This is a genomic window from Hymenobacter duratus, assembly GCF_014698995.1.
Taxonomy (GTDB): domain Bacteria; phylum Bacteroidota; class Bacteroidia; order Cytophagales; family Hymenobacteraceae; genus Hymenobacter; species Hymenobacter duratus.
The window spans coordinates 57672-114938 of the sequence record NZ_JACWZZ010000002.1; the positions used below are offsets into that span (position 1 = coordinate 57672).

The following is a 57267-nucleotide window of genomic DNA, read 5'->3' on the forward strand; positions in this document are numbered from 1 at the left end:
GGCATCAGCCAGCTGACCCGCGCCGAAGCCGGCCTGGTCCGCCGCCGCCAGCTGGCCGCTCGCTACGATGCCGTCTTTGCCGAAATGCCCTCCGTGCAGCCGCTGGCCGGCGCGTCCGGCCACGCTTACCACCTCTACGTGATTCAGGTGCCGGACCGCAAAGGCCTGTATGATGCGTTGCGCGAGCGGCAGATTTTTGCGCAGGTGCATTACATTCCGGTGCATACCATGCCCTACTACCAGGGACTGGGCTGGCAGCCCGGCAGCTTTCCGCTGGCCGAGCACTACTATGCGCACTGCCTCAGCATTCCGCTGTTCCCGAGCCTGACCGATGAGGAGCAGCAGTACGTTATTGACTGTATTCGGGAGTTTGTGGGCGACTAAGTGCATGAATGAAGTAACAGAACTGCTGCATCTACCGGCCCGTCTACCCACTTACTCGTTCACCCATTGAAGAAAGTTGGCATTATTTCGCAGGCTCGCATGACGAGTACCCGCCTGCCGGGCAAGGTGTTGCTGCCGGTGGCAGGCAAGCCCTTGCTCCACTATCATGTAGAACGGCTGCAGGCCAGCGGCCTGCCACTTTACATTGCCACCACGAGTAATGCCACCGATGATCCGCTGGCTGCTTTTGCCTACACTTCCGCCCTTCCTTGTACCCGCGGCGACGAACACGACGTGCTGAGCCGCTACCAGCAGTGCGCAGCGCAGCATGAGCTGGACGTAATTGTGCGGGTGACATCGGACTGCCCGCTGCTGGACGGCGAGGTGCTGGCCAAGGGCGTGCGCGACTATCTGCTGGCCAACGACCCGCACCTGTACCTGTCCAATGTGCTGGAACGCACCTTCCCGCGCGGCTTCGATTTTGAGGTTTTCTCGCGGGAGCTGCTGGAGGAAGCTTTTGAGCAAGCCACACTGCCCTCCGACCGGGAGCATGTCACGCCGTATATTCACCAGAACCGCTCGGGCCGCGTGCGGTTTCGGCATATCATGCGCCCCAACGACCGTAGCAGCTACCGCCTCACCGTGGACACCGCCGAGGATTTCGAGTTGGTGCGGCAGCTGATTGAATCCCATGGGGCAGCTACGCTTTCCGCCGACTCGCTGATTGCGCTGCTGGACCAGCACCCGGAACTGGTGGCGCTGAATGCTCACATCGAACAGAAAAAGCTCTGATGCCTCTCCCCCGCCTGCTCCTGCGCGCCGATGGCAATTCCCACATTGGGCTGGGCCATGTGATGCGGCTGCTGGCGCTGGCTGAAATCCTGCGTGACGAGGCCGCCGAATGTCTGTTTCTGGTTCGTGAGCCCAGTCCGGAGCTGCAAGTCCAGCTCACCGAGGCCGGCTGCGCGGTGCTGACAGTGCCGGTACAGCCGCTGGCCGAAGAGGCAGCCTGGCTGGTACGTCACATTCTGCTCGCCACTGATGTGCTGGTGCTGGATGGCTATGCCTTCACTTACAGCTACCAGAATACGGTGCGCGGTGCGGTAGCCCGCCTCGTGTACCTGGATGACCTGCACAGCTTTCCGTTGGCCGCCGATGTAGTACTGAACCCGGCCGGCGGCCTCAGCCTCACCCACTACGACCTGCGCCAGCCAGGTGCCCGCCTGCTGGTGGGCCCTGCTTATGCGCCGTTGCGGTCTGCCTTCCGCCAGGCTTCCTCATGGCCCGCCTCTACGGCTCTGCCCGACACGGTAATGGTGTGCCTCGGCGGGGCCGACCCTACGCACCAGACGCGGCATGTAGCAGCGGCGCTGCTGGCCTTGCCTTCCGTAGCGCAGGTGCATGCCGTGCTGGGCAGCGCCTATTCCGGCTGGGACGAGCTGCATAGCTGGGCAACACAGCAGCCGCGCCTCACCCTGCACCGCAGCCTGTCGGCGGCTGAGCTGGTGGAGCTAATGCGCCGCTGTGGAGCGGCAGTGTGCTCGCCCAGCACCGTCAGCTACGAGTATTGCGCGGCGGGTGGCGGCCTGCTGCTGCTGCTGCCCGTGGCCGACAATCAGCACGATATCAACCAGTATTTGCGCGCCACTGGCCTGGCCCTGCCCTACCCCAGTGCCCCGAATGTGCTGACCTCGGCGGAAGCAGGCAGGCTTGCGGCACAGCTGCGGCTGCGGCAGCGGCAGGTGTTCGACGGCCTTGCACCAGTACGGCTCCGGCAGGAGTTTCGGGCAATGCAGCTCCTGGCTCCGCCGTTTCACCTGCGCCCGGTTCGCCCCACCGATTCGGCCCAGCTGCTGGCCTGGACCAACGACCCAACCGTTCGGCAGCACTCCTTCAACCCCAATCCCGTACCACAACCTGCACACGAGCAATGGTTTGCGGCCCGCCTCGAAGACCCCAACAGCCTGCTCCTGGTGGCCGAAGACGCCGCCAGCGGCCAGCCGGTGGGACTCATCCGGTTTCAGGCAGAGGGTACAGAGGCCACCCTCAGCTACCTGCTTGATGCCGCTTACCGGGGCCGGGGACTGGCGCCGCTGCTGCTACTGGCCGGCACCCGCATGGCAGTGCACTTTTTTGCGCGGGTGCGACAGATAGTCGGGCATGTGCAAACAGCCAACGTGGCGTCGGTGAAGGCCTTTGAGCGAGCTGGCTACCATCAGTCGGCCAAGCCGCTCACACCAGCTCCAGATTCCGTTTCGTTTGTTTGGGAAGCTGCGGAAGTTTAACCTTCTTTAAAGGTTCTCCCTGCTCTATACCCTAGCTACCCCAACGATTCGTGATAACTCGGGCCGCGGCCAGCAGGCCCTGTATGGCTTTATGGGCCTTGGCCTTTTGCTTATTGCCTCCGCTATCCTACAGGTTATCTACAGCTTCATGCTGGGCACTTCAGAACCCGATTCTACTACCATCGAGGGAATGGCTGCGCTGGTAAATATGCTGTCCATAACCGAGCTGGGAGTTACCATTCTGAGTGCCATTGCGTTTATCCGCTGGATGCGGCGCGCCTACTACAACCTGGGGGCACTGGGAGTTGGGATGGAATATGTGGACAGCTGGGCGGTCAGCGCCTGGATTGTGCCGATTGTCAGCCTACACCGGCCGTACACCATCATGCGCGAAATCTGGCAGAAAACCCAGCGCATGGCCTACGGCGAAGTCACCTCTCATCATTTGCTGCGGTTATGGTGGGCTCTTTTCCTATTGCATAGCTGCACAGGCCTTATCACCTCGGCGGTGGCCCGGCAGACTACTACTTACGAAGGGCTACGGGCCCAACTACTGCTGATGGCTGGTCTGTCGCTTATAGACCTTTTGGGAGTAGTGGCCGTTATTCAGGTGATTCGGCGAGTGACAGACTTTGAGCAGCAGTTGCAACTGCAGGCACAGGTGCTACACCTCGGCGGCACGGCACCCGAAGCACTGAACCCCGGTGCCACGGCCGAAGAACTGTACGCCTAAGGCCGGGGGCGTGGTGCTTCGGTGCGGCCTTCGTTTCTTTGCAGCATGAACATCTCCTTTGGCTCCCGCCTCGTGGGCCCCGACCAGCCCCCGCTCATCATAGCGGAGCTTTCCGGCAACCACAACCAGGACCTCAGCCGCGGCCTGGCCATTGTGGATGCTATGGCCGCCGCTGGTGCCCACGCCATCAAGCTCCAGACCTATACCGCCGATACCATGACGCTGCCCGGCGCCTACCGCATCGACGACCCCAACTCTTTGTGGTTTGGCCGGGAGCTGCACGAGCTGTATCAGGAAGCCCATACGCCCTGGGAATGGCACAAGCCGCTGTTCGACCGCGCCCGGCAGCACGGCATGCTGGCGTTCAGCTCGCCTTTCGATGAAACGGCCGTCGATTTTCTGGAAACCCTCGACGTGCCGGCCTACAAGATTGCCTCGTTCGAAAATACCGACTGGCCGCTGCTACGCCGGGTGGCCGCCACCGGCAAGCCCGTAATTATGAGCACTGGTGCCAGCACGCTGGCCGAGGTAGCCGAGGCCGTGCAGGTGTTGCGCGCCGCCGGCTGCCGGGAGCTGGTGCTGCTGAAATGCACCAGCACTTACCCCGCCACGCCCCAAAACACCAATCTGCGCACGCTACCGCACTTTCAACAACTGTTTCCCGACGCTTTGGTGGGTCTCTCCGACCACACCATGGGTGTGGGCGCGGCCGTGGCGGCTGTGGCCCTAGGCGCCTGCGTAGTGGAGAAGCACGTGACGCTGCGCCGGGCCGATGGCGGCGTGGATTCGGCCTTTTCGCTGGAGCCCGAAGAAGTGGCGCAGCTTGTGACCGAAACTGAGCGCGCCTGGCAGGCCCTGGGCCAGATTCAGTATGGTGTGCAGCGGGCCGAGGAAAAAAGCCGCCTCTACAAACGCTCCTTATATGTAGCGCAGGATATTGCCGCCGGCGAAGTCTTCACCAAGGATAACCTGCGCGTGGTGCGCCCCGGCGACGGTCTGCCGCCCCGCTACTACGACCAGCTGCTGGGCAAGCCGGCCCGCCAGGAACTGCGCGCCGGCACCGCGCTGACATGGGACGCGCTGTAACGCCGGCCATGCCTGATTCTGCCGTTCCGCCCACTCCCGCCGCCCGCCTGCACGACATTCTGCAGTTGCGGTTCACGTCCCTGTTTGCGGCCCTGCCAGCCCGGATGCTGGAGCCTATTTCGCCGGCTAATCCGCTGAAACGGTTGCTGAAAGTGGCGGGCTACGCCGGGCTGCGGCTGGTCGGCAATATGTTCCGGCCCGTCCGAAACCCGGAAAACCTGCGCGGCGCAGTGTGGCTATACGCAGTGAGCCAGAACAACTACGATTCCCTGTATTTTCTGCGGGAGACCCGGCCCGATTCGGTGCTGATAGCCGGGCAGAGCAAGGAAATCGGGCGCTACAACGGACAGGTAAACCGGCTGTCGTTGCGGCGCAAGCTACTGTATTACGGGCAGCTGCCGGAGGTATACCGGGCGTTGCGGCACACGGAGGGCGAGCGGGCCTGGCGGTTTTTCGATTTGATTTTCAACGCCATCGGCTACTACGAGGTGTACCGGCGGGCGCTGCGCCACTACCGGCCGCGGGCTGTGGTGTTTGCCAACGACCACAACGACGACGCCCGCGCCCTGCTGGTGGCCTGCCACGCCGAAGGCGTGCCCACGGCCTACGTACAGCACGCCAGTGTCAGTACCAACTTCCCGCCCCTGGGGTTCGACCTGAGCCTGCTGGAAGGCCAGGATGCGCTGGACAAATACCGGCAGTGCGGGCCGGTGCGCGGCCGCGTGGCGCTGGTAGGAATGCCCAAAGCAGACTCCTTTCTGGCCCGAAAGAACCAGAATACGCGGGTGCAGCGCGTAGGCGTAGCCTGCAACACGCTGGATACCACCGAGGCTATTACCGAAACCCTGGCCTACCTGCTGGGCGAGTTTCCGGACCTCACCTTCACCTTCCGCCCCCACCCCGGCGACCAGCGCGACTTCGCGTTTCTGCGGCGGCAGCACCCGCAGCTGCAGTTCTCCGATGCCCGCCAGCAGAACGTATTTGAGTTTCTGCAGCAGCAGGATGCGCTGGTGGCCGCCGACACCAGCACCCACCTCGAAGCCACGCTGCTGAATCTGGCGAGTGTCTATTTCCGCTTCGGCACCCACGCCGTGGCCGACGACTACTATGGCTATGTGGCGCACGGCTTGGTGCCACGCGCCGCCAAGCTACCGGAGCTGGCAGCCCTGCTGCGCGGCTATCAGCAGCACAAACCGCTGGATCTGTACCGCAAAGCCGCCTACTACAACGCCACCCTCGGCACTCCCGACGAAGGCCACAGCCAACGGCGCGCCGCGCGCCTGCTGGATGAGTGGCTGGAAACTGTAGCTTGAGCTGACAATCTTCTTTTAGGCTCCAAAGTCCGGTACTTTACTGGCTTACTTCTCTGCCGAAACTATGCTTCCGCCGCTGCCTCCTGTCGTTGCTACCACGCCTGAAAGCCGGCTGGCGTACGTGCTGCACCACTTCTGGCAGGCCTACAATGGCCGACCGGAAGTAACTATCGGCTACGCGGCCACGCAGCCGCAGGTGGAAATGGCGGAGGCAGCCGGCACTTTTTTCAGCGAAACCAACCCCTACCCGGCCGCCCCTGGCTGGCGCGACTGGCACGGGCAGCGCCTGCCGTTCTTCTTCGACCCGCACCCCGACAAGCCGCTACTGGAGCTGTTGCCCGCCGGCCGGGCGCGCATCAATGCCGATGTTGTGTCGGCGGCGTTTTACCTGCTCAGCGGCTGGCAGGAGTTTTTCTCCGACGAGCGGGACCAACACGACCGTTTTCCGTTTGCGGCCAGCGTGCAGCACCGCTATGGTTTCGTGGCCGTGCCGGTCGTTAATTATTACTTCGACGTGCTGAAAACGGCCGTGGAACATGCTACAGGCCAGCCAATGCCGCCGCGTCGCTGGGCGGGTGGCGCGCCCTTCGCCACCTTCGTTACGCATGATATTGACAGTTTGCACGGCGCCTGGAAAGCACCGGCCAAGGCTGCCCTACGGCGCCACGACTGGCTGAGTTTCGGGCGGCAGCTGTTGCAGCACTTCACCCAACCCGATACCTGGGACAACTTGGAACTAGTGCAGCGCACGGTAGCGGAGTTTGGGGCGAAAAGCACATTCTTTTTCCTGCCTGAGCACCAAAAAGATGCCAACGGAACCCCCAATGCCGATTATCTAGCCGCAACTGTTCGTCAGCGCGCTACGCAACTGGTGAAAACCGGGTCTGAATTAGCGGTGCACGGGAGCATAGGCACCTGCGTTGATGCCCGAAAACTGCGCAAACAGCGCGCCCGGATACCCGGAAAAGTACTTGGCAACCGGTTTCATTACCTGTACTGGGAGCCGCGCCTTACTTCTGCCGTGCTGACGGAGGCCGGAATAGCCTACGATTCCACGCTGGGTTTCGCCGAGCATTACGGCTTCCGCAACTCCTACTGTTTACCGTTTCAGCCGTTCGATTTCCAGACCGGCAAGCCTTGCGACTTCCTGGAAATCCCGCTCAATGTCATGGATGCCACGCTGCACCACCCCAACTACCTGCAACTGGCCCCCGACGAAATTCTGCCGGCCCTGACGCCCATGTTCCGGGAAATCGAGCGGTTCGGAGGCGTCTGTACGCTGCTCTGGCACAACGACCACTTTGACCCCGCCAACGAAAGGACCGGCCCACGCCAGTTCGCCGAGCTGATGCAGTACCTTCGCAGCCGTAACACGGCCTTCGTCAACGGCCAAGATGTAGTGGATTGGTGCAGTGCTGGATTGGTGGATTGAGCGTTTGACGCTGAATTCCCCCGTTCCGCCTTGCTAAATCCGCCACGTTGTAATCCATTAATCCACCAATCCACCATCTTGGGTATCGTTCGGCGGCAGGGACTGCGCAACACGGTTATTTCTTACATCGGGCTGGCGCTGGGCTTCGTGAATACGGTGCTGGTGCTGCCCAAAGTGCTGGAGCCGCACCAGATTGGCCTGACCAGCGTGCTGGTGGCGCTGGCTACTATGTTTGCGCAGGTGTCGGCCTTCGGGTTCGGCAACATGGGCATCCGGTTTTTCCCATATTTCCGGCAGCGCGAGGTAGGTCACCACGGGTTTCTGCCGTTTCTGCTGGGCGTGCCGCTGCTGGGCTTTTCGCTGGTAGCGGCCCTGTATCTATTGGGCAAGCCGCTGGTGCTGAGCTGGTATACCGAGGACGCGGCGTTGCTCAACCAGTATTACGTGTGGGGCCTGGTGCTGGCGCTGTTCACGCTGCTGCTTAATCTGCAGGACGCCTACCTGAAAGCCCTCTATCACACCGCCTTCTCCTCCTTCTCACAGGAAATCGTTCTGCGCCTGCTCATTACGGCCGGCGCGTTGCTCTTCGGCAGCGGCTATCTCGATTTTCATGGCTACGTGCTCTGGTACATCGGCGTCAATAGCAGTATTGCGCTGCTGCTCACGGTGTACACGGCCTTCATCGGGGAGCTGCACCTGCGGCCGACGCGGGCGGTGCTGGGCGTACGGCCACTGCGCGAGATGCTCAGCTTCGGAGCGTTTGCGCTGCTCGGCAACGTGTCGGGCGTTATCATCACCACCATCGACTCGCTGATGGTGGGCTCGAAGGTAAACTTCGACGGGGCGGGCGTGTACAGCGTGGCGTTTTTCATCAGCACGGCGCTGGTGCTGCCGTTCCGGGCGCTGTATAAGATTGCCTTTCCGCTGCTGGCCGATTACTGGAAGGAAAACGACCTGCCGCGCATGGCCGACTTCTACCAGCGCACCACCCGCCTCAACACGCTGCTGGGCTGCTACCTGGCCCTGGGCATTGCGCTCAACCTCGACTTCATCTTTGCCCAGATGAAACCGGCCTACGCGGCCGGCGCCACGTCGGTGCTTATCCTGCTCGGCGGCCGCCTCTTCGACGGCATTACGGGCGTGAACGGGCTCATCGTCGTTACGTCGCCACGCTATCGCTACGATTTACTGTTCAATGCCTCGCTGGCCGCCGCCACGGTGCTCATGAACCTGCTGCTGATTCCGCGCATGGGCCTGACTGGTGCCGCCGTAGCCGCCGCCATTGCTCTGGTTTCCATCAATATAGCCCGCACCTGGTTTGTGTGGTACAGCTTCGGCCTGCAGCCTTTCGACCGGCGCGTACCCCTGATTCTGCTGCTGGCTGCTGCCGCTGGTCTGGCCGCGTGGCTGGTGCCGTTCGTGTACTCGCTGTTCGTCACAATGCTGCTGCGCTCCACCCTGCTGACGGCCGTATACGGTGGCCTGCTGCTGCTTACCAATGCCGAGCCGCAGGTACGCGAGGTATTGCGGAAGCTATTGAAGCGGATATAGGCTGCGGCTACACTTATTTCTCTGCTCTTATTTCTTCTTAAATCAGGCTACTTGCTGGAATGCAAATCTGCCGCGGGCACTTCAAAAACCTCTGTTGACGAGGTTTCAGTTCGCAAATCAGTTGCTTTGTATACTTGACGCAGTATTATAGCCAATACAGCGGCGCTAAGCAGCACAACACCACCATATAGCCAGGGACCACCAAGGAAGTCTACTACATCTTCGGCCTCCTTCACATTCGGCAACCAAATGATGGCCGCAAACGCCAAAAGGTTGTTTAATGCATGTACGGCTATGCCCACCGACAATGAGCGGGTGCGGTAGTAAAGCCAGCCTAGCAACATGCCAATCAGGCAAGCATTCAAACTTTGAGCTGGGTTGAAGTGAACGAGTCCGAACAGAAAGGAAGATTGTCCAATAGCTATCCACGGCCGGTAGTTGCGCAACAAGCCTTGCAGCAATACTCCACGAAAAATCAGTTCTTCCAACACAGGTACGACTACAACCCCGATTGGAAGAGTGATCCATGGTTTTTGCACCAGCTTCTCGAACGCGCCATGCGTCCAATCAGGCAAATGCAGAAAACTACTCAGTGTAAGCACCATTCCGAATGCAAACACTAATAAAGGCAACACCGCGAGTAGCCACATTTGCCTCAGACCAGTGAGTTGCAAAGACTGACCGCGGCTTCCGACCTTCCAACGCAGAAAAGCTAGCAGCACCAGATTACTGCCCACCGTTATCAGAATTCCTGACACCGATTCTGACAGGGCAAATACGCCTTTTGCAACCGCATACAAGGGAATACCTGTAATTATCAAAGCCAGCAGGTACCAACCCAAAAAGCCCCAGCTTTCTTTGATGGTTGGATAAACTTTTATGGCTGATTTGGGGGCCACAACGGGCGTTTCGGTAACAATAGCGTCCACTGAAAAGCAGGATAAAGCGAGGGCCAAAGCTACGTGCAAACCACCCCGCAACGCAAACAGCCGGAACCTTACGGCACCGGCTGCTACTGCGGATGTACAACCTAATTCTTAATTTTTAATTCATTCCCCAGCTTACTGTGCTTGCGGCCGTACCCGAAATAGATGCCCAGGCCAATAGCCAGCCACACGGCTAGCCGCAGCCACGTTTCCCACGGCAACGACACCATCATCAGCACGCAGGTCAGGATGCCGAGGATGGGCACCAGCGGCACAAACGGGGTGCGAAACCCGCGGGGTGCGTCGGGCTCCTTTTTGCGCATAATCAGGATGCCCACGCACACCATCACGAAGGCCAGCAGCGTGCCGATACTCGTCATTTCGCCCACTACCGAAATCGGCACAAAGCCGGCAAACAGCGCAATGAACAGCCCCAGCAGCAGATTCGACTGCAGCGGCGTGCGGAACCGCTCGTGAATGCGGGCGAAAACCGGAGGCAGCAGGCCATCCTTGGCCATGGAGAAGAACACGCGGCTCTGCCCCAGCAAATCCACCAGAATTACGGAAGTATAGCCGATAATTATGGCCAGAATCACGGCCGATGACAGCCAGGCATACGGCGTTTTCTCGATGGCAATGGCCACGGGTGCCGCACTGTCCTTGAACTCGGTGTAGTTGGCCAGGCCCGTCATCACGTGGCCAAACAGCACGAACAGGATGGTGCACACCACCAACGAGCCGATGATACCGATGGGCATATTGCGCTGCGGATTCTTGGTTTCCTGCGCCATGGTAGCCACGATATCGAAGCCGATGAACACGAAGAATACTACGCCGGCCCCGCGCAGAATACCGCTCCAGCCGAACTCGCCAAACACGCCCGTATTCTGCGGAATGTACGGCTGGTAGTTGGCCGGATCAATGTACTGCCAGCCCAGCCCGATGAACACCAGCACTACGGCCACTTTCAGCGTGACTACCAGCGCATTGAACCACGCTGAGCCCTGCGTGCCACGAATAATAATCATGGTAATGGCCAGCACAATGAGCATGGCCGGTACGTTCACAAAGCCGTGTACGATGCTTCCATCGGCGAGCTTGGCCGTTTCGAACGGCGACATCACCAGCTGCGGCGGCACATGAATGCCGTAGTTGCTCAGGAATTTGAGCAGGTACTGCGACCAACTGATGGCCACCGTAGCAGCCCCCACCGAGTATTCGAGCACCAGGTCCCAGCCAATAATCCAGGCAAACAGCTCGCCCATGGTGGCGTAGGCGTAGGTATAGGCCGAGCCCGAAACGGGCACCATCGAGGCAAATTCGGCGTAGCACAGCGCTGAAAACGCGCAGCCTACTGCCGCCACAATAAAGGAAAGCGTAACGGCCGGCCCGGCGTTGTTGGCAGCCGCAATGCCCGTGAGTGAGAACAGGCCTGCGCCAATAATGACACCAATGCCGATGGTGATGAGATTGAAGCCGTTCAGGCTTCGTTTGAGGGTGTTAGCGCCCGTTTCGGCCGCTTCCTGCCGGAGCAGTTCCAAGGATTTTTTAAGCATACAAGACGGCAGCACGAAGCGTAGCTTCGCGGATCAGTGAACAGGCCGGCGCCTTCCACAACGGGCAGAAGCGCAGGGCCGCTTGCTGCATGAGCAAACGGACCGGACAACCAGAAAATACAGGTGAAGAAAACGCAGGCCGGCATCAGCCTAGCCCATTACCAGCCGACAAGGAACAGCCCCGAACAGCAGGATCAGAGGCACTCAGCAGCAACAACAGCCCGCGCTACAACAGCCCTGAGCGCCCACAGGAAGGCACAGAGAAGTAGCAGAAACAACGAAACGAGCAGTAAGGCGAGGCAGGAAATCCACGGCAACTTGTTTTTATATGGTCAGGAATTGGCACCGTTCCGGCAGTGTCCGGGTGGTTGCCGACGCTTCATCGAGCCTGTCTCTCAGCGCCTCTTTATAAAAACAATCCTTTGTCGGTAAAGAATTGATGCGGCAAAGGTACGTTCGGCCGGCGCGGATTTACAAACCGGCGTGATAGTTCCGGTTTTGGCCGGCTTGTGCAGGCCCGACTACGCATTGCGAACAAGGTTTAAACTCCGTATTGACTTTTTTTTATTTTACCCGGACTGTTCGATTTGAAAAAAACTGGCATTTGAGTTGCGTACAGGCATTTCACAAGCACAAAAGCTCGCTCCAGACAGCGGGCACTCTTCTCTTCAAATTCAACAATTCAAATACTTCAGCCATGAAAAAGTCTCTCATTCTGCTCGCTGCTCTTGCATTCTCGGTTAGTGTGGCCTCGGCCCAGACGGCTACCTCCAAACCCGACCGCAAGGCCAGAATGGAGCAAGCCGGCAAGACCCCGAAAACGCCTGAGCAGCGCGCCGACCACGCCGCGCAACGCCTCACCAAGCAACTGGGCTTGTCTGCCGCTCAGACGGCGCAGGTGCGTGAGCTGCACATAGTCCGGTACAAGGAAATGGAGGCCAAGCGCACCCAGCTTGCCACCACCGACAAAACCCAGCGCCACCAGGAAATGAAGGCGGGCAAGGAGCGGTACGAAACCCAGCTCAAACAAATCCTGAGCGCCGAGCAATACACCAAATACGCCCAGCTGCGCGCCGAAAAGGCCGAAAAGCATAAAGGCCACCGCAAAGCCAAAGGCTAGTTTTCGCAGTGAATAAGCAAAGAGCCCCGCCAGCATTGGCGGGGCTCTTTTGTGCTTTGGTCTTTTGAAAATACCGAGTCATCCTGAGCGGAGCGAAGGACCTTATTATGCCCGACGCCGTTGATACTTGTGGGGGCGTGATAAGGTCCTTCGCTCCGCTCAGGATAACAACTCTTTTTTCGGTTCTTGGCCCTCAAACCAGCGCATGCGGTAGCAGTTGATGGCAGTTTCGCCGAGTTGCTCCAGAAGGCGGTAGTTAGCCACTGCCCCTACCGCCGCCCCAATAACGGGTACCAGCTGGGCCATTTTGGCGAGGTCGATGTAGTCGCGGTACTCTTGCTGGAAGGTGCGCCAGTCGAAGTCGTGCGCGTCGGGCGGCAGGGTGTGACGGTAGGTTTCCCAGGTGGTGAGGTGCTGGTAGGTTTCGTTGCGGGTGTGCTGGCTGCTGAAGGCCAGCTGGAAGATGTGCAGCAGATACACCCGCTCGGAATAGTCGCGCGCATCGTAGCCGTAGAGGGCCGCCACATCGAAAAGCAGCTTGAGCTTGATGCTGAGCAGCAGCGGAAAATCGGCGAGGCCGAGCAGGAAGCCGCCCGCGCCTGTTACCGCTCCTTCGGCGGCGGCCGTATTGCGGTAGGCCCGGATGCGGCGGCGCACGGCCTCTTCCCGCTCCGCCAGCGTGCCTTGCGGCAACGGCTTCTGCGTGACGTACTCGGAGCCGAACAACACGCCGCGCACCATCTGCTTAATGGCCGCAGTAATGGCCACGTGTACCTTTTCTGGCAGCAACGCATTCAGCCGTGCCTGCACGCGCCGCGCCACCCGGTTCAGCAGCGAAGGTGGCCGTTGCATCTTCTGCTGCCAGGCATGCAGCTCGTCACGGGCGGGTTGGTCGGGGTTGAGCATGTTTCTACAATTCTTTCTATTCAATTAAATTTATTTTTTCAGGCAAAGTATTTTCAAGCCCAATATCAATATCTCGTTGCTTCACAACATTACCTACCACACGTCCCAGCGCGAACACCATCTAACTACTTGCTTGTTTTCATTTAATTCAATCAAATAAGAAGTCGTGAAGTTTCGAGTCTTAACAAGATTTATTCTTACATAATGCTTTGTTGCTATAGCCGATTCTTGAGAGATTGACATCGATTTATTGCGATGTAGCCATAGATGTTTTAGACGTAAGTATTCTTTCCCTTCTGCAGCATTGATTGATACTGGCCGCGCATCAAGACACTTTCCAACACTATCAAGTGCACTACATAAGATCTTTGCAGTACTCCAACCTTCTTCCTTAAAACAAGGAACCTAAGCATTATATGGCCTTGTCATCGACTGCGCCTGAAAAAGCCCATTTACCCTTAAAACTTACTCTATTAACCTGCTATGATGAGTATATAGAATCAAAAAAATAGTCAAATGCTACCTGTTCATAGCTGGCAGTTTGAGCTGAAGAATAATCCGGGATGAATAGAAAACCTATTGATACGACAAATCTTATTTTCATCGTATTGTCTATTTCAACCCGTAAATCCGCTCGATAATCTCCACGACTTTCATTCCTTCCAGCGCATTGGTGGTGGCGAAACCGCGCTTCTGGATAGTGTCTACTACGTTTTCGATGACCTGGACGTGGTTGGCGGCGCTGCCCTGGTAGGGGCCGTAGTCATTGGCAGGGTTGGTGGGCGGTAGTGTGGGGAGCTGGTAGTCCTGCAGGTGGCAGTACTCTACTTTGTCCATGTACTGGCCGCCGAGGCGCAGGCTGCCGCGCTCGGCTACCACCGTGAGGGAGCTTTCGAGGTTTCGGTCCCAGACGGCGGTGCTGTACTGCAGGGTGCCGCTGCCGCCGCGCACCAAATCGAACGTGACGAGGCCGGAATCCTCGAAGTCGGTGAGGGCGGCGTGGTTGAAGTCGCGGAAGCGGGCCTGGATGTTGTCGATGTCGCCGAACACCCAGTAGAGCAGATCCACGAAGTGGCTGAACTGGGTGAAGAGCGTGCCGCCATCCTGCTGCCTAGTGCCTTTCCAGCCGCCGGCGTTGTAGTAGCGGGCGTCGCGGTTCCAGAAGCAGTTGATCTGCACCAGGTAAATATCACCGAGGCGGCCTTCGTCGTAGACCTGCTTGAGCCAGGCGGCGGGCGGCGAATAGCGGTTCTGCATCACGCCAAACACGAGGCGGCAGGTTTGCAGGGCCGTGTGCACGAGGTCTTCGGCATCGCGGCGGCGCAAGGCAATAGGTTTCTCGACCACGGCGTGCAGCCCGGCCCGAAGGCCCTGAATGGCCTGCGGGGCGTGCAGATGGTTGGGTGTGGCCACGGTCAGGACGTCGGCGGCGGGGCCGTGCTGCAGGTAGTCATCGAGGGAGAGAAAGAACGGGACGCCGGGAAATTCGGCGGCCAGCCCGGCCTGCAGCTCCGGCCGCACATCGATGAGGGCGGTGAGCGTGGCGCCGGGGTGGCGCGAAACGAGGGCAGCGTGGCGGTGGCCGATGTGGCCCACACCACAGATTACGAAACGAACGTCAGGAAGGGAATCAGCCAAGGCAGGCGGGGTTCGGGGCACAGGAAAGTTCGGCAAGCTGCGAAAAAACGTGCGCTTCTCCTTCATCTACCTCGCTATGCCCCGGAGGTGTTTGGTGACGGCCCGGAAACCGTTGGTGACGCCCCGGAAACCGTTGGTGAAGGTCTGGAAACCATTGGTGAAGGCTCGGGAACCGTTGGTGAAGGTCTGGAACCGTTGGTGACGGCCCGGAAGTCGTTGGGCACGGTGTGGAAACCGTTGGGTACGAGGTATCGGCGTAGCGCAACAAAGCCAGCTTCGGGCCTGCGGAAGGGCTGAAACTGGCTTTGTTGCGTGGCGGGTGAGCGGCAGGCGGGCTTACAGCAGCCGCTTCAGCTCGTTGAAACTGGTGTTGCTGACGGTGCGACTGGCGCAGCCCAGGGCCTGGGCGCTCTTCTGGATGTTGGTGATGCGCGAGCCGGGGTTGGGGTGCGTGCTTAGGAACTCGGGCGTGCCGCCCCCCCCCTGCTTTTCGGCCTTGATGAAGAAGCCGGCAGCCCCGTCGCAGTCGTAGTAGCGGGTGCCGTTGAGGTAGATGGTGGAGTATTTATCGGCGTCCAGCTCGTAGTCGCGGCTGAATTTGAGCTGCCCGATGCCGGCGGCCAGCTGCACGAGCTGGCTGGAGGAGCGGTTGCCGAGCACGATGCCCAGCAGTAGGCTGGTACCGTATTGTTTCTGCAGAATCTGGGTGCTGTGGCGGCGGTCGGCGTGCGCAATTTCGTGGCCCAGGATACCGGCCAGCTCACTCTCGTTATCCAGAAACTTAATCAGGCCCGAAAACACGTAGATGTGGCCGCCGGGCGTGGCAAAGGCGTTCTGGATCTGGTCGTCTTTGATAATTTTGACGTCCCACGGGAACTGCGTGCGGTACTTGAGGTTGCCGTTGTCGAGCACGCGCTTCACCACGCCGTCGAGGAGCTGATACGCGCGGGCGTTTCTGGAGCGCTCCATCAGCTGGCCTTTGGCGCGGTACGTGGAGTCGGTCTGGCGGGCCACCTGGGCGCCCAGCTCGATATCCTGCTGGATAGAGAACAGGCTGAACTGAGCTGGCTTGTTGATGGCGGCGGTGGTGAGAGCAGCTACACCGGCCAGCGGCAGGAGCAGCGTCAGAAAAGAACGGCGCATAAGGAGAAAGTAGAGACGTGGAAAAGTGGTGTCTATACGGCGGAAAGAAAAAACAGTGCCAAGGCAATGTAAGGCAGTACCCCGAAGCGGCGCTTCGGCCCCACAACGCGGAATTGAGCGGTATACCCCGGTGGACCGAAGCGCCGCTTCGGGATACTAGCTACACCCCGGCCCGCACCACCGCCGCTACATATGCCACCTGCTCCTGGGTGAGCGTGGGGTGGATGGGTATCGACAGCACGGTGTGGCACAGCCGCTCGGCCACCGGAAACTGCCCGGCGCGGTAGCCCAGGTAGTGGTAGGCCGGCTGCAGGTGAGTGGGCAGCGGGTAATATACCTGGCTGGGTATGCCGTGCGCGGCCAGGTGCTGCTGCAGCGCGTCGCGGCGGCCGGGCTCGTCGTCGGTTATTGTGAGGGTATATTGGTGAAATACGTGGGTGCTGCGCGGGTCGCGGGCTGGTATCGAAAGGCCTGGCAGGCCGGCCAGCGCGGCGTCGTAGTGTGCGGCTACCTGCTGGCGGGCGGCAGTCCACTGGTGCAGATAGCGCAGCTTTACGCGCAGCAGCGCGGCCTGCAGGGTATCGAGGCGGGAGTTGAGGCCGATATGTTCGTGGTGGTATTTGCGGGTCTGGCCGTGGTTGGCAAGCTGGCGCAGGTAAGCGGCGCGGGCCTCGTCGCGCGTAAACAAGGCACCACCGTCGCCGAAGCCGCCGAGGTTTTTGCTGGGAAAGAATGACGTGGTGCCCACCTCTCCTACTGTGCCCGCCACCCAGGTTTCGCCGCGGCTAGTCGTGAACGTAGCCCCGATAGCCTGCGCGTTGTCCTCAATCAGGGCCACGCCGTGCTGGTCGGCGAGGGTGCGCAACGCTTCCAGATCGGCGCACTGCCCGAACAGATGCACGGCCACGATGGCGCCGGTACGGCTCGTAATGGCCGCCTGCACCGCCTGCGGGTCGAGGTTGAAGGTATCGGGCTGCACATCGGCAGGCACGGGCACGAGGCCCAGCACGGCGGCGGCTTCCAGCGTAGCTACGTAGGTGAAGGCCGGCACAATCACCTCGGAGCCGGGCGGCAGGCGAAGTGCCATCAGGGCCAGCTGCAGGGCATCGGTGCCGTTGGCGCAGGGCACCACGTGCGGACCGCCGAGGTAGTGGCTCAGTTCCTGCGCAAACTGCTGCACAGTCGGCCCCTGAATAAAGGCTCCTTCATCAAGCGCCTGGCGTAGGGCCTCATCCAGCTCGGCCCGGATAGGCGCATGCTGGGCAGGCAGGTCGAGCAGCAGAATGGGAGCAGACGGGGGCAGCGGAAAATCGGGCACGGGCAGCGTTACTTACAGGGGCCCAAAGATAGACGTGTGCCGTCAGCAACCATATATACTGCCCATCTGGGCGTAACCTCCGGCCTAAGGGTTGCGTTAAGCGTGCCAGAGCCAGCTACATCGTAGCTGCGCTATATGTCTCCCTTAATCTCTCCCTACCATGTTCAGGAAAAATCTCACTCTCCACGCGCTGTCGGCCATGTTGCTGATGGGGGGCGCTGCTTTCACCCAGACCAGCTGCACCGAAGGTCAGAAAAAAGAGGTGTCAGCGGAAAGCGACCAGGCGTACAATGACTTCTCCACCTTCGTATCGGATACGGAGGCCAAAGCCGATGCCGTAGCCAACGAAGCCGAGGCCGACTACGACCGGGAAACCGCCCAGCTGAAGTCAGACTTCGACGCCAAAGTAGCGGCCGTGGATAAGTACGCCGACCAGTACGATGATGCCCGCCGCCAGGAGATTGAGGCACTGCGCACACGCTACACCACTGCGTACGACAAGCGCGAAATGTCCTGGAAAAACCGTGCTACGGCCGGTACTGCCAGCACCGGCACCATGAAACCAGGCAAATACTATACGGCCATGAATCCGGCCGCTCAGGTTACGGCAGCCAACGCCCGCACTACGTATGAAAACTTCGTCAGCAACATCAAAAAGAATGAAGACAAGTACGACATCGACGATTGGCGCTATATCAACTCCGAGTGGCGCGCCCTCGATGAAGCCTACGACAAAGTAAAAGGCGACATTCCGGCAAAAGATCTGGCCGAAATTCAGAAGGAAAAACTGAAGTATGCTGCTTTCAAATCGTTCGACAAAGCTGAGGCCCGCACTGCACAAGGTGCTGCGGCCGTAAGTGGTGAGGCAAATGAAGTGAAAGCCGAAACGGCCGATGAGCGTAGCAAAGTAGGCCAGGCCGCCAGCAACACCGCTTCCGATGTGAAGGAAGCCGGCAAGGATGTTGGTCAGGGCGCTGCCAACGTTGGCAAGAAAGTAGGCGGTGCCGTGAAGGGCGCTTATAAAGAAGTGAAGTCGGAAGTGAAAAACACCGACAACGACTAAGCACTACAGCACCCACCCGGGAGAAGAGCCGGTTTCCGCAAGGAAACCGGCTCTTTCGTTTTTTCAGCTTTTGCCGAAGCAAGCCGCCAGGAAACCACGGTGCTAGCTATTTCAGCTCCGTAAGCAGCCAGTAGAGCTTCAGGGCATCCAGCTGGCGCAGGCTGGGCTGCGCCGAAAGCAGGTTGCGGCGCACCTGCTGCTGCCGCAATTGGAAAGCCCCGCGCACGGCATCTCCCAGGCCCCAGCGGTGCAGCTGCAGGGCCGCTTTCAGCAGCTTGGTATCGGCGCCCAGGCCTTCTGCCCGGTACAGGCAGGCCAAGTTGCGCACCGCGTCGTGGGTTTTTTGCAGAAACTGAGCAGCCGGCTCCAGCCCGTCGTGCAGCACCGGGTTGTCCAGATGCAGCACGCCGATACCTGCCTGCCGCAATAGCCAGCCAAACTTGGTGTCTTCGTGTCCGTAGCGGGTCAGGCTCTCATCCAGGCCAAAGCGGCGAAAGACCTCCGTGCGCACCAGCATGTTGTTGAGAGTGAGCTGGCCATGCGGAGCACGCTGGCGAAGCGCGGCGGGACGGGCCTCGCGGCGGCGGCCGTAGAGCCAGCGCAGCTGAAGCTCCGGCGCAACTGGCGCGGCCGGCTCGTAGGCGGTGCCTCCTACCAGCACCGGCGCTACGTGACAGGCGGCGGCATAGCGGCCAAGAAACTGGTCGTCAGGTAGCAGGCTGTCATTGTCCAGCAGCAGCAGCCATTCGTGTTGCGCCGCGCTGGCCAGCTGGTTGCGGATAGCGGCGCGGCCCACATTGTGCGGCAACTCCTCGTAGCTCACCCCGGGCAGCGTGGCCAGCACGCGGTTTGGGAGGCGCAGGGCTTCTTTGGAGCCGTCATCAAGGCAACGAATTTCCAGGGGGCCCGGCCAGGCGACGGCCTGCGCCAGCAGCGCGTGCACCAGCGGCGTCACGTCGCGGTTGTACACCGGAATCAGTACCGACAGCCCAGGGGAATTCACGTACAGCTTACTATCTAATGGTGCAATGGAATTGCTCTGCTCGATCCACGGTAAGCAAAAACCATTCTACTATCTGGCGAGAAAGGAGCAGCACAGCCGTTTCAGACCTGCTGCGGCTATATCTTAACTGATAGCCGTCATAGAAAACGGGGTGGTTTCGGAATCAATCAGTTGGCCTTGCTCGCACTTGAGTACGCGCTTGGGATATTGCTGGATGATCTGGTAGTTGTGTGTGGCCATGAGCACGGCCGTGCCCGAGTTGTTGATTTCCACAAACAGACGCATGATGCTGTCGGCCACGTCCGGGTCGAGGTTGCCGGTGGGCTCATCGGCGAGCAGCAGCAGCGGCTCGTTGAGCAAGGCCCGCGCAATCACCACGCGCTGCTGCTCGCCGCCGGAAAGCTGGTGCGGCATCTTGGCGGCCGAGTTGGCCAGCCCCACCCGCATCAAAACTTCCGAAATGCGCTGCTGCTTGCGCGCCTTGCCGCTCCAGCCCGTGGCGTTCAGCACAAATAGCAGGTTTTCGGCCACGCTACGGTCGAAAAGCAGCTGAAAATCCTGGAAGATGATGCCCAGCTTGCGGCGCATAAACGGCACTTTGCTGCTGCCCATCAGCTTAGGCAGTGGAAACCCAACCACGGTGCCCGTGCCGCCGCCCAGCGCCAGGTCGGCGTAGAGCGTTTTGAGCAGGGAGCTTTTGCCGGAGCCCGTGCGGCCCACGAGGTAGGCAAACTCGCCTTTATCGAGCGTGAACGTGACCTTTTGCAGCACGGTATTCACGTCCTGCATAATGTAGGCGTCGTGCAGCTCGATAACCGGGTTGGAGGCAGTGGGCATAAGGGCGAAGATACAGGACCGGGGGTTTCCCGAAAAACAGGATTCCGGGCAACGCAAAATGGCCCGGCCGCTTACTACGGCCCGAGCAGCTCTTTTGCTTCACCCGGAATGCGTTGAAGGCGCTAGCTCAGATTTCCAGCTTCTGCAGCTTTCCGAATTCCAACCCTTCGATGACAGCAGCCAGCGGTACTTCCTTGTTTTCGAGGCCGTAGCGGTGCAGGTCTTTCAGGGGCCGGTCGGCGCGGAAATACGCAATCAGCACGAAGTTTTCGTCGCGCAGCTGAATGTAGTCCGGAATTTTGGCTTTGCCTTTTACTTTGATGATGTACATAGCGGACTGAGTTGATTGATGATTGTTGACGGGTTGATTGCTGACGGTTTTGGCCTGCGGCGAAAACGATATGGAACAAGTCCAACCGAGAACCAGCACCTCAACAATCAACTCATCAACAATCCCCGCATCAGCTAGCCATTCACCTTGGCGTGGTCGGCCAGGAAGGTAGCCAGACCTTTATCGGTGAGCGGGTGGTTAAGCAGACCGGTGATGACGCTGAGCGGGCAGGTCACCACGTCGGCACCCAGCTCAGCGCACTGGATGAGGTGCGGCACGTGGCGCACCGAGGCCGCCAGCACCTGCGTAGGGTAGCCGTAGTTCGAGAAAATGTCTACAATCTGCTGAATCAGTTGCAGGCCATCAGCCCCGATATCATCCAGACGACCCACAAACGGCGACACGTAAGTAGCGCCGGCTTTGGCGGCCAGCAGGGCTTGGCCAGCCGTGAAAATTAGTGTGCAATTGGTTTTGATGCCCTTCTCCGAGAAATACTTGATGGCTTTTACGCCTTCCCGGATCATGGGCACTTTCACCACAATGTTGGGGTGCAGCTCAGCCAGGGCCTCTCCTTCCCGGATAATGCCCTCGTAGTCGGTGGCAATTACCTCGGCCGACACGTCGCCATCCACGATTTCGCAGATTTTCTTGTAATGGCTCATTACGGCATCGGTGCCGCGGATGCCTTCTTTCGCCATCAGCGAAGGATTGGTGGTCACGCCGTCGAGCACGCCCAGCTCCACAGCTTCCTGAATGTCTTTCAGGTTGGCAGTATCAATGAAGAATTTCATGCGGGTAGGTTGGAAACAAAGATGCCCCAAAGCTAGCCATTCGCGGGCAAACTAGCCGCGCGGCTTTCTTCGGGGCACCTTCTTATGATTCGGGAGAAAAGGGCAAAAAAAAGCGAGCCAAAATCGCACCGCTCAACCGTCTACCCTTGCTACCTTCCGGTCCTGGGGGAGTTCAACAGGAGCTGGTCGTTCTGACTCGCCGTTGCAAAGGTACGCACAGATTTCACAGAATTGGCACGCAGGCCTCATCTTTTCAGGAAAAGCAGCTGTATTGTGAGGTTGCAGCGTGACTGTCAGCCACAAAATTTCCTGATTACCCTTTTGCTACTCCTTGCTGAAGCGCTGCACCGCTACTGCTTGCCCTTGCTCAATGCGCAATAGGTACTGGCCGGCCGCCAGTATTTCGATAGGCAACACCACGGTCCCATCGGGCCGGGGCAGCAGCTGCGTAAGCGGCAGCACGCGCCGGCCCAGCAAGTCTGTAACCTGCACGGTAGCCGTTTGGCGGCTAGTCGGCAGCTTCAATGTGAGCATATCGTGGGCCGGATTGGGGAAGAGCGCCAGAGCCAGCGTATTGCGAGCTGCCTGCGTGGCCTGCGGTGCCCCGAACGTGAGGCGGACATTCACCAGAATATTGGTAGCCGTCAGAGCAGTAGCACTCGTTACGGGCACGGTTCCGGTATAGCGCCGGCAGGCAATCCGGATTGGATTCATGGTGACACCATACAGGTAGCGGGCGCGCGGACCGATGGTAGCCTGCACGTTGCCGCCGCGCCGCAATACCAGCACCGCTAGGTTCTGGCCAGCCGTATTGGCGTAGGCAAACGGACGCTGCAGCGCTACTTCCTGATAGCCAGCGGCGGTAGCATTCGTAAAGTTGCCCGCATACACCCGCTGGTAGCCCAACGTATCGAGCGTGCCGTTCTGAAACTCGGTGGCAGTGGTAGTTTTGAGGTAGATAATGACTCCGGTGAGCGGCTGCAACTCCGTACCATCCGATTTCTCGAAAGCCAGCCGCGTGATGTTGCCGGCCTGCGCGATGCTCGTCTGCAGATAAATAGTTTCGTAGGCTCCCTCAGAGCTGGCGTGGTTGATGGGCGACAGGGCCGAAATCTGGCTGCCACCGGTGATGGTCACGACCTGCGCGGTGGCTGGGGTGAGCGTGGCGCTGGCCACAGCAGTGCAGATCAGGAAAGAGAGTAGATTTTTCAGCATGGCTTGTGGAGTAAGGTGTAGGCTAAGTAAGAGAAATTTTCGGTTAGCATCCTTACGCACAAGGATTTGCTATGACTATCTACCGGCTGCTTACCGGCCCAATAAACGCAAATAGGTCCGGGCTGCTGGAGCCCGGACCTATTTGCGTGAAAATCTATCAGGTTGGCAGCACTCAGGGCTTTTCCCAGGCTTTGCGCGCCGACTTCACCTGTTTTTTGAGTTGCTTGGAGTACTTGTCGATGGCCGCCATTTCTACTATCAGCGGGCCGGAAACCGGGGGCGTTACTTCCAGCTCGGAGTAGCCGGCGTAGCTTACATGCAGCACCGGCGCCTGGTGGGTGGTTTTCAGAATGAACATGCCGGCGGAATTGGTAATGGACGACTCCCGCTCATCCTGCCGCAACGACACCGTAACACCGGCCAGGGGTTTGCCGCTTTGGCTCTGCACATTCCCGGTAATTACGCGCACCACTGGCTCAGCAGGCAGCACCTCCACGGTTTGCGGCGGCGTACTTTCCGAGGTTTCAGCGGCGGGCTGCGGCTCTGTTTTCTTGGCAGGTGCCGTGGCTGGCCGGGCCACGGGTTGCTGGGCCAGCACCAGTTGCGGCACCAGAAGCAAGAGCGAGTAAAGCAGGAAATTTCTCATAATAAAACCCCGGAAACGGAACAACAGAAGAAGTTGGCAGGGAAAATACAAAAACGAATTCAACTTCTTCGGTCGTCATTAGTATATCCTTTTTTTTAGTGATTAAGCACCAGAACCACCCGAATGTCGGGCTTCGGACGGTTGGGTTCAGCCTCCTGCCGGCGCGAGGCTCTTGTAAGTAAACGCAGAAAGGCTGCTGTCGGATTTTGGCTGGGTCCGGTCGGTTCGTAGCTTTGTGCTATGCCTCAACAAATCCTGATTCTCGATTTTGGGTCGCAGTACACCCAGCTCATTGCCCGGCGCATCCGGGAATTGAATGTCTACTGCGAAATCCATCCGTATAACCACGCCCCGGACCTCACTGAGGATATCCGGGGCGTTGTGCTTTCGGGCTCGCCTTGCTCCGTGCGCGACGCCGACTCGCCTAACCCCGACCTGAGCCGCTACCTGGGCCGCGTGCCGGTGCTGGGCGTGTGCTACGGCGCGCAGTTGCTGGCCCAGCAGCAGGGCGGCGAGGTGCTGCCCGCTACCATTCGGGAGTATGGCCGCGCCCGCCTCAGCCGCGTCCACCACGAAAGCCCGCTGCTGCACGGCGTGCCCACCGAGTCGCAGGTCTGGATGTCGCACGGCGACACGATTAAAGCGCTGCCGGCCGGGTTTGACATCATTGCCAGCACGCCAGAAGTAGCCGTGGCAGCTTTCAAAATTGGGGGGCAGGAAACCTACGGCATCCAGTTCCACCCGGAAGTAACGCACTCGACGGATGGCAAAACGCTGCTCCAGAACTTCGTGGTGAATATCTGCGGGCTGGACCAGAGCTGGACGCCGGAACACTTCGTGGACAGCATGGTGGAAACGCTGCAGCGCACCATAGGCGAGCAGGACCAGGTGATTCTGGGCTTGTCGGGCGGCGTGGATTCCAGCGTGGCGGCGCTGCTGCTGCACAAGGCCATTGGCAAGCGCCTGCACGGCATCTTCGTGAACAACGGGCTGCTGCGCAAAGACGAATACGAGCAGGTGCTGCACTCCTACAAAGACCTGGGCCTGAACGTGCGCGGCGTGGATGCCTCACAGGAGTTCTACGCGGCCCTCACCGGCCTGACCGACCCCGAGCTGAAGCGCAAAGCCATTGGCCGCACCTTTATTGAGGTGTTTGACCGCGAAGCCCAGAAAGTAGACGGCGCGCGCTGGCTAGCCCAGGGCACCATCTACCCCGACGTGATTGAGTCGGTATCGGTGAAGGGCCCGGCCGTGACCATCAAGAGCCACCACAACGTGGGCGGGCTACCCGAGAAGATGAACCTGCGCATTGTGGAGCCGCTGCGGGCGTTGTTCAAGGATGAAGTGCGCGAAGTGGGCCATACGCTGGAGTTGCCGGTGAATATTCTGCACCGCCACCCCTTCCCCGGCCCCGGCCTGGGCATCCGCATCCTCGGCGACATCACGCCCGAGAAAGTAGACCTACTGCAGCGCGCCGATGCCATCTTCATCAACGGCCTGAAAGAGCACGGCCTCTACGAGAAAGTGTGGCAAGCCGGCGTGATGCTGCTGCCAGTGCAGAGCGTGGGCGTAATGGGCGACGAGCGGACCTACGAGCGGGTAGTAGCCCTGCGCGCCGTAACCAGCGTGGACGGCATGACCGCCGACTGGGCCCACCTCCCCTACGAGTTCTTGGCTGACGTGAGCAACAAAATCATCAACCAAGTGCGCGGCATCAACCGCGTGGTCTACGACATCAGCTCCAAGCCCCCGGCAACTATTGAGTGGGAATAACGGAGTGAGCGGAATTTTTCTGCGAAGAAAACGGCTGCCGGCTTAGTGCCGGCGGCCTTTTTACTTTACTTGGTTTTTTCGCGCAGTTCCAGCAGCGCCTGAGCATTGATATAATACATCGCGCCATCCTTGCTCTGCTCCCGGTTTAGGTTGCGCAGGTATAGGTGCAGTTGAATACCGTCGGTGGCGGCATGGAGAGTCAGGCCTTTGGCCGGCAGCTCGATAGAACGCTCCGGGTTGGTGCCGTATACACGAACCAGGGAGTCGGCGGTGGCTCCGGGAGTCAAGGTGAGGCGGGTCTGCCAGCTACTATCGGTGCGGAGTTGCTGCAGGAGTAGCTGGCGGCCATAGTGCTGGGCCAGCAAGCGGTACGTACCTTCCAATATATTGAAAGTTGTGGCTACTTCCTCTGCAGGCGGATTGTACATGCTCGACTCTATGTTGTTGAGCCAGTAGCGCCCGTTACCTAGAGGCCAGACCTTGTCCTCTTCGTGCTGAAAATTGGCTGACCGTATAGCCACGGCTTCCGTGACTGCGGAATTTGTAGAGGCAATACCGCTTACCTGTTCTATCTGGTTAGCGGCCCAATGTCGGCGCGTCCAGTTATCAGCATCCTTCAGAGAATCAGGCAAGGCCAAGCTGGCAGCAAACAGAGGCTGCAGTTGGTGAGTGGCTTCCCGCTGCGTGAAGTAGTAAAAGATGGAGGATAACCGTGTATGCACCGTTTCCGGTAAGTTGGGCACCCGTTGACTGGCTCCATCCAGCTTACCGTTTTGCAGCAGCTTGTATTGAGCGGTTAGTTCAAGCAGCTGGTTTAGCTGGCTCCGTTCGGACACGGCAAAGGCGCTCAACGGGCCCGCTGAAGCCACAAACGCCACTACTGCCAGCGAGGTCGGAATCCAGATGATGCCCCGCCCCTGCCGCCATAGGAAATATGCGGCTATAACGCCCAGCCACACAGCCAGTACCAGCACAAAGTAGCGTTCCTCGGTGATGCCATACGCTTGCACGCGGGTACCGATGGCCACGAACAGCAGCGCCAGCAGCGGAAACAAGGCCCGATAAAACCAGCGGGCAAACGTGCGAATCCAGGTGTTTTCGGCGGCGTTGCGGACGGGATGTATGAGCAGCAGCGCGAAGATACCGGCCACTGAAAACGCCAGAATCAGGGTAGAAACCCAGCCTTTTGGCAGCGTCCAGAGCACCACAATGCGGGCCAGATAGGCATACAGAATACCCAGGTATAGTACCACCAGCGGCAGCAGCACAAACTGCGTGAACAGCTTCAGCCCCTTTGGATAGGTGGTATCCTGTTCCAGTGCGGCCCAGTCATGCGGCACGCCGGCCAGAAAAAACCAGGTATTGAATACGGTAGCCATTACCGTAAACAGATGCTCATAGATATGTCGGTCCAGCTTGACATCAAACAGGTTTTCTACGGCTACCAGCGCCAGCGCACAGCCTGCAAACAACACCCCGGAATACAGTCCGCCGGTCAGGATACGCAAAAACAGGGTTTCATTATAGCGCCAGAAGCCGGGCGTGTCGGCCTCGCGGCGCAGCTCGGGCAGGTAGGGCACCACGGCCACCAGCAGGTGCAGCCCCAGCAACAGCAGCACCAGCCGAAGCCCCCAGACATTAGTTGGATCGGCCGGGCACAGCACGTACCACAGCACCAGCAGCCCCACAGCTCCGGCGGCAGCCAGCACGCGCCCCAGCCGTGGCCAGCCGTACCGCTCCCCGGCCAGGGCCAGGCTCAGCGTGAGCGGCAGCCCCAGAGCCGCCGCCGACAGCACCGGAAACAGCCAGTCCAGAGCAGCTTTTTCTTTGTAATCGAGCCGCTGATAGTAGATGGCTACTGCGCCCAGCAGCAGGCTACAGCATAGCGTAAGCGGGAAACGGCGAACCACACGGACGGCTTCGGTAGCCAGACGCTGCAGAGAGGGAAGTTGCATAAATAGAGACGAGAATAGAATCGGCAAGAAACGTACTTATTGGGCTTCTTTCCTATTTTCCTGCTGAGCTACCGGCGACCGTATCAACGCGGCGCTTTCTGCGTACTAGCAAAGCACTGGCTGTAAACTTCTGCCCTCCTACCCCTTATGAAAAGACCTTCGCTTCGTCAATTTCTGGCTATTTCTGTGCTGGGATTGGTGCTGACGTTGGTAGGAACGGCCTGGGTGCTAGGCACACGCTGGGGCCAGCGGCAGCTGGAGAAGCTCATTCGGGGGCGGGTATCGCGCAACTCCGACTTGGTGCTGGCGCCCTTTGAAGTGGACATTTCGGCATTGCGCCACTTCCCGCATTTTACCGTTTCGCTGCGGCACGTGCTGCTCACCGATACTTCGTTTGGGCGGGCGGTGCCGGTGCTCCGGGTGGGGCAAGTAGATGCGCGGCTGGAGCTGAGCCACATCTGGCGCGGCGAGTTCCGGATGAGCCACCTGACGCTGCGCGATGCTGAGTTCCGGCAGCTGACCGACTCGCTGGGGCGCGACTGGGGCCTGCGTGGTAAAGGACCGCGCCGCAACACGCCCAGCGTACCGCCCAATTTCGACCTCGACTCCCTGGTATTGGTGAACGTGCGCGTGCAGGACCGCAACGAGTTGCACAATGGCGGCTTCGATGCCTATGTGCGGCAGGGCCGGCTGGTGGTGCAGGTGCGCAAAGGCCTCGCCCATACCACAGGCACCCTGGATGGGCAACTTAACTACCTGCGCAGCGGACGTGGCAATCTGTTCCAGAACGAGCCGGTGGTGGCGCAGGTCCGCTACCGCTACGACTTTCGGCGGCGCGAAGGCACTTTTCTGCGCACCCAGGCTACTCTCAACGGCGACACGGTGCTGGTAAACGGTACGCACCGGGGCGCGGCGCCCAATGAGCCCCGCGGTACCCGCCTCAACCTGCAATTTGAGGGCAAGCAGCCGCTACTGGAAGTGCTGCACGTGGCGCTGCCCACCAGCCTCGACCATTTTCTGGATGACGCCCGCAGCCCCAGCCACGCCCATATCCGGTACAGCATCCGGGGCATCAGTGGCCCCACTACGCGGCCCCGGACCGTGCTGCGCTTTGCCCTGCGCAACGCCCAGGTACAGTGGGCCGATTCGGCGCGGCGTATACAGCGCTGGGATGCGCGCGGCGTATTCGATAACGGCCCCAGCCACTCGCCCCGCACCACCAGCCTCTCGTTTGAGCAGTGCCGCATCTACTCGAAAGCCGGGGAGCTGGACGCCTCACTCACGGTATCTGACTTTACACGCCCACGCCTGCAAGGGCACGTGCGGGGCCGTACCGAGCTGCAGACGCTGGCATCTGTAGTGGTACCTACCCTCTGGCGTGCCCGCCGAGGCGAGGCCACCATTGACCTGAAACTGGACGGCACACTGCCTGAAATACCAGACCGTGCTTCCCGCCGCGCGCTGCGCGCCGACACGCTGTTGCCACCCATTGCGGCCCGCGGTACCGTACAGCTCGAAAATGCGTCCTTCACTATTCCGAGGCGGCAAGCTGATATGACAGGGCTCAACGTGCGTATCCGACTACGCGACAGTTTATGGACGCTGGAAAACTTGGCAGGACAGCTGAATGGAATGCAGGTGCGGGCCAACGCTACTACCACGTATCTGCTGGCCTATTTCAGCGGGCAACACCCGACCACAAACGTAACAGGCACTTTTGAAGTAGACGAGTTGCGTACCAGAGAATTGCAGCGGCTGCTGGCGGCCCCGCATAGCCGAAACCGACCCGCCCAGCGAGCCGCACGCCTAGGCCGCACGCCCAACCAGGAGTTGGCAACCAAGGCCATGAATTTGCTGCCACCGGGTCTGCGTCTCAACATTCGGCTACGCTGCGGGCTACTGATACTGGCCTCCGATACGCTGGAGCAGCTGGCAGCTACAGTACGCCACAACGGGCGCTATGTGCAGCTCCGCGACCTGCACGTGCGCGTATGGGGTGGGCAAGTGAGTGGCGTAGTAAGCTGGCCGACTGATACGCTCAATCTGCAGCCCGTAGCGGCCCGGCTAGCGGTGCAGTTTCCTTCCCTCAACTACCAACAGCTGCTGGCCCGTGTAACGCGCCCTTCGCGCCGCGCCCCTGGTGCTCCCAAGGACCCTACCCTGCGCGAAGTGCTGCTGGCTGCCAACGGACAGGCAACTGTGGTGGTAAACGAATTGGTGCTGCCCGGCAACAACAACCTGCGCAATGTGCGTCTGCGCATCGATAAGAAAGGCCCCAGCTTCCTGATTCCGGCGCTTTCCTTCCGCTCCAGCTCTGGCGGCACCGGGCAGCTCAGTGCCAGCGCCCGCCTCAAGGGCACGCAGCTACTCAATGCCCGCGCCGACCTCAACCTGCGCTACGCTACCCTCGATGTGCAGCATCTGCTGCAACTATTGGCCTCTTTGAGCACCATTCCCTCGCCAAACGACGATGCCCCGCGCCGTCGCCCTACCCGTACGCCCGGCGCCTCCTCTCCTTTTCTCGACGGCACCGTAACCGGCCGGGTAAACGTAGCCGCTGACCATATCCGGTACGGGGCCTTGCGGGGTAGTCAGTTTAAATTGGTGAGTAGCCTGGATGCGGGTGCAGCGCGGTTGGAGCAGTGTTCATTACAGGCGTTCGGTGGAAATATTTCGTTGCGCGGTGTATTGCAGACCAACGCCGGCGCCAATTCCCACCCGCTGCATGCCCAGCTCCGCCTGAACCACATTCAACTACCGGAGCTGTTTGGGCTGGCTACCGGCCTTGGCCTGGATGTGCTGGCTCCCGAGAACATTCGGGGTACCATGGATGGCGAAACTGACCTGCACACGTCCCTCGACAATGCTTTTCTTCCCAAGCTCAGCCAAACTCAGGCTTTTCTCAAAACGCAACTTCATGACCTGGAATTGCTGAACGTGGAAGCCTTGATGGAAGCCCTGAAATTTATGCGGGAGGAACGCACCAGTCACCTCTACTTTGAGCCCGTGAGCCCCCGGTTTGTGCTAGATGGCGGCCGTCTGCTGATTCCGAACCTGCAGCTCAATAGCAACCTCACGGATATGGACGTGAGCGGAGAATACTACCTCACCGGCCAGGCCAATTTATACGTGGGCCTGAGCCCCTTACAGGCGCTGTTCGGCAACAATGAAAAGCGAATTGCCCGTATTCAGAGCGGAGAAGCTGCCCAGCGCCGCAGCCGGGGCCTTATTTACCTGAACCTGAGCCGAACCACGCCCGGCAGCCGCTACAAGGTGCGCCCCTTCCAGAAGCAGGAGCAGCGCCAGAACAAGGACGCAATGCTGCTGGAATATCAGGAGTTGCTCCGCACCCAAAAGCTGGACACCACGCTTCGCCTTCTACAATAGCTGGCCATTATACTACGCCGGCAGTACCAGCGTAAACTCCGTGTAGTTGCCTTCTTCCGTTTCCACTTGCAGCACTCCGCCGTGCCCTTTCGTGACGATATCGTGGGCCAGTGACAAGCCCAGGCCCGTTCCCTGGCCGGCAGGCTTGGTGGTGAAAAAAGGGTGAAAAACCTGCTGCTTCACGGCCGCCGACATGCCCGTACCATTGTCACGCACGCGAATCTCGATGTGGTTGCCCACACGGCGGCTGCTTACGTGGAGTGCAGGCGCATAGCCTGCCCCAAGCTGGGCCTGGCGGACGGCCAGCGCATGAAAGGCATTGGTGAACAGGTTGAGCAGCACCCGGCCTATTTCCGTGCGCACCAGCAGCACCTCCCGCACCGACTCATCCAGCTCTGTATGCAGCAGTGCCCGAAAGTCTTGGTTTCTGGTCTGCATTTCCTGGTAGGCCAGCCGCAGATTTTCTTCAATCAACTCATTTACCGGCACCCGTTCGCGCTGGCTGGCACCGGTACGGGCATGCGTCAGCATGTCGGTGATGATGGAGGAAGCGCGCTGGCCGTGCTGGCTGATTTCCTGCAGGTTTTGCTTGAGGCCCGCCAGAATTTCCTGCTGCAACCCATCTGACGCACCAGGCCCTGGCACGGCGCGGGTGCCGTCCTGGTCGAGCATAGCAACGCTGACTTCCGCAAAATTCTTCATGAAATGCAGCGGGTTCTGCAGCTCATGCGCAATACCAGCCGACAGCTCCCCCACAAACGCCCATTTTTCGGCCGCTACCAATTGCTGCTGAGTAGCCAGCAAATCAGTCTGTTTCTGCTCCAGCAGGGCATAGGCACGCTGCTTCTGGCGGTTGCTGCGCCACAGCACCAGGCTCAGTCCGGCCACTGCCCCCAGCCCCATCAACGACACCACCAAAAGCCACTGCTGCTGCTGGTTTTTCTGCCGGATCAGCTGCTCGTTGCGGGTCAGCTGGCTGATGCGGGTTTGCCGTCGGTCCAGCTCGTAGCTGTATTGCAGCGCGGCAATACGCCGAATAAGCTCACGGCTACTGAGGCTGTCCTGATAGGCTCCGAATAGTGTCTGATACCGGTAGGCGGCGGGAAAGTCCCCGACCCGGACGCTGGCCTGGGTCAGCACTTCGCTCACATCCCGGATATTCTCTTTCACGCCGCTGCGCAGGCTGGCCTGCAGGCTGGCTTTGCCATAGATCAGGGCACTATCGGGGCGGTTGGTATGCAGGTGGGCGCGGGCCAGCACGAGCTGGGTCCAGGGTAGATAGCCCACTACATCCAGCTGCCGGAGCTGGTGCAGCACCCGGTAGCTGTAAGCAAAGGCTTTGGGGTGGTTCCCTAACCGCTCCTCCATATCCGCCACATTCATTTCCTCTACCAAAAAGCCAGGCTCATCCCCTAACTGGCGCGTCAGCGTAGCATCCTGCTGATAGTAGCGGCGGGCACTATCCCAGTTGCCCTGCGTGCGGTACAAGTCGCCGAGGCCGCGCAGTCCCTGCGACACGCCCGGCTGATTGTGGTGGTGCCGGGACAGTTGCAGGCACCGCTCCAGATACTCGCGCGCCTTCTCATACTCACCTACTTCCGTGCTGATAATGCCCATCTGCGCGTTCATCAGCACCAGCCAGTGCGGGTCTTTCAGACGCTCAGCCAGGGTCAGGGCCTGCTGGGCATGGTCCAGCGCCTGCGTGTAGTTTCCCTGGCCGGAAAAGATATAGGCCAGGTTGTAGGTACAGGCCAGCTGGTTGCGCCGGTCGCCGAGTTCGGAAAAAGCCTGGCGGGCCTGCTGCGTATACAGCTGGGCCGGGCCGTACTCATTGCGCTTGCGGTAATAAAAGCCGAGGCCAAGTTGCGCCTTTGCTTCGCCGAAACGATAGTGCAGGCGCTGGGCCAGTTGAAGGGCCTCCTCGAAAGAAGCGCGCGACTCCCGCGGGGCCTTGGACCGCTGCTCAAAAGCCAGCTCGTTCAGCCGGTTCACCCGCGCCGTATCAGCCTGTAGGTGTGCCTGCACTTTGGCCCGCAGCTGCTGGAGCCTAGGCGTCTGGGCACCTGCCGCCGGAGCAGTCAGCAAAACCAACAATAAAATGCAGGACTTCAAACCGAATAAGCTGTTTTGGAACAGTAGCGTTGAGCTTCACAAAGCTACCATTTTCCCTGCTGCTACCCAGCACTGCGGGCGGCAGAGCCGGGCTTCCGAAACCATGCTCACGCTGTAGTGCCGCCTGGCTGTTCAGAAGCCTTTGGGCAGGTCAATTCCCCGGATTGTCCGGAACAGGCTCAAGGCATTCTGATCCGTGAGGCCGCCGATATAGTCTGTCAGCAGGATAATCTGCTCATATGCAGTAGCGGCCTGCTGGGGGCCTTCGGCCCGAAACTGCTCGGGTAGCAGGTGCAGCAGCTTGCGGGAGCGTGGCCCGGTGTGGGGGTCGAAAGTGGCGTGCAGAAACGCATCGAGCAGGCCGGCCAATACTTCGAAGCCTGCCGCCTCTATTTCCAGTACCGGGCGGCTGCGGTAGAGGTGCTCCACCGTGAGGCGGTGCACGTGCTGGAGCTGCTCCCAGCAGTCGAGCTGCTGCACCAGCGGCTCATCGGCGCGGCCGCGCAGCAGGTCGTCGGCGCGGTCGGCAAACAGGCGGGCGGTTTGCTGCACCAGGCGGTTGATGAGGCGCGCACGCAGATAGCCGAGTTCCTCGCGCCAGTCGCGCCACTCTACTGAGCCTCGGCGACCGGGCGCGTCGCCGAGCATGTCGCGCAGCAGCGCCAAGCCGGTTTCGCACGGAATCAGGCCCAGTTTGAGGCCGTCCTCAAAATCGATGATGCGGTAGCATAGATCATCGGCGGCCTCAACCAGAAAGGCCAGCGGATGCCGATGGTAGAAGCCCCCGATGTCGGTGCCGATGGGCTTGCTGAGCAGGCCCAGCTCGCGGGCTACTTCCAGAAAGCGTGGTGCTTCAGTTTGAAAGTACCCGTACTTTTTCTCGCTGGTGCCGCGCGTCAGGCTGGCTTCTTCTACTACTGAGGGCCGAGGGTATTTGGTGAAAGCGCCCAAGGTGGCATATGTCAAGCCCAGACCGGCCGAGCCGCTGCTGTGGGCGGCGTAGGTATGCGTAAGGACGCGAAAACCAGCAGCATTGCCTTCAAATTGCTGCAAATCGGCGCGCTGTGAGGCGTTGAGCATGCGCACAAACGGCTCGGCGGCCGCACTGCGGAAATAGGCAGATATAGCATCTTCGCCGGAGTGCCCGAACGGCGGGTTGCCGATATCGTGCGCCAGACAGGCGGCAGCCACAATATCACCGAAGTCAGCGTCAAGATGCGGCAGCACAGCCGCCAGCGCGGCATTTTCTTCGAGCAGCAGCCGGCCACCGAGGCGCCCCAGGGAGCGGCCCACGCAGGCTGTTTCCAGCGAATGAGTGAGGCGGGTATGCACGAAGTCGGTTTCGGGCAGCGGCATTACCTGGGTTTTGCGCTGCAGCCGCCGAAACGCGGAGCTGAACACCACCCGGTCGTAATCGGCGACGAAAGCGCCGCGCACGGGCGGCGCATCCGTGACGAGGTGCAGCTGGGGCTGCTCGGGGTAGCGGCGGCGGCTGAGCAGCCGTTCCCAGCTCATGGTAGGCGCGTCGGCGGAAGAATCGGTCTGGAGGTGCATCATCGGGCAGGCAAGGTAAAACGAACCTCCCTATTCTGCGGCATCCGCTAGCCGTGCCAGCGCTCCGGCAACAAGCCGGCCGTATCTTTGGAACGATGAATTCTTCTCTGCTCTCAACTTCCCTGGGCCGCCTGCGCGTGGTCGGGTTTCTGGAAGGCTGGTCTTTCCTGATTCTATTGCTGGTAGCCATGCCGCTCAAATACCTGGCCGGCGAGCCACTAGCGGTGCGCTACGTGGGTATGGCGCACGGTGTGCTGTTTGTAGCGTACGTGCTACTCGTGCTGCAGAATGCTCTGGAACACAGCTGGAACCTGCGCAAAACGGCGCTGGCCCTCGTGGCTTCATTTATTCCGTTGGGCACTTTTTGGGCCGATAAGCACCTGTTTCGCAGCGCCGCTTAGGCCCCAGCTCTAATCGACCGGCTCCTCGCCCATGCGGCCCAGCAGGCGCACTGTGGCGTAGCCGAGCAGCAGAAACACGCCGTAGAGCAGCGTTACCCCCCAGGTCCCCGAGAAGGACATCGGGTGCAGAATGCGGTTCAGAATATCGTAGAACAGCGCCAACGGATTCGTGATGATGTCCCAGGAGTTGAAGCGTAGGTAGCGCCCCAGATACACTCCAAAGCTGCTCAGCAGCAGCGCTACCGCGGCAAACCCCCAGCCGGCCCACCAGCCCAGACGGCGCGTCACCAGGGCCTGCATGTCGGTGAGGGAAGCGTAGGCCAGCATCAGGCCGTTCCAGGCGGCGCTCAGCAGCAGGGCCAGATCAAACCAGTAGGGCACACCGGCGCGCGGCTCCAGATGAAATAGGTCGGTGAGGATGTAGGGCGCGTTAGGAAAAAACAGCAGCCACACTGCCCCCACCGGCAGCAGCACGCGCGCCTTCAGCCGCCCCGCCGACAGCCCCAGCATCGTGCTCAGCCCAAACGGGATGAGCGCCAGAAACAGGTTCCAGAGCAGAAAAACGAAGGTAATCTGGTGGGTCAGGAATACCCGGAACGTGATGAGCACAACGCTCAGCGTGAGCGAAGCCCCCAGCACCAGCAGCAGGCTCAGGCGCTGGCGAATCTGGGGCAGGGCAAAGGTTAGCGGCATCGGCATAGCTACAAGTACGGAAATTATGGGCTTGGAAACGACAGAGCCGTCGCCGTATTGCCTTCCGCTTCCTAGTTCTGCCCGGCTGCCTATTTATCAAACCACCACCTGTATACCAGCCAAAGCACGAAAAACACTATCAGGATGTACCAGCCCCACTTGGCGGCCTCGCGCGACGTATCGCCCTGTACCCGGGGGCGGCGCTTCAATTGCGGAAGAAGACGCATAATGGTATAACGGTTAGTTTGCTGCACAACAGCAAAGCCAGCCGCCCTGTTCCGGCAGCCGGTGTTTCCTGCCGGAACAGGGCGGCTGCGCGACCTGCTACTCTACGCCGCCCGCTGCCCAACGCAGCGTAGCCTGGGTCTGGGCGTATTTTGCCTGCAGCTCGGCCAGCTTCACGCGGGCCGAAACCAGCGTCGATTCGCGGGAGTTGATAAGAAACACGGAGCTTTCCCCGTTCTCGAACCGGATTTGCTCGCCCACGCGCAGGCGTTCCGCGTTTTGCACTACCTGCTCCTGCAGGCGCAGCTGCTCGCGCAGGGCCTCCCACTCGTTGGCCACGGTGCGCACGCCGGTCTGGATTTCCCGCGTGTCCTGCTGCAGATCCAGCTCGGTTTCGCGCAGCTTGAGGCGGTTGAGCTGCAGCTTGGCGCGCTCTTGGCGCAGCAGCAGCGGATAAGCAAAGCTCACGCCCAGCTTGTAGTTGTTCTGCAGGTAGTTGCCGTTCAGGCTGGCCGGACTCTCGGGGCTGAATGGCTGGCCGGCCTGCAGTAGGTTATAATCGACGGAAAGCTTGGGTAGCAGCTTATTGGAAAGCAGCCGCCGCTCTACGCCCAGCTGGTTGAGCTTGGCGCGGCTTTTCTGCAGCTCCGGGTGAATGCGCTGCGCCAGCTCGGCCAGCGCGGCCACCGAGTCGGGGGGCAGCGGCTGCCAGGCGGCGGGGCCGGGCAGCACCTGCGGCCGGGCAGCAGCCGGCAGCTCCAGCGGCTGGTTCTGCTCGTTCCAGAGGTAGTTGGAGAGCAGCAGCGTGGAGTTGCGGAACTGCACCCGGGCCTGCGCCAGCGTGGCCTGCCGGTTCTGCAGCTCCGTCAGGGCCTCCACCGAGTCGATGGCAGCCAGGTCGCCGAAGACCACACGCTGCCGCACGGCTTCAAAGCGGGTATTGGCCAGACCCGTGTTGCGGTCCAGCAGCTGCAGGCGCTGGTAGTTCAGGCTCCAGTCCCAGTAGTCTTTGGCGGCCTGCAGCAGCAGTTTGTTGAGGGCCCCGCGACGCTCCGCCTCGGCCAGCCCCTGCAGGGCCTGCGCCTGGCGCACGGCAGCGCGGCGCTCATCTATCAGCAGGCCCTGCGCCAGCGGCACCGAAAGGCCCACGTAGCTTAGGCCGGCCGGCGCCGTGTAGCTCTCCGGATTCACGTAGGTCCCCACTCCCCGGTCGAAACCGGCTTTCAGGTCGGCCCCGAACCAGAGCGGTACGCGCAGCTGGCTGTCCCAGTCGTGGAAGTAGTCTTTGCCGCCGAAGGTTTTGCCGTAGTATTTGCTGGTCGCCGCCGGATCGAAGAGGCCGCGGGCGTAGCGCACTTCCTGCAACGCCCGCTCCGGCAGCAGCCCGGCTTGCCGGGCCACCGGATGCCGCAACGCCACGAAGGTCAGCAGATCGGTGAGGCTGAACACCTGCCCGGAATCGGTGGCGGCAAGAGGAGCCGGCAGAGGAAGCGCCGCAGGCACCACCCCAGCCGGCCGCTGCGCACCTACCGGCCCGGCCAGGGCCAGCAATGCCGCTGCTACTATCAGTCGGAGCCGTTTCATTTCGACTCGTCCTCCTCTCCGCCATCTTTAGCGCCTTTGTCAGCCTTCGCGCCTTTGCTGGTGCCCAGCGTGCCGGTGGTGCCGCCGGCCCCAGGGTTGCCCACGAAATCGGGCGGGAAGCCATTGAGCTGGCGCCACAGCTCATACCAGATCGGCACATCGTCGAGCAGGGCCCAGCCATACACGCCGGAGCCTACCCGCAGCGGCTTGGGCCAGGGCTCCTGGTCCGGGTCGGGAGTCACGAGGATGCGGTACTGCCCCTGGCTGTCGATGTTGTCGATGACGGCCACCGTGCCCCCGAAGGTACCGAAGCTGGTACCGGGCCAGCCGGTGAAAACCAGCGCCGGCCAGCCATCAAACTGCAGCCGCACCTTGCGGCCCACACTCAGCAGCGGCACGTCCATGGGGCGCACATAGAGCTCGGCGGCCAGGGCCGGCGTGTTGGGCATTACGGTCACAATCGGCTCGCTCTCCTTCACAATTTCGCCGATACCTGCCTTCAGGGCCCGCACCACATAGCCGTCCTGCGGGGCCCGGATGTGGTAGTAGCCGGCCCGGATGCTGAGGTTGGCCAGCTCGTTGCGCATCTTGGCAATCTGGCCTTCGCTGTCGAACTGGTAGGCCGTGGTCGAACGCCGGTCCGACTCCGATTTGGCTATCTTGTCCTGATACTCTGCCTGCAGCGACGACAGCTCCAGCTGCGAGTTGGTGAGCTCCTGGCGGCTGGCATTCAGCTTGTTTTCCACGGCCTGCCGCTTGGCGGTGCTTTCCTGAAACTTGAGGCGGCGCTGCTCCAGCTCCGTCAGGCTTTTGAGGCCCTGCGCGTACAGCGCTTCCTGGCGGGCCAGCTGCTGCTGCGCAATGCTGAAGTCGTTGTCGGCGGCGCGCAGCTCGGCTTCGTCAGAGTTCACCTTCAGGCGGCTCTGCGTCACTTTGTTGCGGGCCTTGTCGAGGCTGATGCGCAGGCCGCTGCGCAACGCATCCTGCTGGCTACTGAGGGCCGTGCCTTTCGCCCGGTTTTCTTCCAGCGCCGAAATTTTGGCCTGCAGCTGCTCTTGCGTGCGGGCCAGCAGTTCGGGGTCGAAGTATTTTTCCTTGATTTCGGTGATGACGACCAGCGTATCGCCTTTTTTCACCTGCTGCCCCTCCCGCACTTTCCAGGCCTCAATGCGGCCGGCAATGGTACTGGGCACAATCTGGGGCCGGTCCTGGGGGCGCAGGGTAGTGAGCGTGCCGGTTGAGCGGATGTTCTGCGTCCAGGGCAGAAAGCCGGCTACCAGCACCAGCAGGCCCAGCGCCGTGAGCCAGCGGGCCACCGTACGGCCCGACTGCGGCGTCTGCACCTGCTCAAAAGCGCGGAAACGACTGATCTGCGGGTCGGTTTCAGCTAATGGATGTTCAGCAAAAGGCATAGGTAAGGGGAGGCTGAGTGAGGGTAAGCTGATGCGGCGGGCCGGCAGGCAGTTGAGGGCGGGTTCTTTACAACCAATCAGTTACAACTTCGGCTACGGCAGGGCCGCTGCTTATAACAGCGCCTGCAGCTCAGGCAGTTTCGACGTGGACTCAAACGGCCCATCGGCCACAATGCGGCCATCGCGCAGCAGGGCCAGGCGGGTACACAGGCTCAGCACCCGCTGGTCGTTGGAAGCCACCAGCACGGTCCAGGAATGGGCCGGGTCCAGCAGGCGCTTCAGAATACGCAGACGCTCCGCCGGCTCCACGCTGGACAGGAAACTGTCGAGCAGCAGCAGGCGCGGGCGGCGCACCAGGGTGCGGGCCAGCAGCAGTTTGTGGCGCGAGCTATCAGCCAGCGGCGTTCCGATGCCCAGCGGCGTACTCAGGCCCAGCGGACGGGCATATACCTCGTCGCGCAGGCCTACCAGCTCCAGGGCCCAGGCCACGTCGTCGGGGGTGATGCCGGGCTGGTCGAGGGTAAGGTTCTGCAGCAGCGTACCTTCGAACAGATTCTGGTGCGAGATAGTAGCGCCAACGACGCGGCCCAGGGCTTCCGTTGAAATGTCCTGCAGCGCCAGCCCATCAAACGCTACCACGCCGGTGTAGCCTTCCAGCAAACCAGACAGAATCCGCAGCAGCGTGGTTTTGCCGGAGCCATCGGAACCAGCCAAGCCGAGGTGTTCCCCGGCTTTGAGCACCAGCGACACGTCCTGCAAGGCCTGCTTGCCTACGCCCGGATACTGGTAGCCCAGGTGGCGCACTTCCACCTGCAGCCCGGTGTGCTGGGTAGTCAGCGGCAGGTCCGAGCCATGGTTTGTTGCTACCACGGGCAGGTCCAGCACGTGCCCGATTTTGTCGAGGGAGGTAAGCGCATCGTACACCACGTCCAGTTTCAGCAGCACTTTCTCTACTGCCGAAATGGTGAGAATGATAACGATTTCAGCCGCCACAAACTGCCCGATGTTGATTTGCTTGGCAATCAGCAGCCAGCAGCCAATGATGAGCAAGGCGGCCGTAATCAGCGTCTTGAAAGCCACAAACCCCCAGAACTGCGTGAGCAGCACCCGAAAGTGGCTTTGGCGCGCGGTGAGGTAGCCCTGCACCAGCGTGTCGGTGCGGTTGAGGGCCATTTCCTGGCGCGGCGGATGGCGGAACGTGTGCACGGTGCGGGCTACGTCTTCCAGCCAGGCCACCACGCGGTATTTGTACTTCGACTCGGTGAGGCTGGTGCTCAGGCCTTCGCCACCCGTAAACCGGATCATCAGGGCCAGCAGCCCAATCAGCACCAAGCCGAAGGCAATGAACACTGGGTGGTAGAGCGAGAGCAGCAGCAGCCCGAACAGAATCTGGAGCGCGGCCGCCGAAAACTCAATCAGCAGCGAGGAAATCCCCTTCTGCAGCGTGGGCGTATCGAGCAGGCGGTTCATCAGCTCCGGCAGGTACTGCCCGTCCAGCGACTCGGTCCGGATGCGGGGCAGCCGCACGGCAAAATCCAGGCTGATACGCGCAAACAGCCGCTGCTGAATGAATTCGACCAGGTAAAGCTGCATCACCTGCAGGCCACCAACCAGCAAAGTACCTAGCACGATAAACCCAATCAGGACAATGATGGAGGTGCTGACGTCGCCACTGCTGATGAAGCCGATAACAGACTGCACGCCCAGCGGCAGCGAGAGGTTGATGAGGCCTGCCAGAGCGGCATATATGTAGAGGTAGGTAATGTCGCGCCGCTCCGAAGCCAGCAGGCGCAGCAGGCGCTGGCTGGGCGTGAGGGCAGAAACTGAAGATTCAGCCATGAACGATACGGGTAGTGTGGTGTGGCAGGAGCAGATGGCGGGTTTTGCGGCAGGCGGCACGGCTATAGCAGGTCGTCACGGAGTCCTTGTCGGCGTGCAGCCGGGCCGGTATTTAGCCGCCACAAAGGTACCGCCCCCCCTAGAGCGGTAACTTAAGATGGTATTAAATGGAGCTTAATTTTTGATTAAAGAACTGTTCTGCTTCCGACGTTCCGGTTCTGCGCCTGAACCACGCTGACGGAGCTCTGTGGCGAGTAGCAATATCTTCCCCGGGGTTCCTGCGTACCTTTGCCCGGTACTGCCTGCACGCAGGCGGCGCTTCTCTCTCCCGTCCTTTTCCCCGGCTCCTCTGCCATGCGGTATTTCTCTGCTATCCGGCTCGCTACTCTTTGCACTGGTCTGGCCCTGGCGGCGTCCGGGCGGGCGCAGCAGCCCGGACGCTCCACCATCCCGGTTCCTTCCCGACCGGCCACCACCACGGCTAAGCCCACTGCTACCAAAGCAACTGTTCCGCCAGCTGCCGCCAAACCCGTTGCGCCTGCCAAAGCCGGCACCACTACGCCCGCCAAAACGGGCAGCGCGGCGGCCACTGCCGGTAAACCAGCCTCCTCTACGAAGCCGGTCAAAGCCCCCGCTGCTACCACGCCAAAGCCTGCTGCCACAGCTCCAGCCAGGCCGGCCGGCCCTCCCCTGCCCGCCAACCTGGGCTCTACGGACTTCAGAACCCGCTACAAAAACGGCAAGACCCTGCTCGACCAAGCCCGCTACGACCTAGCCATGCAGGAACTGGAGCCTCTCACGGCCCCCGGCAACAAGTTCGAACGTGCGCCGGAGGCCGCTTACCTGTATGCCGTAGCAGCTACCCGCGCCAAGAAATGGGCAGAGGCCGAGCAGATGCTCAATCTGCTGCGCAGCGAGTATGCCCAGTGGCCCAACCTGCCCGAGGCGTTTTTCCTGCAGGGCCAGGCATCATTCGAGCAGGCCGACTTTGAAAACGGACTACGGGTGCTGGCGCAGCTTCCGCCCGACCGTTTGGCTCAGGAAGCCGCTGCCATGAAAGCCGTGTACCTGCCCCGCGTGAAGGACAAAACCACCTTTCAGAACCTGCTCAGGGCTTACCCGCAGGATGCCGTGCTGGGCCGCGCCTTTGCGGAAAAGCTGGCCAACGGCGGCTGGTATACTGATGCTGACCGGGACCAGCTCGACCAGCTTATCACCCGGTTTTCGCTGGACCGCGCCCGTTTTACGCCGCGCCCCCGTGTGCTGAAGAAGAGTAGCTACAATGTAGCCGTACTGCTGCCCTTTGAGTTCGATGACCCGAGCTGGGAAACGCGCCGCAAAAACCAGTTCGTGACGGACCTGTACGCCGGCATGCGGCTGGCGCAGGACTCGCTGCAGCGGGAAGGCCGCCCGGTGCAGATTTTTGCCTATGATACCGGCGCCGATACGCTGCAGCTCAAGCAGGTTTTGGCTCTGCCCGAGCTGGCTTCCATGGACATGCTCATCGGGCCAGTGTATAAGTCAGGCTCCAAGATTCTGGCCCGCTACGCTCAGCAAAAGCAGATTGTGTGCGTCAATCCCCTTTCTCAGGACGGCGACCTAGTGCTTGACAACTCCTGGCACTACCTGTTTGAACCCAGCACGGCCACGCAGGCCCGGCAAGCTGCACAATTCGCCTACACCCGTCTCGGTGGCGCACGCACAGCCGTAGTGCTCTACGAGGATACAAAGGACGAAGCATCGTTCGGGCAGGCGTATAAGCTGGCGTATGAGGCGCTGGGCGGCCGTGTACTGCAGCTGCGGCGCATCAACTCCGATGTGGAAGAGTCTCTGGCCGCTGGTTTCGCGGGTCTGGATCTGAAATCTGTCGGCCACCTAGTAGTGGCTTCCGATGCCAAAAAGGCCGGGCCGTATACCCTTGGCCTGCTTAAAGCCCAGGATGCCCGCCCGCCCCTCATCACCTACAGCTCCTGGCTCGACAACAACCGCATCGGGCTGGGCCAGCTGGATGCCCGTGACGTATACTTTGTACATCCCAAATTCCTCGACAAAACCAACCTGGGCGTGCGGCGCTTCCGCCAGCTGTACCTGCAGCGCCAGAACCTGCCGCCGTCCGTCTTTGCGTTTACGGGTTTCGAGTTGCTCTACTTCTTCGGGTCGCAGCTGCACCAGAATGGCACGGCTTTCCAGCAGAATCTGGCGGCCAGCGGCCCGGTGTCGGGCACCGTATTTCAGGGCATCGGCTACCCCGGCGGCACCCATGACAACCAGTACGTGCCACTCACCAAGCTGGAACGGCTGGAAGTGGAAATCCTGAACCCGGTAGGCCTGCGCTAGGTTGTATCCTTGGCGGCTGAGCCACTGCCCGGCCTGCCCTCTTTCGTACTCATCCATTTGCTGACTGAGCCGCTTAGTTGCGGTATAACTTTCTCTCATGTCCCAAGCTACTACCTCCCCCAGCCTTACCCTCACTACCTCCGACGCGCTGTTTACGCGGGCCAAAAACCACATTCCCGGTGGCGTCAACTCGCCAGTGCGGGCTTTTCGCGCGGTGGGCGGGCACCCGGTGTTCATGCAGTCGGCGCAAGGTGCTTGGCTGACGGATGTGGACGGCAACAAGTACCTCGATTTTATCAACTCCTGGGGTCCGATGATTCTGGGCCATGCCCCCAGCATCGTGCTGGATGCCGTGCAAGGCGCCATCCGAAACTCTCTTTCCTTCGGTGCCCCAACCCAGCGCGAGGTAGAAATGGCGGAACTCATCAAGCAGATGGTGCCGAGCATTGAAAAAGTACGGCTCGTGAATTCCGGGACTGAGGCTACTATGTCGGCTATCCGGGTGGCGCGGGGATACACCGGCCGCGACAAAATCATCAAGTTCGAAGGCTGCTACCACGGCCACGGCGACTCATTTCTGATTGCGGCCGGATCGGGCGCCCTCACCCTCGGCACCCCCGACTCGCCGGGCGTAACGGCCGGCGTCGCGCAGGATACGCTCACCGTCCCGTACAACGACCTGGCAGCCGTAGAGCAGATCATCATGGCCAACGAAGGCCAGGTGGCCGCTCTAATTCTGGAGCCGGTAGTGGGCAATATGGGTCTGGTTGCTCCCGTAGAAGGCTATCTGCAAGGCTTGCGCGAGTTGTGCACTCAGCATGGCATCGTGCTCATCTTCGATGAAGTGATGACCGGCTTCAGGCTGGCGCGGGGTGGTGCGCAGGAGCTGTATGGCATCACGCCAGACATGACTACGCTGGGTAAAATCATCGGGGGCGGTATGCCGGTGGGGGCTTATGGTGGCCGTCAGGACATCATGGACAACGTGGCGCCGGCCGGCAAGGTGTACCAGGCCGGGACGCTTTCTGGAAACCCCATTGCCACCGCCGCCGGCATTGCCCAGCTTACGTATCTGAATGAGCACCCTGAGCTCTACGACGAGCTCAACCGCGTCACTACCCGCCTCGCCGATGGCACGCGCCAGATCTGCGCCGAACTGGGGCTGAACTACACCGTGAACCAGGTTGGCTCGATGTTCAGCGTGTTCTTCACTGATAAGCCCGTGACGAACCTCGAAGACGCCAAAACCTCTGATACCGAAGCCTTCGGCCGCTACTTCCGGGCCATGCTCCACCGAGGTATTTACCTGGCGCCCGCGCAATACGAAGCCTTGTTCGTTAGCACGGCCATCACCGATGAGCTGGTGGATACCTACCTCAGCGCCTGCCGCGAATCGATGCGGGAAGCCCACGGCATGTAAGCTGCCGCTGGCTGTTCCGGTGCTGTAGTGCCTCAAGTGTCCCGGCTGTCTGCCGGGACACTTTTTTTGGGAAGTGAAGCCCCTCAGCAAAAACAAAGCCGGCACTAGGGCCAACGTGTTACCTTTGCGGCAACTATCTGTGTTGCCATGCCCCGATTTCGCCCACTGCTACCGCTTTTTCTGTTGCTGTGGCTGGCCGTGCCCGTCACACTCCGTGCCCAGGCCAATGGCCCCGCCGCCGCCAACAAACAGCTCTTCGACCGGACTGTGGATGAGTTGAATTTTCGCACCATGGAAACCGTGTACGACAAGTCGTTTACGCGGCGCAAGTTTCCAGTGGCCATGCGCACGGCCAAAGCCCGCCGCGAGTTCACCGACTTCAACGGCCGCACCGACCTGCAGACCCTGTTCCAGAACTACAACGGGGTGTCGGAGCGCTACAAGGCCCGGTTTGGGAAGGGCCGCACAGATCTGGTGGAATTCGAGAAGCAGCTCAACGCCATTCTGGTAGACAAGAACTTCGAATTCTTTATCCGGGTGCTGCCGCGCGATGAGCGGGTGGCGCTTATCCGCTTGCTGCAGCGTGTAATCAAGCAGGGGGCCGCGCAATTCAATGCCTCCGAAGACCCAGTGCCGGAAGACCTGGCCGCTGATGGAGCCGCCGTACCGCCCGCTGACGTGGATGCCCCTTCCACGACGGCCACGGCTACTGAAGATCCTTCGCCTCAGCCAGAAGCGGGGCTTACTTCGACCACCGTTACCAGTAGCAGCACTACGCCCCGCGCCCTTGATATTGCCGTGCGTCACGATTGGGTAGACTACCTGACGCTGCTACTGGCCGGCTCTTCCACCCTGCTGCTGCTGTTCCTGATTACCAGCGTGCTGCCCGATCTGCGGGCCCGCCTTGATGGGCTGGCAGATGAGTTGGAAAACCAGCAGCCCGCGCCCCGCCCCCGTGTGCGCGCTGGCGCACTCCCCGAAGACCGGTACGACGACGAGGAGGAAAATCAATAATCTTAGCATCCAGAGCACCTTCCATGATCCTCACCGACCAGCAGATTCTCGCCGAAATTGAGCGGGGCAACATCATTATTGAGCCTTACGACCGGACCTGCCTCGGCACCAATTCCTACGATGTGCACCTGGGCCGCTACCTGGCTACCTACCGCGACAAAGTGCTGGATGCCCGCAAGCACAACGAAATTGACGTGTTTGAAATCCCGGCGGAGGGTTTCGTGCTGCAGCCCGGCACGCTCTACTTGGGTGTAACGGAAGAGTATACCGAAAGCCACGCGCATGTGCCCTTCCTGGAAGGCAAAAGTAGCGTTGGCCGCCTTGGCATCGATATTCACGCCACCGCTGGCAAGGGCGACATCGGCTTCTGCAACACCTGGACGCTGGAAATCAGCGTGTCGATGCCCGTGCGGGTCTATCATCTGATGCCCGTGGGCCAGCTCATCTACTTCGCCGTGCAGGGCAACGTGGAAACGTTCTACAACCGCAAAGCCAACGCCAAATACAACGAGCGCACCGAGAAGCCAGTGGAGTCGATGATGTGGAAAAACAAGTTCTAGAGCCGGCAAAAAGCTCCGGAACGTCAGCCGAATATAGCGGCAGACCCTGCTCTTTTTTTCTCAGCCATAAACTCGTTGGCACAGTTTTTCGTTAGTGAAGCACAGGCAGTTGCTTTTTCCATAGTGCTAAGCCGCTGCCTTTTCCCTGGTTCCTGACCTGTCAACGATATTTAAGAACGATGAGAAAGCAACTTGCCACCGCTGCCCTGCTCCTCGCCGCTACCCTCGGTACGCAGGCCCAGCAAAAGCCTTCCCTGGCTCCCAAGGACAAAACCCAATCGTCGCCGCGCCTGAATCCGGTGCAGGAGCGGGCCAAGCGCCTCTCCGACCAGATGGTGCGCGACCTGCGCCTCAATGGCTACCAGGCAACCCGTCTGCGGGCCATCAACGATGACAAAGTCGCTAAAATGGCGGCTATTGAGCGAAAAAACGCCGGAAATCAGAAGCTCATTGACGAGCAGTGCCAAGGCGTCTGCAAGGAGCGTGACCAGGAGTTGCAGGCCGTACTCTCGAACGACCAGTACACCGATTATTATGGTTCCCGCTCGGCTTTCTATAAGTTTGACAAGGACTACGCCTCTCGTTCGGCTAATGCCAACGCCACGTTCGTAAACTCGGTGCAGAACCCTTCGCCGGCTTCCAGCGGCGCTGTTATCGCGCCGGCCCGTACCACTCCCGCCCAGACTCGTTAGTCTGAGAAAAGCCCATAAAAAAGCCTCCGCAGCAGTTGCTGCGGAGGCTTTTTTATGGGCTTTTCCTTACTTCTGCTTCTTGGTTTCCTCATCGATATGGTCAGTGAGGACCCGGCACAAGTCGCGCATTTTGGTGGCCATTACCACATCGTTGGTAGCCGTCATAATGGTTTCGGCCATGGCTCCGATGTTATCCACTACGAAATACTTCATAGCATCGACCGGCATGTCCTTGGTCCAGAGGTCTATTTTCATGGTGCCATCCTGGTTACGGTCCCAGATGGCCACATTAATGGCTTTGGCGAAGTGAATATCGGGGCCCGCGTCCGTCGCCGACCAGCTGATGGCTTCGGGCACTTTCTGGTCGTCGAGGGCAATACTGAAGCGGATTTCAGATTTTTTCATGTCAGGGGGGTGTTTACAGAAGAACGTCATGCTGAGCTTGCCGAAGCATCTCCACTGCAAAAACTAAATCTAGTTAGCAGCGCGGCAGAGATGCTTCGGCAAGCTCAGCATGACGTTCTTTTGGTTTCGAGCAGTTATTACACGTAGTTGTTCAGCATCACCGGCATCACGAGCATCAGAATGTTCTCGTTGTCGTCGGCGAGGGTGGGCATGAGCAGGCCAGCACGGTTAGGCGTGCTCAGCTCCAGCGTGATTTCCTCCGAGTCGATGTTGCTAAGCATTTCCTGCAGGAACTTGGCGTTGAAACCGATTTCCATGTCTTCGCCGTCGTACTGGCAGGCCAGCTTTTCGTTGGCTTCGTTCGAGAAGTCCAGGTCTTCGGCCGAAACCGTCAGCTCCGAACCCGCGAGGCGCAGGCGTACCTGATGCGTGGTTTTGTTGGAGTAAATGCTGATCCGCTTCACCGAGTTCAGCAGCTCTTGGCGGCTGATGATAAGCTTGTTGGGGTTGCTGACTGGAATTACGTTCTCGTAGTCGGGATACCGCTCGTCAATCAGGCGGCACACGAGGCGCATCTGGTTGAAGCTGAAGAAGGCGTTGGAGTTGTTGAACTCCACGCGCACTGGCGTGGCCTCGGAGGGCAGCGCACCTTTCAGCAGGTTGAACGCCTTGCGCGGAATGATGAGGTTGGCAGTCTGGCCGGCGCCTACGTCGGAGCGGCGGTAGCGCAGCAGGCGGTGGCCGTCGGTGGCCACAAACGTCACCTGGCTGTCGGCGAGCTGCACCAGAATACCGGTCATGGCCGGCCGCAACTCGTCGGTGCTTACGGCGAAGATGGTTTTGTTGATGGCGCGCGCCAATGACGACGACGGAATTTCCAGCGGTGCCGACCCTTTTACTACCGGTACCCGCGGAAAGTCGGTGGCGTTTTCGCCGGCCAGTTTGTAACGGCCGTTGGAGCTGGCAATTTCGATGGTATAGGTTTCCTCGTCCAGCGTGAAGGTCACGGGCTGGTCGGGCAGGTTTTTCAGGGTATCGAGCAGGATGCGGGCGGGAGCGGCAATGCGGCCACTTTCGCGGGCTTCCACGGGCAGCTCGGTCATCATGCTGGTCTCCAGATCGGAGGCTGTAATCGTCAGCTTGCCGTCTTCGATTTCAAAGAGAAAGTTCTCCAGAATCGGCACCACAGGGTTGTTCGTGACCACGCCGTTGATGCTCTGAAGCTGCTTGAGCAGGGCGGAAGACGAGACGATGAACTTCATAAGGATGGGGTTCGGGAGTGTTTTTGGAAGGGAGACAAAGATAGGAAACCGGGGCGGGGTTTTCTAGTATTACGAAGGTGGCTTTACAACACCTGGAACTTCCTCAGGCCGGTTGAAAGATGCAGAAAACGGCCGGGGCGGCTTCAACTCCAGCTGTGGCGCCAGACAACTAGGATACTTGTCCGGAAAGCTGCCAACTGCAGACCGTCTACAATCTGCATCACGGAATTTATCCCGGAAGTGCCGGTAATAGCCTGTTGAGTGCCGTCGTGCTGGGCTAGTGCCTTTTCACTAAGAGTGGCGTCCGGCAGCGTCCGTACCGATAGACACAGCCGACCCATACGTATAAACCTGCCACTGGTAGTATTCCCCGATTCCGCGCCCAGGCCACTGCTCAGCAAGCCCCCCATCATAGAAGCCAGTCAGGAGTTTCGGGGAATGACTCTCTAAAACCGCGCGTAGCGGCGCTTACGGCGCCAAGCCCGCACGGCGCCAAACACGCCTAGCAGCACCAGCGGAGCCGCCAGATTCAGGAGTTGCCACTGGCTGCGCTGCTCCGCCACACGCAGCTTATCGAGGGGGCGGAGCGTGATTTGCTTGCCGCGCACCGTAATCAGGCCGCTTTCGTCGAGCATATAGTCCACGGCGTTGAGCACCAGTTCGCGGTTGGCGAATTCGGTGCTGGCGAGGCGGTCGAAGCCGAGGCGCATGGGGCGGCCGGTTTTGGGGTCTACCTCATTGCGCACAAAGTCGCCGTCAGAAATGACCAACACTTTGGCAGGGCGGGCCTGCGGCGAGGTTTCGGGCTGGAAGCGGGTGGTACCGGGCTCGGTACGGTTGGCATAGAGGGAGCGGAACTGGCCTTCGAGCAGATAGCCGACCGGATTAAACTTCGAGGTATAGAGCTTCTGGTCGGGCGGCAGGCGGGCGTCGTTCAGGTTCACGGGCACGGGGGCCGGCAGCACGCGCGTATAGCGCGAGGTAAACATGAGCGGCGTTTTGCGGATGCCGGTGGCTTTCACCGTATCGAGGCTGCTGATGAATTTGGTGTACACCGCGTCGAGGTTGCGGGTGATGGGGTGCGGGCTGTAGTTGTTGATGAGTGGGTAGAACTGCCACGGCATGGGCTCTACTTTGGGCTTGTCGCCCTCGGTGCCCGTCACGAGCGGAATCACACCGGAGTTGAGGTCCAGAATCAGGTCGGGGTTTACCCGGACGCCGTACTTGAACAGCAGGTCGTCGAGACCCAGCTGCAGCGGGAAGGCCAGCATTCCGCCCCGAGCGGCGCTGTCGAGGTTCACGCGCATGGCGTCCATAAAGAACAGCGCATTGCCGCCCTGCGTGACGAATTGGTCCAGCTTGAACTTCTCGGGCTCGGTGTAGGCGGTGGCGGGCTTGGCTACAATCAGGGCGCTGAGCGTGCGCAGATCCTGGGGCCGCGACGCCGCCAGATTCACCCGGAATACGTCGTAGAACTGGCCCAGGGAGCCGATCAGGTCACCGGCTTCCAGGTTAGATAGCTCGCCGTGGCCTTCCACCACCCCAATGCGCTTGCGCTGGCCGGGGCTGAGCTTGCGGATGGCGCTGGCCAGCTCGTATTCCAGCCCTTCGATGCTTTGGTTGAGGCGCACGTCGGAAGGCGCGGCCTGGTTGCCGCGTAGCAGTAGTACCTGTTGCTGCTTGCCGCCGGCCTCTACCGTGGCCCAGGGAAAGATGATTTTCTCGACCCGCTTGCCGTTTTCGTTGGCGCCGAGGTTGGTGGGACGCAGGCCTTTCTTCAGCAGCGTCTCATAGTATTGGTTGCGAGCCTGCTCGGTGCCGGCCGCCGACGGGTCGATGAAGACGTAGTGCAGGTTGGAGCCGCCGTACACCTGCATTTCGTTCAGGGTTTCGCGCACCGACTGCTGCAGCCGCCGGAATGCGGGCGGAAAGTCGCCGTCCAGATATACCGTTACCGTCACGGGCTGCTTCAGATTTTGCAGCAGCGCCTTGGTAGCGTCCGACATGGTGTAGCGCTTCTCCTCCGTCAGGTCGAGGCGGAAGAAGAATTGCTGGCCGAGGAAGTTGAATAGCAGCAGCAGGCCTATCACCACCAAAAAGCGGGTCAGGTCGCGGCGTTTGCGGGAAGCAGGAAACGAGGGTTGTTGTTCGGACATGTTGTTTCGTAGCTGCTACCAGTTCCGGCTTTGCAATACCAGCCGCGTAGCGAGTAGCAGGCCGGCAATCAGACTAAGGAAATAAAGTAGGTCGCGGGAGTCGATGAGGCCTTTGCTGATGTCGCGGTAGTGGGCCGCAATGCCCAGCTGGCCGATGTAGTAGGCCGGTGCCCCGTCGAAGACCGAGGCCAGCGAATCGAAGCCCGAATACACCAGAAAGCAGCCTACCACCGCCACCAGAAACGCAATGATCTGGTCGCGGGTGATGGCCGAGGCGAAGATGCCGATGGCCGAAAATACCGCTGCCAACAGCCCCAGCCCCAGGTAGGAACCCACCGTGGCCGCCGAGTCGATGTTGCCGGGCGGATTGCCGAGTTGATATACCGAGTAGTAGTAGAGCAGCGTGGGCAGCAGCGCCAGCAAAGCCAGCAGCAGGCAGGCCAGGTACTTCCCTCCTATTATCTGGCCATCGGTGAGCGGGCGCGTGAGCAGCAGTTCAATGGTGCCGGCCTTCTTTTCCTCGGCGAATGTTCGCATAGTGAGGGCCGGAATCAGGAACAGGAAAATCCAGGGAGCCATGTTGAACAGCGTCTGCAGGTCGGCAAAGCCGTAGTCCAGCACCGAGCTATCCGGAAAGACCCACACGAACAGGCCCGTAGCCACCAGAAACACCCCCATGACCACATAGGCCACCGGCGAGTTAAGGAAGCTGTTGAATTCTTTGCGAAGGATGGCGAGCATCGAATGATGTGCTGATTATTGATGTGTTGATTGGCTAGCTGTCATCCTGAGCGAAGTGAAGGACCTTATAACAGTAGAACGACTTGTTCTATGGTAAGAAGGTCCTTCGCTCCGCTCAGGATGACCGACTTGGGTCTTTGGTCAGCTGCTGAAACACCTGCTCCAGGCTCTGCTCTTCCTGCCGCAGCCCCAGCAGCACCCAGCCCTGCTGGGCAGCCAGCCGCGAAATAGCGCCGCGCTGGTCGGTACCGGCCGCGGCCCGGATGCGGTAGGTAGTGCCGGTTTCCACTTCCACGCCTCGGATGCCAGCCAGAGCCAGCAGCGGCGCCGAGTCAATCGGCTCCTCAAACTCGGCACGGATGATAGTTTCGCGCGCGGCCTTACCGCCCAGCTCCGATACGGGCGAATCGGCGACGAGCCGGCCGCGGTTGATGATGACGGCGCGACTGCACAGGGCGGCTACTTCGGGCAGAATGTGGGTGCTGAAGATGACGGTTTTGTCCTGGCCCAGTTCCCGGATCAGGCTGCGGATTTCGCCAATCTGGTTGGGGTCTAAGCCAGTGGTCGGCTCGTCGAGGATAAGCACGCCAGGGTCGTGGATGAGGGCCTGCGCAAGGCCTACGCGCTGGCGGTAGCCTTTGGACAGGGCCCCGATTTGCTTGTTCTGCTCGCGCCCCAGCCCTACCCTATCCACCAGTTGCCGTACCCGCTGGCGCAGCCCGCTGCCTTTCAGACCGTGCACCGACCCAATGAATTCAAGGTATTCGTGCACGTACATATCGAGGTAGAGCGGGTTGTGTTCGGGCAAGTAGCCTACGCGGCGGCGCACTTCCAGCGGAGCCGTCTGCACGTCATAGCCTTCAATAACGATAGTGCCAGCCGAAGGCGGCAGATACCCCGTAGCCATCTTCATGGTCGTGGACTTGCCGGCCCCGTTCGGCCCCAGAAACCCCAGTATTTCACCTTTCCCGACCGTGAAGGATATGTCATCCACCGCCGTTTGGGTACCGAAGGTTTTGGTAAGATTCGTTATTTCAACCATGTAGTAGTGGTCATTTGCAATGAACGGTCATGCTGAGCTTGTCGAAGCATCTCGCGTGCTGACATTGCCAGAGTAATCCAACGAAGCGGTAGAGATGCTTCGGCAAGCTCAGCATGACAACACTCTGCAATCCAAGTCGTAACCTTACTTTGGCAGCGTGGGCCGCATCTGCAGCTCCGATATCATCGTGCTTTGTGGGGCCTCCAGCGCGTGCACGATAGCAGCGGCAATGTCTTCGGGCTGCATCTTATGCGGGTCAGGTTTCTGGCCAGGTTCGGCGCCGTTGAAGTTGGTTTCTACCGAGCCGGGCATAATGCACGTTACGCGCACTCCCTGCGGCCGCACTTCTTTGAACAACGAATCGGAAAAGCCACGCACGGCGTATTTGGTGGCGCAGTAGCCAGCCAGATTGGGGCTGCCCGCCGTGCCGGCAAGGGAAGCTACATTGATAATGTGGCCTTCTTTCTGCTGCTTCATCTGGGGCAAAACGGCACGGGTGCAGTAGAACAAGCCATGCACGTTGGTATCGAACATAGCGTGCCAGTCATCCGACGAAAAGCCGTCAATCGGTCCGAAATTGCCGATACCGGCGTTGTTCACCAATACATGCACCTGCTGGCCCAGTTCTTTGGTAGTAGCGGCGTACGCCTTCTGTACATCGGCTTCCTTGCGGATGTCGCACTTAATGAAGTGAAAGCGCGGATGTTTGAAATCATCGGGAGCAGTGCGGCCCCAGCCGGCCACTATGGCCCCTTTGGCCAGTAGTGCCTCAGCGGTTGCCCGCCCAATGCCTTTGCTGACCCCTGTGATTATGGCTACCTTGCCGCTAAGATCCATAGCTGTGATGATGTTTCGGAATACATTCGGAGTGCAAGTTAATGGCCCCTGGCGGGTTTTACGTGGTATGCTGGCGTTGGGGCTGAGTATGGGACTGTTAGCATCCTGCCAGAACAACGACTGTCTGAAAAGTGCCGGCGAAGAAACCACGGAGCGGCGGGAGCTGCCCGAATTTCAGGACATCACCATCAACGACAATGTGAGCGTAACGCTGGTACAGGATTCGGAGACATACGCCGAAGTCAGGACCGGTAAGAATCTGCAGGAAGACCTGAAGCTGGAAGTGCGCGGCAGCCGACTTTACCTCACCAACGAAAGCCGTTGTAACTGGGGCCGCAGCTACGACATAGCCTACGAAGTTACGCTGCATCTGCCCCGTATCAACGATGTAGACCATTTGGGCCAGGGCACCATCCGCACCCAAGGCCAATTCCGGGTTGATACGGCCTACTTCCACATGACCGGCACTGGCGACTATGACCTCGACCTGCGTAGCAACTACCTATGGCTCGACCAGTACGAACTGGGCGACTACCGCCTGCGCGGCACCACCGACCAACTTCTGCTGACCGGTGGCGGCCTGGGCCGATTCTTCGCCACCGAGTTGCGCGCCCGCGCCTGCTACCTCAACCTGAGCATCTACGCCGACAATGATGTGTATGTCAATGCCTCCGAGTATGTGCAGGGCACCCACGCCGGCGGCGGCAGCATTTACTATGCCGGCAACCCTACCACCGCCGATGTCCGCGTGACGGGCAAAGGAAAGGTCATCAAGCAGAATTAGTGAGTTGGTAGCACTTTTGCTACTATTTGCTACTATAGGTCTCCAAGCTGCGGCCGGATTAGAAGCTCTTCCAGCACCGCCTGCGGCGAAAGAGAAAAGGCAGCATAGATGGCTGCGGCCACATCCTCAGCCCGCACGAACCGCTCGGCGGGAAGGTCCACGCCTTCCCAACTGGCGGTAAGGGTAGCGCCGGGCAGCACAGCCGTTACGCGCACGTTTTGCTCCTTCAGCTCCTCGCGCAGGTTGCGTGTGAAGCCATATAAGGCATGCTTGGCAATGCCGTAGGAGCCCCCATTCGGGTAGGCCATGATGCTGGCCGTGGAGCAGATATTGAAAATATGGCCGCGGCGGCGCGCAATCAGGCCAGGCAGCAGGGCCAGGGTCACGTCATAGGCACTGAGCAGGTTCACGGCCAGCATCTGCCGTAGTTGCGAGCCATCCTGCGGCTCATCTTGTAGGCGGCCGGGCAGAAAGGAGCCCGTATTGTTCACCAGCACTTCCACAGCTCCTCCCAAACTCAATACAAACTCTGTGAAGCGGTGGCAGTCCTGGGGTTGGCTGAGGTCGGCGGGCAGCGTGTGCAGCCGGGCACCGGGAACTTCCTGCGCTACATCTGTTTGTAGCCGGGCCAGATCTTCGGCTGAGCGGGCACAGGTAACCACTGCAAAGCCGGCCCGCAGGAAGCTCAGCACTACCGCCCGCCCGATTCCTTTGCTGCCCCCTGTTACCACGACATATTTTTCCATTCCTTTGGTTGTTGTTTCGGTTTTTACGTAAGGATTCAGGGCTTCTGCGGCTCAGCTAACTCGCGCCGCAAGTTCCCGCTTTTCTATCTCACTTCGCCTCCTATGGTTAAGACCTTCGGTTCTTTTCTACTGTTTATGCAGAGTATGCTTTTCCGCAAAGAGCGGTTTGCTGTTCTGTGGAAACGCACCATCGATGAATGTGTACTGATTGGTATTGACTCAGTATTTATCGTTGCCATTGTTTCGGCGTTCATCGGGGCTGTTACCTGCGTCCAGATTGCCTACAACCTCATCAACCCGCTCATTCCCAAATCCACCATCGGGTACATGGTGCGCGAGATGACCATTCTGGAACTGGCACCGACCATCACCAGCATCGTGCTGGCCGGTAAAGTTGGGTCGAGCATTGCGGGTGGCCTGGGCACCATGCGTATCACCGAGCAGGTTTCGGCGCTGGAAGTAATGGGTATCAACTCGGCTTCCTATTTAGTACTGCCCCGCATTATTGCTTCTATGGTTATGTTTCCGCTCCTCGTGATTCTGGCTATGGCCTTATCTATTGTGGGTGGCTATCTTGCCGGAACGTTGTCGGGAGCTATGTCGGCGCAGGAATACATTGAAGGCATCCGTACCGATTTTATTCCTTACAACATTGCGTTTGCGCTGATAAAATCGGTGGTCTTCGCGTTTCTGGTATCGGCTATTTCTTCCTTTAAAGGCTACTACACTGAGGGCGGCGCGCTGGAAGTAGGAGCTGCCAGTACCGGTGCCGTTACCAATTCTATCATTGCCATTCTGCTGGCCGACTACGCGCTGGCCGCCATTCTCCTGTAAGTAATAAGTGAAGAAATGAGCAGCCAGAGAGGTTTCCGCACCTTCTTATCTGCTTAACTCGCTGTCATCTTCACTCATTCACTCATTCCACCGCGAAATGATTGAGGTTCATAATATTCAGAAGGCGTTCAACGGCAATCAGGTGCTAAAAGGCATTACCTGCACCTTCGAAACGGGCAAGTGCAACCTGTTGCTAGGCGGTTCCGGCACCGGCAAAAGCGTGTTGCTACAGTGCATTGTGGGCCTGATGAAGCCCGATTTGGGCAGTATCACTTTCGATGGCACGGTGTTCACGAACAACAAAGTGGACATCCGGCAGGAAATCCGTCGCAAAATTGGGATGCTGTTTCAGGGCGGCGCCTTGTTCGACTCGATGACAGTGTATGAAAACACGGAGTTTCCGCTGAAAATGCTGACGCCGGAAATGAGCCGGGAAGAGCGGCGCGACCGGGTAGAGTTTTGCCTGAAGCGAGTAGGCCTCGAAAATGCAGGCACCAAAATGCCCTCCGAAATTTCCGGTGGCATGAAGAAGCGCGTCGGTATTGCCCGCGCCATTGCGCCCCAGTGTACCTACCTCTTCTGCGACGAGCCCAACTCCGGCCTCGACCCCGCCACCAGCATCAAGATTGACCAGCTCATCCAGGAAATCACCTACGAGTACAACATCACCACGGTCGTCATCACCCACGACATGAACTCGGTCATCGAAATCGGGGACCATATTATCTTCATGCACAAAGGCCTCAAGCTCTGGGATGGCACCAAGGATGAAATCCTAAACGCCCAGGTACCGGAACTGCGCGAGTTCATCTTCAGCAGCAGTCTGGTACGGGCTGCCAAGAAGGTGGATGAGGAATCGGAAGGTGGCCTCGAAGCCTTGGCTAACGGTCCGCTTTCTGAGGTATAGCAAGTCTGCCCCGCCTTCTCAGGATATAGACCAAAGCGACAAACCCTGCTATCCTTATGGATGGCAGGGTTTGTCGCTTTGGTCTGGAGACGTAGACTGTATTTCTTCCTGACGAGCTACGCCCACCCTTCCCGGCGGCGCAGCTCCGTGATATGGCCCAGATGATGCCGGCCGTGCCAGGCATAAAGTACCAGCGCCTGATCCAGCGTGTAGTCGCGCTGCTGCTCCGGGTGATGAAAGGTACGGACCCATTGCTCGTCAGTAAGGTGTCGCATCAGCACGCCCCAGCGAATGTGCAGTGCCTCCAGTAGCGCCAACGACACGGCCGGTGGCGTTGCCTGCGAATCAGGCAGCTCAGCCCAGGCACCTTCTTCGTAGGGCCGCACCACCGGGTTTTCCTCAGTAAGAGCCAGCTTGAAGCGGGTGTAGCTGTTCAGATGAGAATCCGGCAGGTGGTGCACAACCTGGCGCACACTCCAGCCTTCTGGGCGATAAGGCGTGTTGAGCTGCGTAGGGTTCAGGCCCGTCACGGCAGCGCGTATCTGATCCGGCAGCAACGCAATCTGGGCAATGTAGGCCATACGGGCGCCATGTTCCAGCGGCTGCGTGGGTAGCACTGGGGGCCCAATCGGGTAGCGCAGGTCAGGTTCAGCAGTGATTGTCATAGAAGTGAGGTCTGGGTTGGAGGTGCAAGGTACAAACCGCCGGAAGCAGCCAACTGTCTTCCCTAGTAAAAGTAAAAAGGCTTTCCTGTGTCAGGAAAGCCTTTTTACCGGTCTAGTGATGCCGATGTTTAGCCGTTACGCTTGTTCAGTTCGTCACGGATTTTGGCAGCCTTTTCGTAGTCCTCACGCTCCAGCGCCTGCGCCAGCATCTTGGTCAGCTCGTCCAACGACACTTGGCCGCTTGGGTCGCGCGGCGCGGGGGCCGGTTTGGCCGGACCCTCGTTGGTGTCGTCCTCATCTTCGTCGTCCTCATCGTCGTCATCCGCCTCATCAGCGTTTTCGTCGAGGTCCGAGAGAATAATACCGGCTTCGCTCAGAACGCTTTCCACCGTAAAAATGGGCACTCCAAAGCGCAGTCCAATAGCAATGGCATCAGAGGGCCGGGCATCGAGCTCAAACGTGCTGGCGCCATCAGAGCAAACGATTTTGGAGTAGAAAACACCTTCCTTGAGGTCTGAAATCAGAACTTCGAGCACCGCCACATGTACGTGCTCGGCGAAAGACTTGAACAGGTCGTGGGTGAGCGGCCGGTTCGGATTGATTTTTTCTATCTGGATGGCAATGCTCTGTGCCTCAAACATGCCAATAATGAT

General features: G+C 59.9%; 50 protein-coding genes, 1 other RNA gene and 1 riboswitch (2 of these 52 running past the window's edge). Of the genes, 21 read left to right on the forward strand and 30 right to left on the reverse strand.

Translation table 11 applies throughout. The features are described 5' to 3' along the window. The 8 genes from pseC to IC231_RS08205 all read left to right on the forward strand — a co-directional run. Positions 1–384 carry the 3' portion of a UDP-4-amino-4,6-dideoxy-N-acetyl-beta-L-altrosamine transaminase gene (gene pseC, locus IC231_RS08170; RefSeq protein ID WP_190784055.1) on the forward strand. It extends 786 nt beyond the left edge of the window, so the window shows 384 of its 1170 coding nt (coding positions 787–1170); the start codon falls outside the window, past its left edge; its stop codon occupies positions 382–384. 66 nt (positions 385–450) lie between these two features. After that, complete coding sequence (locus IC231_RS08175; RefSeq protein WP_262892757.1) at positions 451–1176, forward strand: glycosyltransferase family protein; 726 nt, start codon at positions 451–453, stop codon at positions 1174–1176. Next, entirely contained in the window at positions 1176–2669 is a 1494-nt protein-coding gene (pseG, locus tag IC231_RS08180) for a UDP-2,4-diacetamido-2,4,6-trideoxy-beta-L-altropyranose hydrolase (RefSeq protein ID WP_190784057.1), read from the forward strand. Before IC231_RS08175 ends, pseG begins: the two co-directional genes overlap by 1 nt. Before the next feature lie 148 nt (positions 2670–2817). Beyond that, a complete protein-coding gene (locus IC231_RS08185) occupies positions 2818–3402 on the forward strand; it encodes a DUF4328 domain-containing protein (RefSeq protein ID WP_190784058.1) in 585 nt (194 codons plus the stop codon). Positions 3403–3447: 45 nt separating this feature from the next. Beyond that, the gene (gene pseI / locus IC231_RS08190) at positions 3448–4488 is read left to right on the forward strand and encodes a pseudaminic acid synthase (RefSeq protein WP_190784059.1); all 1041 of its coding nucleotides are present in this window, start codon (positions 3448–3450) and stop codon (positions 4486–4488) included. 8 nt (positions 4489–4496) lie between these two features. Then, positions 4497–5801: a glycosyltransferase family protein gene (locus tag IC231_RS08195; RefSeq protein WP_211538958.1), complete on the forward strand. Its 1305-nt coding sequence runs from the start codon at positions 4497–4499 to the stop codon at positions 5799–5801. Positions 5802–5865: 64 nt separating this feature from the next. Next, positions 5866–7233 carry a DUF7033 domain-containing protein gene (locus IC231_RS08200; RefSeq protein WP_190784060.1) on the forward strand — a complete coding sequence of 456 codons (1368 nt, stop codon included), beginning with the start codon at positions 5866–5868 and terminating at the stop codon, positions 7231–7233. Between the two features lie 78 nt (positions 7234–7311). Next, a complete protein-coding gene (locus IC231_RS08205) occupies positions 7312–8784 on the forward strand; it encodes a lipopolysaccharide biosynthesis protein (RefSeq protein ID WP_190784061.1) in 1473 nt (490 codons plus the stop codon). Between the two features lie 47 nt (positions 8785–8831). Here the strand turns inward: IC231_RS08205 and IC231_RS08210 are convergent, their stop codons facing one another. Both IC231_RS08210 and IC231_RS08215 read right to left on the reverse strand, forming a co-directional pair. Continuing rightward, positions 8832–9740, reverse strand: a complete 909-nt coding sequence (locus IC231_RS08210; protein WP_190784062.1) for a CPBP family intramembrane glutamic endopeptidase — start codon at positions 9738–9740, stop codon at positions 8832–8834. 74 nt (positions 9741–9814) lie between these two features. After that, complete coding sequence (locus tag IC231_RS08215) at positions 9815–11266, reverse strand: amino acid permease (protein WP_190784063.1); 1452 nt, start codon at positions 11264–11266, stop codon at positions 9815–9817. Positions 11267–11587: 321 nt separating this feature from the next. Next, a riboswitch (SAM riboswitch) is annotated at positions 11588–11681 on the reverse strand. Positions 11682–11963: 282 nt separating this feature from the next. Between IC231_RS08215 and IC231_RS08220 the strand changes: the two genes are divergently transcribed. Beyond that, entirely contained in the window at positions 11964–12386 is a 423-nt protein-coding gene (locus IC231_RS08220) for a hypothetical protein (protein WP_190784064.1), read from the forward strand. 159 nt (positions 12387–12545) lie between these two features. Here IC231_RS08220 and IC231_RS08225 read toward each other — a convergent pair whose 3' ends face one another. From IC231_RS08225 to IC231_RS08240, 4 genes are all read right to left on the reverse strand, one after another. Continuing rightward, complete coding sequence (locus IC231_RS08225; RefSeq protein ID WP_190784065.1) at positions 12546–13292, reverse strand: EcsC family protein; 747 nt, start codon at positions 13290–13292, stop codon at positions 12546–12548. Positions 13293–13904: 612 nt separating this feature from the next. After that, positions 13905–14930: a Gfo/Idh/MocA family protein gene (locus IC231_RS08230; protein ID WP_211538959.1), complete on the reverse strand. Its 1026-nt coding sequence runs from the start codon at positions 14928–14930 to the stop codon at positions 13905–13907. Positions 14931–15266: 336 nt separating this feature from the next. Continuing rightward, positions 15267–16073 carry a M48 family metalloprotease gene (locus tag IC231_RS08235; protein ID WP_190784067.1) on the reverse strand — a complete coding sequence of 269 codons (807 nt, stop codon included), beginning with the start codon at positions 16071–16073 and terminating at the stop codon, positions 15267–15269. A gap of 160 nt (positions 16074–16233) precedes the next feature. Beyond that, the gene (locus IC231_RS08240; protein WP_211538960.1) at positions 16234–17391 is read right to left on the reverse strand and encodes a DegT/DnrJ/EryC1/StrS family aminotransferase; all 1158 of its coding nucleotides are present in this window, start codon (positions 17389–17391) and stop codon (positions 16234–16236) included. A 160-nt stretch (positions 17392–17551) separates the two neighbouring features. Here IC231_RS08240 and IC231_RS08245 point away from each other — a divergent pair, with 160 nt between their 5' ends. Then, positions 17552–18454 carry a hypothetical protein gene (locus IC231_RS08245; RefSeq protein WP_190784068.1) on the forward strand — a complete coding sequence of 301 codons (903 nt, stop codon included), beginning with the start codon at positions 17552–17554 and terminating at the stop codon, positions 18452–18454. Positions 18455–18560: 106 nt separating this feature from the next. Here the strand turns inward: IC231_RS08245 and IC231_RS08250 are convergent, their stop codons facing one another. From IC231_RS08250 to IC231_RS08280, 7 genes are all read right to left on the reverse strand, one after another. Further along, a complete protein-coding gene (locus tag IC231_RS08250) occupies positions 18561–19457 on the reverse strand; it encodes a glycosyltransferase family 2 protein (protein WP_190784069.1) in 897 nt (298 codons plus the stop codon). 123 nt (positions 19458–19580) lie between these two features. Then, a complete protein-coding gene (locus tag IC231_RS08255; protein WP_190784070.1) occupies positions 19581–20294 on the reverse strand; it encodes a cell division ATP-binding protein FtsE in 714 nt (237 codons plus the stop codon). 127 nt (positions 20295–20421) lie between these two features. Further along, positions 20422–20625, reverse strand: coding sequence for a fructose-6-phosphate aldolase (locus IC231_RS08260; RefSeq protein ID WP_185886763.1), 204 nt, complete (start codon positions 20623–20625; stop codon positions 20422–20424). A 134-nt stretch (positions 20626–20759) separates the two neighbouring features. Further along, a complete protein-coding gene (fsa, locus tag IC231_RS08265; RefSeq protein ID WP_190784071.1) occupies positions 20760–21416 on the reverse strand; it encodes a fructose-6-phosphate aldolase in 657 nt (218 codons plus the stop codon). Positions 21417–21522: 106 nt separating this feature from the next. Next, positions 21523–21619: signal recognition particle sRNA small type (gene ffs / locus IC231_RS08270), an RNA gene on the reverse strand. 121 nt (positions 21620–21740) lie between these two features. After that, positions 21741–22631, reverse strand: a complete 891-nt coding sequence (locus IC231_RS08275; RefSeq protein WP_190784072.1) for a T9SS type A sorting domain-containing protein — start codon at positions 22629–22631, stop codon at positions 21741–21743. Between the two features lie 172 nt (positions 22632–22803). Further along, positions 22804–23277: a carboxypeptidase-like regulatory domain-containing protein gene (locus IC231_RS08280; RefSeq protein ID WP_190784073.1), complete on the reverse strand. Its 474-nt coding sequence runs from the start codon at positions 23275–23277 to the stop codon at positions 22804–22806. Positions 23278–23517: 240 nt separating this feature from the next. On the opposite strand from IC231_RS08280, the gene guaA reads away from it, so the two are divergent. Beyond that, on the forward strand, positions 23518–25050 hold the full coding sequence (guaA, locus tag IC231_RS08285; RefSeq protein ID WP_190784074.1) for a glutamine-hydrolyzing GMP synthase: 1533 nt from the start codon (positions 23518–23520) through the stop codon (positions 25048–25050). Positions 25051–25115: 65 nt separating this feature from the next. Here guaA and IC231_RS08290 read toward each other — a convergent pair whose 3' ends face one another. Next, positions 25116–27005: a DUF4153 domain-containing protein gene (locus tag IC231_RS08290; RefSeq protein WP_190784075.1), complete on the reverse strand. Its 1890-nt coding sequence runs from the start codon at positions 27003–27005 to the stop codon at positions 25116–25118. A gap of 147 nt (positions 27006–27152) precedes the next feature. Here IC231_RS08290 and IC231_RS08295 point away from each other — a divergent pair, with 147 nt between their 5' ends. Next, positions 27153–30392, forward strand: a complete 3240-nt coding sequence (locus IC231_RS08295) for an AsmA-like C-terminal region-containing protein (RefSeq protein ID WP_190784076.1) — start codon at positions 27153–27155, stop codon at positions 30390–30392. Between the two features lie 12 nt (positions 30393–30404). Here IC231_RS08295 and IC231_RS08300 read toward each other — a convergent pair whose 3' ends face one another. Then, on the reverse strand, positions 30405–32477 hold the full coding sequence (locus IC231_RS08300; RefSeq protein ID WP_190784077.1) for a tetratricopeptide repeat protein: 2073 nt from the start codon (positions 32475–32477) through the stop codon (positions 30405–30407). Between the two features lie 159 nt (positions 32478–32636). Further along, positions 32637–34061 (reverse strand): dGTP triphosphohydrolase, encoded by a 1425-nt coding sequence (dgt, locus tag IC231_RS08305; protein ID WP_190784078.1) that lies wholly within the window; start codon positions 34059–34061, stop codon positions 32637–32639. Positions 34062–34153: 92 nt separating this feature from the next. Between dgt and IC231_RS08310 the strand changes: the two genes are divergently transcribed. Further along, positions 34154–34459, forward strand: coding sequence for a DUF3817 domain-containing protein (locus tag IC231_RS08310; RefSeq protein WP_190784079.1), 306 nt, complete (start codon positions 34154–34156; stop codon positions 34457–34459). A 9-nt stretch (positions 34460–34468) separates the two neighbouring features. Here the strand turns inward: IC231_RS08310 and IC231_RS08315 are convergent, their stop codons facing one another. The 5 genes from IC231_RS08315 to IC231_RS08335 form a co-directional block, all read right to left on the reverse strand. Continuing rightward, a complete protein-coding gene (locus tag IC231_RS08315; protein WP_190784080.1) occupies positions 34469–35152 on the reverse strand; it encodes a DUF1361 domain-containing protein in 684 nt (227 codons plus the stop codon). Positions 35153–35241: 89 nt separating this feature from the next. Next, positions 35242–35379 (reverse strand): hypothetical protein, encoded by a 138-nt coding sequence (locus IC231_RS08320; RefSeq protein ID WP_190784081.1) that lies wholly within the window; start codon positions 35377–35379, stop codon positions 35242–35244. A 97-nt stretch (positions 35380–35476) separates the two neighbouring features. After that, the gene (locus IC231_RS08325) at positions 35477–36961 is read right to left on the reverse strand and encodes a TolC family protein (RefSeq protein ID WP_190784082.1); all 1485 of its coding nucleotides are present in this window, start codon (positions 36959–36961) and stop codon (positions 35477–35479) included. Further along, positions 36958–38373, reverse strand: a complete 1416-nt coding sequence (locus IC231_RS08330) for an HlyD family secretion protein (RefSeq protein WP_190784083.1) — start codon at positions 38371–38373, stop codon at positions 36958–36960. Before IC231_RS08330 ends, IC231_RS08325 begins: the two co-directional genes overlap by 4 nt. A gap of 111 nt (positions 38374–38484) precedes the next feature. Continuing rightward, on the reverse strand, positions 38485–40212 hold the full coding sequence (locus IC231_RS08335; protein WP_190784084.1) for a peptidase domain-containing ABC transporter: 1728 nt from the start codon (positions 40210–40212) through the stop codon (positions 38485–38487). Between the two features lie 354 nt (positions 40213–40566). Here IC231_RS08335 and IC231_RS08340 point away from each other — a divergent pair, with 354 nt between their 5' ends. The 5 genes from IC231_RS08340 (at position 40567) to IC231_RS08360 (ending at position 46235) form a co-directional block, all read left to right on the forward strand. Continuing rightward, a complete protein-coding gene (locus tag IC231_RS08340) occupies positions 40567–42549 on the forward strand; it encodes an ABC transporter substrate-binding protein (RefSeq protein ID WP_190784085.1) in 1983 nt (660 codons plus the stop codon). 97 nt (positions 42550–42646) lie between these two features. After that, complete coding sequence (gene hemL / locus IC231_RS08345; RefSeq protein WP_190784086.1) at positions 42647–43969, forward strand: glutamate-1-semialdehyde 2,1-aminomutase; 1323 nt, start codon at positions 42647–42649, stop codon at positions 43967–43969. A 147-nt stretch (positions 43970–44116) separates the two neighbouring features. Further along, positions 44117–44983: a hypothetical protein gene (locus tag IC231_RS08350; protein ID WP_190784087.1), complete on the forward strand. Its 867-nt coding sequence runs from the start codon at positions 44117–44119 to the stop codon at positions 44981–44983. Positions 44984–45006: 23 nt separating this feature from the next. Then, positions 45007–45543 (forward strand): dCTP deaminase, encoded by a 537-nt coding sequence (gene dcd, locus IC231_RS08355; RefSeq protein WP_190784088.1) that lies wholly within the window; start codon positions 45007–45009, stop codon positions 45541–45543. A gap of 179 nt (positions 45544–45722) precedes the next feature. Then, a complete protein-coding gene (locus IC231_RS08360) occupies positions 45723–46235 on the forward strand; it encodes a hypothetical protein (RefSeq protein ID WP_190784089.1) in 513 nt (170 codons plus the stop codon). A gap of 66 nt (positions 46236–46301) precedes the next feature. On the opposite strand, the gene gldC is transcribed toward IC231_RS08360, so the two are convergent. From gldC to IC231_RS08390, 6 genes are all read right to left on the reverse strand, one after another. Further along, on the reverse strand, positions 46302–46640 hold the full coding sequence (gene gldC, locus IC231_RS08365; protein WP_185886783.1) for a gliding motility protein GldC: 339 nt from the start codon (positions 46638–46640) through the stop codon (positions 46302–46304). 137 nt (positions 46641–46777) lie between these two features. After that, positions 46778–47902 carry a DNA polymerase III subunit beta gene (gene dnaN, locus IC231_RS08370; RefSeq protein WP_185886784.1) on the reverse strand — a complete coding sequence of 375 codons (1125 nt, stop codon included), beginning with the start codon at positions 47900–47902 and terminating at the stop codon, positions 46778–46780. 446 nt (positions 47903–48348) lie between these two features. Then, positions 48349–50058 (reverse strand): gliding motility-associated ABC transporter substrate-binding protein GldG, encoded by a 1710-nt coding sequence (gene gldG, locus IC231_RS08375; RefSeq protein WP_190784090.1) that lies wholly within the window; start codon positions 50056–50058, stop codon positions 48349–48351. A 15-nt stretch (positions 50059–50073) separates the two neighbouring features. Next, positions 50074–50799, reverse strand: a complete 726-nt coding sequence (gene gldF / locus IC231_RS08380) for a gliding motility-associated ABC transporter permease subunit GldF (protein WP_190784091.1) — start codon at positions 50797–50799, stop codon at positions 50074–50076. 115 nt (positions 50800–50914) lie between these two features. Then, positions 50915–51841, reverse strand: a complete 927-nt coding sequence (gene gldA / locus IC231_RS08385) for a gliding motility-associated ABC transporter ATP-binding subunit GldA (protein WP_190784092.1) — start codon at positions 51839–51841, stop codon at positions 50915–50917. Positions 51842–51985: 144 nt separating this feature from the next. Next, entirely contained in the window at positions 51986–52678 is a 693-nt protein-coding gene (locus tag IC231_RS08390) for an SDR family oxidoreductase (protein ID WP_185886792.1), read from the reverse strand. 88 nt (positions 52679–52766) lie between these two features. Between IC231_RS08390 and IC231_RS08395 the strand changes: the two genes are divergently transcribed. Next, on the forward strand, positions 52767–53462 hold the full coding sequence (locus IC231_RS08395) for a GIN domain-containing protein (RefSeq protein WP_190784093.1): 696 nt from the start codon (positions 52767–52769) through the stop codon (positions 53460–53462). 32 nt (positions 53463–53494) lie between these two features. Here the strand turns inward: IC231_RS08395 and IC231_RS08400 are convergent, their stop codons facing one another. After that, positions 53495–54208 carry an SDR family oxidoreductase gene (locus tag IC231_RS08400; RefSeq protein ID WP_190784094.1) on the reverse strand — a complete coding sequence of 238 codons (714 nt, stop codon included), beginning with the start codon at positions 54206–54208 and terminating at the stop codon, positions 53495–53497. Positions 54209–54352: 144 nt separating this feature from the next. Here IC231_RS08400 and IC231_RS08405 point away from each other — a divergent pair, with 144 nt between their 5' ends. Together IC231_RS08405 and IC231_RS08410 are read left to right on the forward strand one after the other, a co-directional pair. After that, a complete protein-coding gene (locus IC231_RS08405) occupies positions 54353–55042 on the forward strand; it encodes an MlaE family ABC transporter permease (RefSeq protein WP_394368200.1) in 690 nt (229 codons plus the stop codon). A 97-nt stretch (positions 55043–55139) separates the two neighbouring features. Further along, complete coding sequence (locus IC231_RS08410) at positions 55140–55949, forward strand: ABC transporter ATP-binding protein (protein WP_185886796.1); 810 nt, start codon at positions 55140–55142, stop codon at positions 55947–55949. 116 nt (positions 55950–56065) lie between these two features. Here IC231_RS08410 and IC231_RS08415 read toward each other — a convergent pair whose 3' ends face one another. Both IC231_RS08415 and IC231_RS08420 read right to left on the reverse strand, forming a co-directional pair. Then, complete coding sequence (locus IC231_RS08415) at positions 56066–56614, reverse strand: YfiT family bacillithiol transferase (RefSeq protein WP_190784095.1); 549 nt, start codon at positions 56612–56614, stop codon at positions 56066–56068. 128 nt (positions 56615–56742) lie between these two features. Then, positions 56743–57267, reverse strand: partial view of a bifunctional nuclease domain-containing protein gene (locus IC231_RS08420; RefSeq protein ID WP_190784096.1) — the 3' portion only. Its footprint extends 105 nt past the window's final position; 525 of the gene's 630 nt are visible here — the last part of the coding sequence; its start codon lies off the right edge, out of view; it ends in the stop codon at positions 56743–56745.

Bases quoted from the DNA above. Each gene is read 5' to 3' on its own strand.
- pseG (WP_190784057.1), top strand. From the start codon at position 1,176: ATGCCTCTCCCCCGCCTGCTCCTGCGCGCCGATGGCAATTCCCACATT.
- IC231_RS08185 (WP_190784058.1), top strand. From the start codon at position 2,818: ATGCTGGGCACTTCAGAACCCGATTCTACTACCATCGAGGGAATGGCT.
- pseI (WP_190784059.1), top strand. From the start codon at position 3,448: ATGAACATCTCCTTTGGCTCCCGCCTCGTGGGCCCCGACCAGCCCCCG.
- IC231_RS08195 (WP_211538958.1), top strand. From the start codon at position 4,497: ATGCCTGATTCTGCCGTTCCGCCCACTCCCGCCGCCCGCCTGCACGAC.
- IC231_RS08200 (WP_190784060.1), top strand. From the start codon at position 5,866: ATGCTTCCGCCGCTGCCTCCTGTCGTTGCTACCACGCCTGAAAGCCGG.
- IC231_RS08215 (WP_190784063.1), bottom strand. From the start codon at position 11,266: ATGCTTAAAAAATCCTTGGAACTGCTCCGGCAGGAAGCGGCCGAAACG.
- IC231_RS08220 (WP_190784064.1), top strand. From the start codon at position 11,964: ATGAAAAAGTCTCTCATTCTGCTCGCTGCTCTTGCATTCTCGGTTAGT.
- IC231_RS08225 (WP_190784065.1), bottom strand. From the start codon at position 13,292: ATGCTCAACCCCGACCAACCCGCCCGTGACGAGCTGCATGCCTGGCAG.
- IC231_RS08235 (WP_190784067.1), bottom strand. From the start codon at position 16,073: ATGCGCCGTTCTTTTCTGACGCTGCTCCTGCCGCTGGCCGGTGTAGCT.
- IC231_RS08245 (WP_190784068.1), top strand. From the start codon at position 17,552: ATGTTCAGGAAAAATCTCACTCTCCACGCGCTGTCGGCCATGTTGCTG.
- IC231_RS08255 (WP_190784070.1), bottom strand. From the start codon at position 20,294: ATGCCCACTGCCTCCAACCCGGTTATCGAGCTGCACGACGCCTACATT.
- IC231_RS08260 (WP_185886763.1), bottom strand. From the start codon at position 20,625: ATGTACATCATCAAAGTAAAAGGCAAAGCCAAAATTCCGGACTACATT.
- fsa (WP_190784071.1), bottom strand. From the start codon at position 21,416: ATGAAATTCTTCATTGATACTGCCAACCTGAAAGACATTCAGGAAGCT.
- IC231_RS08275 (WP_190784072.1), bottom strand. From the start codon at position 22,631: ATGCTGAAAAATCTACTCTCTTTCCTGATCTGCACTGCTGTGGCCAGC.
- IC231_RS08280 (WP_190784073.1), bottom strand. From the start codon at position 23,277: ATGAGAAATTTCCTGCTTTACTCGCTCTTGCTTCTGGTGCCGCAACTG.
- guaA (WP_190784074.1), top strand. From the start codon at position 23,518: ATGCCTCAACAAATCCTGATTCTCGATTTTGGGTCGCAGTACACCCAG.
- IC231_RS08290 (WP_190784075.1), bottom strand. From the start codon at position 27,005: ATGCAACTTCCCTCTCTGCAGCGTCTGGCTACCGAAGCCGTCCGTGTG.
- IC231_RS08295 (WP_190784076.1), top strand. From the start codon at position 27,153: ATGAAAAGACCTTCGCTTCGTCAATTTCTGGCTATTTCTGTGCTGGGA.
- dgt (WP_190784078.1), bottom strand. From the start codon at position 34,061: ATGATGCACCTCCAGACCGATTCTTCCGCCGACGCGCCTACCATGAGC.
- IC231_RS08310 (WP_190784079.1), top strand. From the start codon at position 34,154: ATGAATTCTTCTCTGCTCTCAACTTCCCTGGGCCGCCTGCGCGTGGTC.
- IC231_RS08315 (WP_190784080.1), bottom strand. From the start codon at position 35,152: ATGCCGCTAACCTTTGCCCTGCCCCAGATTCGCCAGCGCCTGAGCCTG.
- IC231_RS08320 (WP_190784081.1), bottom strand. From the start codon at position 35,379: ATGCGTCTTCTTCCGCAATTGAAGCGCCGCCCCCGGGTACAGGGCGAT.
- IC231_RS08325 (WP_190784082.1), bottom strand. From the start codon at position 36,961: ATGAAACGGCTCCGACTGATAGTAGCAGCGGCATTGCTGGCCCTGGCC.
- IC231_RS08330 (WP_190784083.1), bottom strand. From the start codon at position 38,373: ATGCCTTTTGCTGAACATCCATTAGCTGAAACCGACCCGCAGATCAGT.
- IC231_RS08335 (WP_190784084.1), bottom strand. From the start codon at position 40,212: ATGGCTGAATCTTCAGTTTCTGCCCTCACGCCCAGCCAGCGCCTGCTG.
- IC231_RS08340 (WP_190784085.1), top strand. From the start codon at position 40,567: ATGCGGTATTTCTCTGCTATCCGGCTCGCTACTCTTTGCACTGGTCTG.
- hemL (WP_190784086.1), top strand. From the start codon at position 42,647: ATGTCCCAAGCTACTACCTCCCCCAGCCTTACCCTCACTACCTCCGAC.
- IC231_RS08350 (WP_190784087.1), top strand. From the start codon at position 44,117: ATGCCCCGATTTCGCCCACTGCTACCGCTTTTTCTGTTGCTGTGGCTG.
- dcd (WP_190784088.1), top strand. From the start codon at position 45,007: ATGATCCTCACCGACCAGCAGATTCTCGCCGAAATTGAGCGGGGCAAC.
- IC231_RS08360 (WP_190784089.1), top strand. From the start codon at position 45,723: ATGAGAAAGCAACTTGCCACCGCTGCCCTGCTCCTCGCCGCTACCCTC.
- gldC (WP_185886783.1), bottom strand. From the start codon at position 46,640: ATGAAAAAATCTGAAATCCGCTTCAGTATTGCCCTCGACGACCAGAAA.
- dnaN (WP_185886784.1), bottom strand. From the start codon at position 47,902: ATGAAGTTCATCGTCTCGTCTTCCGCCCTGCTCAAGCAGCTTCAGAGC.
- gldG (WP_190784090.1), bottom strand. From the start codon at position 50,058: ATGTCCGAACAACAACCCTCGTTTCCTGCTTCCCGCAAACGCCGCGAC.
- gldF (WP_190784091.1), bottom strand. From the start codon at position 50,799: ATGCTCGCCATCCTTCGCAAAGAATTCAACAGCTTCCTTAACTCGCCG.
- gldA (WP_190784092.1), bottom strand. From the start codon at position 51,841: ATGGTTGAAATAACGAATCTTACCAAAACCTTCGGTACCCAAACGGCG.
- IC231_RS08390 (WP_185886792.1), bottom strand. From the start codon at position 52,678: ATGGATCTTAGCGGCAAGGTAGCCATAATCACAGGGGTCAGCAAAGGC.
- IC231_RS08395 (WP_190784093.1), top strand. From the start codon at position 52,767: ATGGGACTGTTAGCATCCTGCCAGAACAACGACTGTCTGAAAAGTGCC.
- IC231_RS08400 (WP_190784094.1), bottom strand. From the start codon at position 54,208: ATGGAAAAATATGTCGTGGTAACAGGGGGCAGCAAAGGAATCGGGCGG.
- IC231_RS08405 (WP_394368200.1), top strand. From the start codon at position 54,353: ATGCTTTTCCGCAAAGAGCGGTTTGCTGTTCTGTGGAAACGCACCATC.
- IC231_RS08410 (WP_185886796.1), top strand. From the start codon at position 55,140: ATGATTGAGGTTCATAATATTCAGAAGGCGTTCAACGGCAATCAGGTG.
- IC231_RS08415 (WP_190784095.1), bottom strand. From the start codon at position 56,614: ATGACAATCACTGCTGAACCTGACCTGCGCTACCCGATTGGGCCCCCA.